We start from the raw sequence: 56,850 nt of genomic DNA on the forward strand, positions 1-56,850 counted from the left end.
CATGATTTTATGATGTCACGGCACGCTTGGTGTTGTAAACGACACATTTCAGCGCGATTTCACGGAACTCACGAAACTACGCTCGCGCACCATGGCGTCACCGAGCGTGCGATTGATCGTCGAGAAGACGGGTTCACACGTCGATCGTTGGCGGTATCGATGCCCATCGATCCGCGCGTTATGCGCGTGATCGAGGGGCCGAAACTCACGATGTTTGATCAGCGGTCTCACGCCCTCTTTGCGCAGTTTCTCGCGTAGTTGCATCTAGTCGTAGCCTTTGTCCGCAGCGAGGCTGGCGAGGTCCCCCGCGTTGCGGCGGGCGACCTGCCAGCCGAGCTGTGTGTCGTGCATTTTCTCGGTTGTACAGTGAACGTCCAGAATCGCGTGGCTGTCTGTGTCGACGAGAGCGGTTGTTTTGAGCGTCTGCACGCGGTAATTCGTCCGCCGACAGTAGTGTTTGCTGGCGGTTTCGCGGTCGAAAAACGTCGCGTCGATCGCGGCGTGACCGCTCGGGTCATGCAACTGCGCCGAGAGGCGCAGCCGCACTCGCCAGAGTGCTGTCTTGATTCTGTCAAACCACTTTACTAACGTCAAGTGGTCGGGGAGGGCAGCCACGTCGAGGCCGATCTCCCCGAGAATATGTGGCATCTCGCTCAGCAGATCAAGTGTTTCTCGGTACGATTTGTCGAGGTAAACCCGCAGACAGTGCAGCGACAGCACCGCGTACTCGGCGAAGCCGCCACCCCCTTCGGTGGCGGCGACTTCGCCTCGCCCACCAACAGCGTTTTTAGCTAACTGCACGACGTTGCTCGTGAAGCGAGAAATTTTCGACATGAACCATCGGCTGTTTCCCGCTTCATACTCCTAGTTCTAACGGTCGAAACCGATGCCGCCCAGCGATTCACCAGAGCCGTGGTAGTCTGATATCAGCCGCTAGCAGACCGGTCAGACAGGCGCTGGGTCATGTTGACCGACAGTCGATTTTCTGATTGGACTTTGTTCTCCAGACGATGACTTTCACGCCGCGGATACGTATAACCCGGGTCGGAAAAGAAGTCAAATACAGCATCGTTGAAATCTCACTCGAGATGCACGACCTCACCGGTTTCCAGCGCGACCTCCTGTACGTGATCGCAGGCGCTGACCAGCCGTCCGGCCAAGATGTCAAAGACGAAGTCGAGCAGTACTACAGTTCGGAGATCAATCACGGCCGACTGTATCCTAATCTCGACACACTCGTCAACAAGGAACTGGTCGAGAAGGGCCAACTCGACAGGCGGACCAACTACTACTCTATCACCGACGATGGAACGGAGCAGATCCAAGAACGACGAGAGTGGGAGAACCAGTACATCGATCTCTGAACCCAGATCCGTGTTCATTCAGACTGTACGTTCGTCTCATTCTATTGTTTAAGGGAAAAGAAGGCTTATACTGGCGGAATCACGTCGTCAAAGTATGTCCACCGCGACTGCCGAAACCCTGCCGAATCTCGTGACGATCGTTGGAAGAGGCGTACCATCGAACTACGAAATCACCGTCGACGGCGACATCGAACTGATCGGCGCTGACCCGCTCGAAGAGGCAACGGTCGTTACAGACAACGCCGCGGAAGGTGCGGTCGAGACCGGTGTGATGCGGTTCCGATTCTCCGGTGAACTGGCGAACGTCCACGTCGTTGACTGGAACGGTACTCTTGCACCGGAATCACCGAGCACACCAGAAATTCATATCGATTACGGTGTTCCTGATCGGAATAGCAACAACTGATTAGCGACTAGATTCTTGTTGGTTTCGATAGGTTATGACGGTCTTCCAACTGATTAGTGGATTGTCTCTAACCCCTTCTCGACATCGAGAATAATTCTGAAGAAGTACATGCGCAAGATACGTGCCTTGTATCTTGTATAGTGCCCTAAACACGATCTGAAACTGTCAGGAACCCAGCGGTCAATAAGTATGTATAGTGACGGATAGTTCGCCCCAGATTGAGTGAAAGAGACACCGTGAGAATTATTCTATGACACGCTCTTAATTATGGTTATCGGGGATCAGCTCCGTGGGTTTGACGATATCACCACTTTTGAGCGCGACAATAGGTCGGTGCTTGTCTCTTGCGTAGTGCTGGACACGTCTACCACTGTAGACTGGTGACGGTACCGTGAATAGAACTCCATACTCCTCTCGATAGTCGAGTGAACACAATGGCGGATCTGTCAGTGGTTCACCCAGTGCTTTCCGGTATGGTGGGAGTTCATCTAATTCGTGACTTTGATCGTCAATTTGCCCATCTTCGAGTACCCACCACAGGTTCGTATCGACGGGCAGTAAGGACGCCCAGGTGTACTCGTCGAGAGCATTTTTGATCGACGCCATTGAACGAGGGTCTGTGTCGACTCGGCCTGCAAATATCTCGACGTATTCTCCGAGGTGCGTTCGAACAGCAATTGCGTCTCCTTCCTCGAGAGCGGGTATGTCCTCGAGTGCGACAGTCTGTGTTTGATCGCTAGTCCCCTGATCGGGGCCGTCGTCTGATTTATTTCCTATCATTCGTCTCTTTGCTTCCTTTGGCGTTGCGGTCGTGTTTAGACGTAACTGACTCGTGGCATTTCCCATCACCCGTCAGTAGGGGTAGTACCTCGGCTCGAGATCGTACAGGGAGACGCTACTGTTCTCGTCGAAAATCGCAGACCCTGACTCACTGTCGTCTATCACACTCTGACCATCGCTACCGGATGTGGTTTCGTGGAGATCGATCAGTCGATAGACGGCTTCTCCAGCCCAGCCACACTCGCAACTTGCCCGTGCGTGTGCACCATTATGCGGATCAAGTGACGGTTCGATCAACTTCAACTCAGTGCCGCATACTGGACATCGGTTATTGATTGCTGAGTAGGTGTGACCGCCGATTGCTCGAATCTGGTCTGCATCGAGATCGTGTTCGATGAGTACAGCCTCGAGAGCGGTCTCGAGGTCGTCAAGGAACTGACCACATTCTGTCTCGTCAACCGGCAACTCTAGTTCCTCGAGTAGGAGGGTTAATTGTCGTCCTGCGGTTGATTTGTCGTACCTCATGTAACAGGTTGGTAATCTCCCCCACTTAACGACTTGCAAAAGGGGGACGCCCCCCCTGAAGAGTGAATTAAATAAGCACTCGAAACAGATTGACGACGATCACGGAATCGTTCCAGTGAGGAAAGGCCTTGAGCTACAAGCCTGTTGGAAATCCGATTATAGTTCGACCCGCTTAGTCGTTAACTGACAGACTTCTTCGTCGTCGTCAACCTCGTCGGTTAGCCATCGTTCGGGAACTGCCTCTGCTCCAAACCGCGCACCTGCGATTGCACCGATAACAGCCCCGATCGTGTCGATGTCGCCGCCCATCATCTCCGCATTTACGACAGCGAGGACCAAGCGTACTCATACGACGACCTTTGAGAGGCCTATTGTCCAAGGTATTCAGTATCGGCTAGAAACAGAGCGATAACTCATCCTCGTCGATGATTATATCCGCGAAATATCCAGAATCGTGATTTCGACGGTCGGTCTGATATGATGTGTCCATCCGTAATATCTGATGCGACATTGTTACCCCTATTCTTAAGCCGCTGATAGCCATGAGTTCTGATATGTACGATCTGACTGGATTCCAGCGCGACCTGCTGTACGTCGTCGCTGGCCTCGATGACCTACACGGCCTGGCAATCAAGGATGAACTCGAGAACTACTACGAGAAGGAGATCCATCACGGCCGTCTCTACCCGAACCTCGACACACTCGTCGACAAAGGTCTCGTCGAGAAAGGTGAAGCCGATCGCCGCACTAACGTGTACTCGGTGACACGTCGCGGAACCCGTGAGATCGAAGCCCGACGTGACTGGGAGGAACAGTACGTTGAAGATGTCTTCTCTGAGTAACTGTTGAGTGCTGTTCCAGTTGGTCGACTGCCGAAGATTTCTTCTGAATCCGATGAAAGCGTCTCGACCACCGGTGATCGTCCGGTAGCTTGGAGGTATGGAAAGAGTAGTGCCCCATGACTTACCTGTGTGGCGGCCCGCGAATACACAATGGCATCACCAGATGTCCAGCAGTCGCTGTCGGCTATCGGATGTGATGCGTGCCAGTCTGCCGTCCAGTCTGGCGGGCAGCAAGAGGTGTCGTTTCTCCTCTTGGATCAGCTCACGGTCCCTGTCCTCAGCTGTGATGAACACCTCGAGCAGTTCTCTTCAGTCTGTGGGTTGACGTCCGAGGATACGGCCGATCTCCTGCATCATCGACCGGCCGGCGGAGTGTCGTGCCCCAGCTGCCGTCTCGCCCCGTACAATTCACCGCATCCTCTGGTCCAAGTCCAGGACGGAGCCATCATCCCAATGGCGTGTCCGAAACACCAATCCGAGATTGTCCAACGATTCCATACAGGGATCCAAACACAGCACCAGCTGACAGCTGGCCTCGATACCAGCACATTCCTGTGACTTCCTCCCCACCCTACTCGCTCACGGCTTGCGCCGTTCGCTCCTTGAGGGTGGGGCTTCCTGTTTCGACGACGCGCTTGCAATTTGTTTTCGGTCGGTGCTTCTACTTCGTGTTCTTCATGAAGTCGCGGCTATCGGCGATGAATGACTCGCCAAACTCGTAGTCACCCCACCATCCGTCGTCATCCATCCGTTCCGGGTAGACCACTCCTGCAGCCGTATAGGATTCGCCCCGGTTGTAGGTCTGGACAACGAGGAAGCCACGGTACTCAATTTCGAACTCTTCGTCGCCGTTTGTTGCTGTGTGCGTGGCAGTGATGGTGAACGAGTCCTCAAGGATGGCCTCGGCGTTGCTATAGCTGACATCGTTGAACCGGCAGCTGAGCCATTCCTCATCGTAGAGCCCTGAGCAGATATCGATCTGACTAAACGGGTAATCCGACTCGACCTGATCCGTGAACAGCTCTACGGCGGTGGCACTGACCACACTCTCCGTGTTGTCCTCGAGAAACTGGTTGATTTCGTCCAGGTCAATAAACACCGAGCCAGGCCCGATGGGCAGCGATACCTGGCTCAGGAGTGGGATGCCTCCACCGTCATCGTCACTGTTGTAGTCAATGTATTTCTCGCTGCGGATCGTCTCAAGGTTCCACGTGTACAGGTTCCATAGCGGTGGGCTGATGCCGAGGTCTTTTTCGACACGGGACTGCATCGTGGTGTTCTGGAGAGACTGACCGATCCAGGCGACGTCGTTGTTATCGTCTTCGCCCAAATCGTTCTGTTTCCAGGACTCACCGCGAAATCCATTGGGGATCGACGGCTGACCGAACGAGGATGAGCCTGTCATGTTCGCAGCGCTGGTTGCAGTTGGAAGGGCGGCGATGGATGCGAGGCCGGTCAGGACTGCGCGGCGCGACAGGGTCGTACTGCGGGAAGGGTCGGGGTTCATGGTGTGTCTTGGTGGTATCGCAAGTTTGGTTGTAACCGCTTCGGCTATTGTGAATTTCAGCGTTTGAAGGGTTTTATCGGCGGTAATTCGAGCCGCGACTTAAACGTACGTCAGACATACATCATGCGTCAGACAGACGGCTTGCGATCAGTCGGGTAGCTTGAGTTTGAACTGAGTCATCACTGTAGGTTTATACTTGGCCAAGGACTCAGGAAGACCATGGCCTCGCAACGGATCCTCGTGATGGGCGACAATCACGGGAATACAGAATCATTAGAACGGGTTGTGGCCGATACCGAGGGCGAGCGCTTCGACTTTGTCGTTCACGTCGGCGACTTCACGAACGCCCACAGCGAGGATAAAGCGACTGGCGGGGAACAGCTCCGGGCTGTCGAACCGTATCTGGAAACGCTTGCTGACCGCGCCGACAATGGCCTCGTCTATGTGTACGGGAATCGGGATCACTACGGCGATCTTGACCACACTCTTGATGTCGGGGTTTACGTCCCCCAGGAAGGCTCCGTCACCGTGGGAGACCAACGCTTTACCCAGGATCCGGACGCCGTCGCCCCCGACGATATTCTCGTCACACATACAGAGAAGAAGGCGATGATTGACCATTTCCCGGGCCGGGCTTACTTCTGCGGCCACACGCACACCGGCCGGTACAAGGACCAGATGCTCAACTCCGCGTTCCTGTACCGGGATGATTCGAAAGCTGCTACGACTCTATATGGCGGATATTTCGTAGTCGAAGTTGGTGACGAACCACCGTTTGACGTTGACTTCCGGAACATCGGTAGTCTTGATACGACCGTTTGCCAGCGCCACCAGGAGCGAGGAGTCTTGATCGGGCCGGAGTACCACAACTGTATGTTCTGCTGGAAACCCGTCAAACTATTGCGCGAAATGGCGAAAACCGCCTTCTACGGCGTTACCCATGGACTCAACCGCGATCATGCGTCCGAGGACGAGATTGTAGAGTACGCGGTGGGGCTGTGGGATTCATCACCGACAGGGTTTGCAGACGAATTCTCCGAGTACATCTCTCAGGTGGAGAGAGATCCGAAAGGGTCGCTCGTCTACAACGGCGATGGGCACTTGATCGATTTCTACGCTAATCGGAGTTGAGAACCCGATTCAGAATTCAGGCAGTTCTCCAAGGTTGTCCTGCTCGATTTCGTTGCCGTCCGTCCGGAGATACGTCGTGTCGCTGATATCGACCTTGTGGATGTCCTCGCCACGCACATAGTCATCGTCGCTGTTCTTGTAGGCGGTACAGTATTCGAGACCGACTGTGAGCCCCATGATCACCTCCCATCGGTCCTTCTCTTCCGGTTCGATCAGTGTTGTTCCGGCATCTTTCCGCCGCTTTACCGCGGTGATGCGGTCACCGTCTTCATTGTATCGGACGTGCGTGATTACGTAATCGGCCCATTCGGCCATGGGACTGTGTCTATTCTACACGGTTAAAGAGACCAGCCAAGGAAGGTGAAAGTAGATCATACCTGTATCTTCATATCAGACGGCTATCTAGGTGGACAGTGATGCCGAAGTTCTGGAAACGTCAAGGAACATCAGACGGGGACCGGTCACCGTGGTTTGTGAAGATTAAGAATCGATCGCCACCACCACCGGCTCACACGTTCCAGCTTGAACCGGCTGCCATCCGTGTTCTCCAGGGGATGGGGCTCGAGTCAGGAGATGCATTTGAAGCCTCGCAGTTTTGGACCCTTCACGATCTCGGGCTCACCTACACGCTCGGTGAAGACTACGCGCCAGAACTCGGTACGGAGCTATCGGAGGCGGATGCAGAGAATATCCCGCCGGAACAGCGAGCGACCTTCATCAAGGAACTCCTGGAGGACTATGAGGTGGCTGAGATCCAGTCTGACGGGTTCTATCGGCTCCTGCTCAGCGTCGAACAGGGGCCTAGAGATGTCAGGTTTGATGCGCTGGAACAGATCCTCTCGGTTACACCGATTCGTGCAGGGCCTGCAGATGGATTGGCGAGCGAATCGGATCCGGTGTACACTTCTTCCGTGTTTGGTGCACTGGTCTGCCGCGCCTTCTCGGAATTTATAGAACAGCGTACAGTCGCTACTGGACAGTATTGCGAGCCGATTGGGCATCGGGATGAATACGCGTATCTGGTGATTGAGGATCTTGCATGGGATCTCGTACCGGACCTCATCGAGTTCTTTCTCGACATCCCCGAGTTTTTCCTCGACGAGGTTTTACCGGATGGAGACACCCCGGGCTGGGAGAAGGCTGTTCTCGAAGAGATCCACACGTCTCAGTTTCTGGGCGATGGGCTACGCACGTCTGATACAATTGGGAAAATCCTCTTCGACGGACTCAACGAGTTGCAGTCGGTCATCATCGTACCGCAGAAAGTTCTCACAGATTCCGAGATCAAGCACACGTTCACCTTCTAATAAGATCAATATTTTTTATTGTGGCTTCAGAATCCATCTTGCATGGTCCCCGTCCCTCTCCGACCACTACAGTCGATGCACCGGCCAACGATACCGGCTCAAGCACCCTGCCAGCTTCACGCTCGCACGGCATCGTCAAGCGTACGCTTGATCGACGAGAAGACAGTTTCTGACATGGAACGGTGGTGGTACCGATCACCGTCCATGCGGCTGTTGTGGGCGTGATCGAGCGGATTCATAATCCGGTGTTTAATCAGCGATCTGATGCCGTTTTCGCAGATTTCATCGCGGAAGGACTTCACGTCATAGCCGCGATCAGCAGCGAGGCTCCGCAGGTCACCGGCGTTGCGCCGGGCGACCTGCGGGCCAATTTTCGCATCGTATTTCTTGGAGGTCGTCGAGTGGATGTCGGTGATGTGCAGCGTCTCGACATCCACGAGTGCGGTGACTTTCAGCGCTCGAACGAGGTAGTTAGTGCGGTTAGCGTAGTGGCGGCTGGGCTAATCACGGTCAAAGCCAGTCGAATCGATATCAGCGTGGCCCGTGCGTTTCTCGGTTGATGCGCCGAGAAACGCACGCCACGTCTTGGTCGGAATCCGCTCAAACCACGTGCGAAGCACTGTATAATGTGGAAGTCTGGTGAGCCCGATCTCTTCAAAGACGCCGAGCATTTCGCTGAGCAAATCCACCGCAACGGGTAGGATTTGCCCAGCTCGATGCAGAGTGCATGCAAGGTGAGCATCGCCCACTTGGCGAACCCGCCTCCCCCGCTGGGGTCGGCGGTTTCGTCCGGATTAGCGACAACTGATTTAGCCTTAGCCACCGCAACACGCGTGAAGAGACGGACTTCGTATGTCACACTGACTGTACCTTCGCTTTCTACGGCAATAACGCAGTCATAGCCCTCGCGTCTAGCGAAACTACAGAGCCGTTAATTCGAATAGTTGGGTGAGTAGATTAATAAGAATGATTACCCTAGTGCCTTCATAATCATGGTCGAGATTCCTTCTGGTATCACCGATATTACGGATTTAGCACCTTACAGCGAACGGCAACAAATCGAATGGATGAGTCAATCTTATCAAGAACGAACAAACTGGTTTGCACAAGAGTCAATCCGTGGTGGCGGCGAATTCGTTCGGAGCGGCTTCTCTGAGGCACATTTCCCATTAGAACTCATCCAGAATGCAGATGACGAAGGGGCGACGGCAATGCGATTTGAACGCGACGCAGCATCTAATCAATTACGCGTCTATGACAATGGGGCTGGTTTCGATCTAGAAGGGGCCGTTTCTGTCTGCCAGCAAGGGCAATCCCGCAAACAAAGCAATAAACAAATTGGATTCATGGGTATCGGATTCAAATCACTATTCGAGGTCTGTAACCGGGTGGAAATTCATTCAAAGGGCTATCATTTCCAGTTCCAAACTAGTCAGGACAGTGACGAAGACGGAGCACCTGGTTTTCTCGTCCCTGAATGGATTGACGATGCTGATAAGAAAGTTCCCTACCAACGGGATGATGAAGACCCCAACGAGTATACTACTGCAATTATCGGCCATTTGTCCGATGCCGATGCAGTCATCGAACCATTGCAGACGACGAACCTATCACCAAGTGTATTCTTGTTTCTGAACACCCTCAAAACTCTACGGATACGAGACACCGAGGGGGCAGTAAACAGAGACCTTGGTGGCGACCGTGGTCTGGATTCATACTCATACATCAGCGAAGTCGAAGACGCATATCAAGAACACGTGCCGGAGAAGATGAACAATCCGTCTGGAGATGACACGCCTACTGTGGAAACGCGGGAACTCTCGGAGGACGGTGAAACACAGCGGTACGTTCTGTTTCGCAACACCTGGCAGCCTGGAGACGTAGAGCGTCCGCAGTTCAGAGAAGATCTCAAACGAAGCGACCTCTTCGTTGCATTCCAAGTGAACGACAACGGCGAACTTTGTGAGGCTGATGGATCCATCAGAATCAGCCCAATTCACAGCTACCTCCCGGTCAAACAATTCGACGGGATTGGCGTCGATTTCGTGCTCCACGCTGATTTCGATCTAACTTTGAACCGCCAAGGCGTCCAGCAAGGGAGTCCTTGGAACAATCAAATCGTACAAGCGCTACAGCAACAAGTGCTTGAACCTGCAGCGAAGGCCATCGCAGAGCACGATACCCTCCACCGTAATCTTGAGTTCATTATCCCTGAAGAATCCGGAGGCGACGGGTTAATCCTCAGTGATCTGCTTGCAGAGTTTACCAATACGCTTCAATCATTGGACTTGGTCCGTATCGCTGGAGATTCAGACAAAGACTTCGTCCAACCAACGAACGCTGCCCGTGTATCAGCCGCAGCAACCCGTCAATTCTCCCCTGAAGAGATCAACGATGCAGTCGGCAAATGGCCTGCTATTACTCCGCAAGAATCAGTCTTAGAACGATTAGGACTAACAGGATCGTTCGACACAGGTAGTGTATTAGAAAGGGCTTCAGAGGCGTCAATTGTAGCCGAGAAAGACACGGAGTGGTTCTGTGAGACGTTCCAGGGTATTATTGAAGACGATTCAAATACTGACATAGATGATCTTTCACCAGATAATATCTCTGTTCCTCGGAGAATAGGTAAACATCTCCAAGGAGACGTTGTACCAACATCAGATGGGAATCAAGCTAGTGGAGAGGGGGGCCGTGGGTCACCGTTACGGGGTGTGAAAATCTTTCCTGAATCTGGAGTTGACGGATGGGATTCTGAGGAGGCAAATGAAGTTATCTCATCTCCCGTCGCCGATGACGAATTATTCACAGGAGAACACGGAGATCTAATTCGGCAATTTTTCATTGAAGCTGGCGCGGGAGAACTAACTAATGCAGAGATCCTCGCCCAGGCAGCCTCTGACGACTCAGTTGACCAGACAAATCTTACTGTGATAATGGCCGCATACGCCGATGACGAATGTGTTACTACTTCAGAAGCTGAATGGATTCGCAATATCGAATGGGAAGACGCTGCGAACCCGACACTCCTCAAGCAAATAAAATCATCCCCTGAACCAGACGGGATTGTCGAGATCATCGAGAGCTGGATCTGTGAGAACTGGAAGGGAATCCCGACAACTGCGCGGCGAGCGACACTGCAGTACCTGTTCAACTCTGATGAAGCAGACATCGAACGATTCGAAGGGAAAACCCTACCCACAAAGGACGACCGATGGTTCTCCCCGGGTGGGCTACTTTTTCCCTCCGAATACGACCCCGAACGCGATTACGAGGCACTCTCAGACATGTATCCTCAAGTAATCAACTCAACCATGGCTGGTTTCGTTGATCCGGAGCTAATCAACGGAAACGTGTTAGACTGCCGAAAGACCCTACAAACCCTCGGAGTATGCAACAAAGATGTTCATGTTTCCCTCTCTGGTGATATCGGCGAAGAATTTGTCAGACGCCATCTTATTGAGGATCGGGGTATAGAATTAATCGGATTTCGTGATCCTGATGGCAGGGATTTCGAAGATATTGACGGAAACTACTACGAAGTGAAGTCCGCAGTACGCCGTAAAAACAAAATTGAATTAGATGGCCCACAAGCGGAAAAAGTGAACAATTGCGTGGGTAGTGAAACCAGCTATACACTAATTACTGTTGCACATTCACTAAATCCCGAGAAGACCGAACTCCAAGATAAATCATCAGCAGAACAGATAGTCAGTCAAAGAGACGACATTGTATATTATCCCTAAGCTCTGGTAATGACCGGAATTGTAAACTGTTGGTCGCGTTTGAGTTCGGTGACGGGTCGCTGCTCATTTCGGTCAGTGACGGCGAAGGCAACGACCCGGGTGTCTTCCTCGAGAAGGGTGTTGATGCATGGTTCTGAGCGGCTGATTTTGTTCGAGACAGTATTGGCTAAGGCCAGGGGCGCAGTGAGGTCAGTGAAAGAGAAGGCGAGATCCCTGCTTCGTTAGTCCGTAGAGAGTTTGTCACTGATTTTGTCCTGCATCTCAGTGGTCCGGGTCGGCGCGTCTGGGTACTTGGCTCGGTAGTCTTCTACGATGTCTACAACTCCGGTGCAGTTCTGGCTCTGAAGGTGCCCCTTCTCGATCGTTTCGAGTTCTACATCGCACTTCTGGCATTTGATCGGGCCAGGAGCATATTTCGTATTACTCATATTTGATTACTATCTGTTCCCACTATCTAATATTCTTGTGATACAGAATATTACCAACACGCATCTATCAGCCGTGCAGGATTACTTTGAGATTGCATAGAACTCGTATTCTAGGGTTTAGGCCGCCCTAGATGCCTGTTTTCGGCGGTAGTTATATGGGGGTTGAACCCCTTCCATGACATGTCTCCCACGAATACACACCTGGAGACGGAGAGCACAACTTTGAGTTCGCACGCAGATACCCGAGAAATCGATAGAGGGCAGCAAACACTTCATGAGGCGGTTAATTCTCACCGAATCTACGAACCGGTTACAGGCGTTCATCCCCGTGTAGAACTTCCGGACGAGGCGTTCGAGGAGTGGCTTGACGGCAACCAGGAAGTCGAGTACGTGGTAATCAACTTCTCCGACGCTAACGAAGTCAAGGAGCGGGACGGTAACTTGAGCCAGGTTCTCGAGCCGTGGCATATCCCGGTCATCCTCGGCACAGAGCACGATGACGATGTAAATGAACGCACTCTGCAGGACGTCTTGGATTTGCTGGAGGTGGCGCAGCCAGCGATCTACGTCCCGGACGTGGTCTACAGCTACAACTGGATGGACGAGGAGATCCAGGACAATGCTATTGAGGCATACACTGGCCACGTCAGGATTCTGCAGGAACGGGTTGTCGGGGAGGATCTGGATGTCCGGTTGATCCCGACGAACAAGGGCTGGAAGTACGAGCACTTCCAGGAGTACCGGGAGCTATACGACGAGTTCGACTACAAGGAGTTCGCGTTCTACGCTGTCCAGTACACTGGTGGGGACGCGGGCAATGCGATCAATGTCCTCCGGAGCCATGTCAGGAACTCTATCGCTGCCTTAGATATGAGGAATGTTTTTCTGATAGGACGGCTCGCGGAGGACGACCTGATGGATTTTGCTCCGCGTGTCCGTGGAGCGACCGGACTTCGACAGTGGACAGATTCCTGTTCTACCCAAGACGGGTTTTCGCAGGATCCGTGGCCGGATTTTAAAGAGAATCGGGAGTCGAAGCTCGAAGTAAATGACGGTCAGGAGCAGAGGCCTGTAAACGAGTTCAGCGACAAGAAAGAGGACAACTGAACGATGTTCGTATTCCTTGGTTCATACAGCGGAGGCGGCGGAGGTTCGTCGGACGACGATGATTCGCAAGATGAAGGATCGACTGATGACCATGCTCAGACCGGTGTAGACGATTTCACTGGTGACGATGAAGACGATGATTCGGATAGCGGTGCGGGTGCTGCTGCAGGAGTCGCCGGTGCTGCCGGTGCTGGTACCGGTGGTGGTGCTGCCGGTGCCGCTGGTGCTGCTTCCGGTGCCGGTGCAGGTGCGGTTACCGAGCCGCCAGAAGGCGAGGATCCCGGAGACGGGGGAGATGCCGAGGAAGGTGAAGAGTGTGAGGATGAAGAAAAGGAGCAGCCCGAAGCCCCAGACATCGAGGAGCCAGAGACGGAGCCGGAGGAAGACACGGAAGAGGAGGACGACGTCGACGAACTCGAGACAGAGGAAGAGTTGGAAGAGGAAGACGATATCGACGAACCCGATGACGTTGAAGAGGATACGGAAGAGGACGACGCCGACGACGAGGAAGATGAAGACGACGAGGATGAAGATGAGGAAGTGGTCGTGGTTCAGCAAGTCGATGCGTTGAGTGCGATGTCGTGGGGTGTTCAACCGGTGATGAAACGTGTCGAGGAGTGCTACGGTGAAGAGATCGAGCTCTTCTACAAACCGGCTCCTATCCGTGAAGTTGACCCGGAACAGGAGAAGCAGAAGTGGATTGACGTCGGACAGCAGCTCGGTATGCCGGTTGATCCTTCGTTCTGGGACGACCCGCCGGAGTCCACGGAACTGGTCAACAGAGCGTTCGAGGCAGCTAACAGGCAGCATCGGGGCATGGACTACATCCGGGCGATGTGGCGACAGGGTGTAGCAGCTGGCCGTGACATCAACGACCAGGATGTCTTGGTTGAGTTAGCCTCTGATCTCGGCCTGGACCAGGAGCGTTTCGAGGAAGACCTTGACGAGGTTGAACTGGAATCTGGTGAGCGTGGAGAACTTCCGTTCACGTTTATGGAGATTCAGGGGAAGCCAGTACCGAAGAATGGCCGTGTCCGGTATTCGGACTTCAAGACTCAGTTCACGTTCCAAGGGATCGAGGAGCAGGAGCCGCAGGAACTGGAGGGTTTTGTCGAGGAGTATGGTCCTGTGGCTACGGCTGAGGTGATGGAAGTCTATGGAATCCAGCGTGAAGAAGCTGTTCAGCGTATTAAAGAGCAAGATCAGGTTTCATCGTTTGAGGTTGGTGGCGAGCGGTTCTGGTACTGAGTGAATCCGCTTTCGTCGAGACTTCACTGTCTTTCGCCCCGTCGTGTCGATGAGTTGGATGTCTCTCTAACCTGTATTTCTCACACCCACTCAAGCGCTGCGTTGTGCTGCTCAACATACTGCGGCTTCAAGCTCTCATCCGGAAGCGAGATTCGCTCCCCTGCACGGTCAATAATCGTCCGTTGGAGTACGTCACTCTGTGTTTCAAAGTCCGGATTCACGCGCAACCGGTAGTCCCGGTCGATCGTGAACAGTTCCCGGTCGAATGCAGCGTGATGCGTTTTACTTAACGGGAGCACGTTCGTCAAGTCCGCTCTGTACTCCGGGTAGTCACTCCATGATAACACATGCGCCACGTCCAGCAATCCAGGGTGATCAACACCCGAGATCGGGCACTCTCGCTCATGCCGAGAAATCACCGTCGCACGGAACTCAGGGTCAACCACTCGAGCGTGAATCGTCGTCGCGTACGTCCCAGCACTCATCTCGTCGCCGGCGTCCAGTCCGAGTCGCTCCACTCCGCAACAGCGCCCTCGACGAAAGACCGGTCCTCATCCGTCAATACATATGCGTCACTTCGCTCCTCAACAAGCTCCTTGCTCCGCAACCAGTTCACTCGCTGTCTCGCCATATCCGTCTCCCCACGACTCCACACTAATTTCGGGTGCGCATCCAACTGCTGTCCAATTTGATCGCCCCGGCAAGTTATTTTCACAAAGATATAGTTAGCACTCAGAAATACAAGCGCTTTTTATAACCAATCTCCCATGCCACAGTAGCGCGGTCGTCCCGAAACGGGTCCGGCGCTTCAGACGCCGGAACGCCGCGCTGCCTACCAATGACAGCAATCAACCCTACGCAGGTCAAGAGTGATAACTCTGTCCGACCGACAGGCAACGACCAACCTCTTGGCTTCAACGAAGACGGACAACCCGCTCACCGTAGTGTGCGGCAGCTCGAACCATCCACAAGATCGATCCGACAGCCGACTATCGACACTTGGTCACCGGAGGGCAGTCATGAGTAACGAACTTGACGATCTCTTGGAGGTCCTCAAATCCGAACGCCGTCGTATCGTCCTCAACGTCCTCTCCAAGGTTCAACGAGAGGAATCCAACGACGAAGTGACCGTCCACGCACGTGATCTCGCTCGTCAAGTCGCAGCGATCCAAGCCGGTGTAGAGTCCACCGCAGTCGGTCAGACAACTCGACGTAAAGTCACGATCGGACTCCATCACACGCACCTCCCAGTGCTTGCAGAGCACGGGATCGTCGACTACGATCAACAGAGCAAGAACGCGTCCACAACCGACCGGACACCGGTCGTGGCTCAGGTAATGCAGAGCATTAAGGAGACTATCGAGACCGCTAACAGCGACATGAGTAAACCCCCTGATATGGATCGCTGATTTCGGGCCAGTCGCGTAGTGTCTCACGCAGAGCTATAGGCTAAGTTCTCAGCGTAGCTGCGTTTCGCTTCGGTACACCATTTGCATCGGTAACCCACGCGTATCTTCCGGTGGATCCGATGGCAACCGTTGGAACTCATCGTGGGGCGCACACGCAGTGAGCGCTAAGGCGAAAGCATCTAACACATCGTCAATACCGATCTTGTATACTGAACCTTGAAGCTCTCCAGCGATTGTTCGCCAGTCACCGGCCTCGTATTCAGAAACGGACTTCAGCGCAGACAACCGTTCTTCAACGCCGGCAGCGGTATGTTTGCTGTGTTCAAGAGGAGCTCCGTTGAAAGCGCGAAAGCAGACCTCCGGATGGCCTTCGGCGAAATTTATCAGGAGAAGGTCGACGAGTTCGGCCAGCAATTCGCGTATCTTGACCGTAAACGAATCGAGTAAACTGAGATGCCAGCAGCGCCGAAATATACCTTACTATGATAGTTCTCGGGCTGCTTGCCCTCTCTATGGGGGCGAATGATTGGGCAGGCGCGATGGCAAAAAAGATGCACCGGGAGTACGGAGTGTGCCAAGACCGGGCCCTGCAAATAACGAATCGCGTTCGGAAACTGGTTGCCAGTCCCGATATCGAGGCGCTGGAAGAAGCGGGACTGCTCAATGAGGAGTTCACCTCGGACTTAATTCAAGATCTGATCGCGCTGCTGAACGACCAAGACGAGGAGACGATCGAGGGACGCTGGAACGGTCTTGTAAGGGAACGTGGAATCTATGATGTAATCGGGCTGACGCATTCCTCTATGACCCGGCGAGCGCCGGTCTTGATCCAGACAAAGAACTGGTTTCCGACGACGGGGACTCCATCACGATCCAAGAAGCGATGATTACCGCCTGGAGGGAAGAGCTCCCGATCAAAGCAATCCCTCAAGGCATTCGATTAGGAAACACCGAGTTCCGGACTGGAGATAGCCGCCAGATAACACTCTCGCAGTACGAAGATGGGTTCGACCAAGACGCCCTGAGTGACCAACTCAGTCTGGACTTGCGAAGGCGTCGGCTTGAGGTCGATGCCGATCTGCTTGCTCTGGAGAACGTCGATTTTTCCATGAAAGCACCGCGTCAGGACTGTGTGCTTGCTATTGCCGCTGCACGCCGGTACATCCTCGGACACAGCGGTGCGTCCCGTGACGAGATCGTGGAAACGTTGGAACCCGAGAAAAATTATCCGCTTGGGAGTAACGGTGTTCTGGTCAGAGCAAAGGGTTTCGAATACGAATTCCGGCAAAGATGGTGGGAGGATGTCGTTGCTCCTGGGCTGCGTTCGCTTCCAGATATCCAGAAACCGGCCCACGAATCCGGAAAGTGGCTATCCACAGAAGCGACAACGGGAGGCTTTGAATCCGAAACCACAGTCGAAACCATCCTGGATGTCGGGTACTTATTCGAAATTGCGTACTTGGACGATAACGAAGAACAGCGGGTGGTCGGCTACCACAAAGAGATTACACGGCCATCGGCAAAACCGCTCCATGGGCCTCCGGTGTTTCGCTTCCAACCGATTGTCGGAAACCCCCCGATTACGATTCATCTCCCGGCTCTGCGTGAACTTCACCCAATTTCTTTCGAACAGCTACCTGACCCGATCTGGGATTCCGCAATTTCGGAGTTAGTGGCGATCGTCGATGAGAACGCAGAGCAAATCCCGCTCGGAGATGTTAAGGTTGTTCTCGAAGCAACTCAGAATGGCCAAGTCGAGGCCGCCACAGCACTGGAATTCATCGCTATGGTCTTCGGGGAGCGGGAAGACATCCGTGAGACGGTCGCCGACGATTTCGAGACTATGCTCCTGGCTCGATTAGATCTCCTTACCGATCGGGAGCAAGCAGCGGAAATAGCGAAGTGCTTCGGAATTGTGGCTGAGGTAGCTCCGAAACGGGTGCTAGATGCGGTGCCTGCGATGGCGTCGGCAGCCGATTCAGCGACCTTGGAGACCCGCCGCTGGCTGCTATATACGTTCTCGAACGTCGCCGAAGCATATCCCGAGGAACTCCTCCCGGCAGTCGAGACCCTGATCGATAGTATCGAAGAGTCCGACGAAAATCTACGTACGAACGCCCTCTCGACACTTGGGAAAATCGCACAGGCCTACCCCGACGCAGCCGGTGATATCGTTGATTCGCTCGGTGAATTGCTTACCAACGACGATGCGTTGGTTCGTGCGAACGCTGCTGGCCTCTTGGCCGATATTGCACAGTCGAACCCCGAAGACGTTATCGAACTTGCTCCGGAGCTGGCAGAGTCTCTTACTGCTGACGACGACGAAACTAGAGTGCACACCTCAATTACGTTACTTCGTGCCGGCGAAGCGGATCCCAAAGCAGTCCGTGATGAACACGAACAATTGGTCGCAGCTCTCAGCGATTCAAATTCGACCGTGCGGGCGAACACGTGTACATTGATTGGTAACGCTGATGCGCCGGTTCCAGTTGACCAGTTACGGCTGCTCAAAGACGACCCCGATGAACAGGTTCAGGAACAGGCAACGTGGGCGCTTGGTCGAATCTCCTGACCATCTCGTTTAGCCGCCGAGAATGGATGGAAGCATATAGTACCATTATACGAATCAAAATTCGCGTTGACCGTTTCCATAACTCATGGGTGGGCAGTCAGCGGAGTGCCCGTAAATGGCTTGAGCAATTTGTGCATTACTACAACCATCAAAGACCGCATCAATCGCTCGATGGAAAGACGCCAGCTGAGGAGGTACTGAACTAGACAGTGCCGGTCCAAACGTTCGGAGTGTAATCCAACCAATCGTCTTAGACCGACTGAATACGATTCCCGGTCCAGCCGTCGGCAATGTTTATCCGCCCAGTCTTCAACGGAACTGGTATGGACGCCATTGAGGGCCAGGTCATCACGGCCGTACGACAGCTGGCCGACGACATCCCCGACGGATTGGCGTGGACGGTTACCGTCAACGAGGCAACGGTCGCGCTTGAACTCGGCGACGGGTCGCTACTCATTCCGGTCAGTGACGCCGAAGGCAACGACCCGGGCATCTTCCTTGAGAAGGGTGTTGATGCATGGGATGACCTCGCCGGGTCGCTGATCACGGACCTGACTCCGATGTCACAGGCGGCAATAGAGTACCGCGACTGGGATGTATTCGGGTACCGACCGCCAGTGCTCACGCTGGACACTGGAGACCAACTCTACCCGGCAGCCGATCCAGAAGGCAATCACCGCGGTGTCCTCTTCCGGGTAAAAAATGGGGAGACGTATATTATCGATTTCGAACCTGTGGATGCTGAGTGATATTAGACAGCCCTGTTTTTATACCGGTAATAATAATGTGTTAGAAGATTAACTCGAGAGTAGCTTGGTCAGAGCTTTCTAACGAATAGAGGTGATCCAGTTCATCACTGGCTGCGGTCAGGCAGGCGTTGAGAAGCCGGGAACCGCTGGATATGCTGACCGCTTTCGTCGTCTCACTCTCTAATTCGTTAAGTGTCTGTACGACGTACTGAGATACTTCCTGAGGCTTGGTGATAGAGGGTGTGGTGGAGAACTCGATTTCTGGCTGTATCTCATATTCGCTGCAGACTTTCTTCACGAGCTGTTTGATACCATTAAGTGCCTGTTCGTCGTCGACAGGTGCGAGGATGAGGACGTTATCGGGGGAGTAGCCACTTTCAATTGATGCTGTAAGCGAGTTCAGGAGTGGGGTGGGTCGGCTGTCAGTGATGCCGATCCAAGTATCTGACATTATTATGGAAGATGATCCCTTACCAAATATAATTGATTAAGTCTCGATAGAATGCTGGGGTTCGTAGCACGTGGTCGTCTGATCCCAGCGACCACTATTATAGTAGTCACTGCACATCCGATCACAGAACAGCGTTGCGATCGGTGTGTTAATCGTTTAGTTGTTACTATAGACGCTCTTGTGAAGTACATTGTTGGTAGAGGCTGATAGTGTATCGGTGAGTGGATTCTTGGATTGGACGGGTAGCGGCTTCCAAATATTCTTTCATAAGGAAGTGGAAATTTTGCTTATAATTAAGTACATGTAGTACAACGGCTAGCAATGATGATGATGAAATCGATGCAGTCTAATCCGTGACTTGAATGAAATTATGACAAATTCGACTGAAGAAGTTAGTCAAGAATTAGATGATATTCTTCTCGATGATCTGGTCGAGGTACAAGAACGAACACCTGGGACTGAAGAGCCCAACCTCACTCCGGGGCAGGGAGTCTATGATGAGCGACGCCAGAACATCATCGAAGCGGAAATCACCAGGGCTAGTGGCGAACTGGGACTCTCGGAAAGCACTCAACAAATGGCGGTGTCGTTATTCGAGCAGTATGCAGAACAAGAGGATATCACCGGTAATGCTCTTGAGGTCTTGGCCGTTGCGTGTCTCTATACAGCATGTAAAGTTGAGTCGGTGCCGTTGAGCCCTGATGATTTCGCAAATGTCCCAGAAACGGCCTTCACGCGTGTGATTCTACTGCGTAGGGTGAAATCTATCGCCAGTACTCTTGGACTAGATCCTCGGGCATTCCTTGATCCAACCCAGTACATCGACCACTACTGCGAGGACCTTGGACTCGACGATGAGGTTGCGGAGCGGGCCCACGAGATCCTCACAATTGCCGACGAAGCAGGTATCGGTAGTGGGAAGAGTCCAACGGGTCGCGCAGCAGCAGCAATCTACAACGCTTGTCTTGAACTGGACCGGAAGGTAACCCAAACGGAGATTGGGAATACCGCCGACGTCACCGAGGTCACCATTCGGAACCGGTACCAAGATCAACGCAAACTTCTCACCACATCATCCGCCTCAAACGAGTCAAAATCAAATGCAGAACCAGAACCGGAACCGGAAGCAGAACTAGATTTATTCGTTGATAGCAGTCCTGAAACAGTAACTGAACCATCGGACCAAGAGGTGTCTGATCTTGGTTCCTATGTTGGCGAGGGCGTTGCGGAAAATCTCGCATCAGCGCTCAAGCAACTTGAGCAGGCTGATGAAGCCTTGGTTGAAGCCTGCACTGAAATATGTAAAAATTATAATGATTCGGGCGGCCTTGATGAATTAGAAGCAGATGATGTCTCCCTGGCGCTCGCAATTATCCGCCAAGCAAGCATGGACCTCGGTCACCCGATTAGTTACCCGAAACTGAAGCGTACCCTTAGAGAGCACGATGAAAAAATCTACCGGGTAACCTCAAACCTTGACGAAGCGCTCTAACATGGACGACCCAACGCAACAGCCATCAGCCCAAAGCCTCCGTGCTCTTGAATACCCGCTGCTCTATGAGACAAGCACAGACGATCTCATCTCGGATTTTTATACCCCAAGTCTCAGTGCCGCCAGCACCTACAAACGAGCGGTAGGATACTTCACGAGTAGCTGGTTCGAAGAGGCAGCAGCAGGCATCGCCCAGTTAGCAGCCGCTGGCGGAACCGCCAAGTGGGTGATTAGCCCAAAGCTCGCCGCTGACGACTGGGATGCGATCGAGCGTGGCGATGCAGCGAAACGCGATCCATCCTTGTACGCCCGCATGGAGACGCTCGTTGAAGATCTGGAGCACAACCTGCAACAGAACCCCCAGAATACGATCGCGTGGCTGATCGCAGATGGTCTACTTAAGATCCGGATCGCAATCACGGGTGAGACACTCGGTGGCGACTTCCACGATAAGTGGGGTCTCTTCATCGACGACGACGAAAACAAGGTTGCGTTCCACGGATCGCAGAATGATAGTCGCAAGAGCCTCTCGAATTACGAGTCGAATTCGGTGTTCACTTCCTGGCGATCATCTGTTGACGAGCGTCGGGTCGAAGAGCATGAAGCGCGGTTTGACGACATCTGGGCCAACGAGAAGCCTGGGGTGCACTCGTTCAGTCTTCCAGATAGCGTGGCGCTCGGCATTGCGGAGCTTCGCAGTGATGATCGACCGTATGAGGACCCTGGTGAGCAGCCGAAACTCACGAGTCCGTATCGATGGCGTCACCAGGAGGAGGCTGTCAATGCGTTCCTCGAAGCTGAAGCCGGGATCCTGGATATGGCAACCGGGACTGGAAAGACGCGGACATCACTGAAGATTATCGATCGTTTGCTTCGTGATGAGAAGATTGAAACTCTCATTGTGGCGACACGAGGAAACGATTTACTCAATCAGTGGCAGGAGACGGTCTTGGAACACTTCTCGGCGGACGAAATGTTCCTGTACCAGAATTACAACGGGTACGATGAGCTCGGCAGTTATCTGATGGCTGAGAATGACCGGTTGGATGTGCTTTTAACCTCGTATGCGAATCTTGAGGATGCAGTCAATGGCGGCATGAGTGACAAGTTGACTGCAGGATTACTCATCTGTGATGAAGTCCATAATATTGGTGCTGACTCGAAACAGGACGCGCTTGGCGGGAAGTTAGATGTTTTCCCGTATCGGCTCGGACTGAGTGCGACGCCATTTGATCCGTACGACGAGGCGCGAAACGAGTTTATTCGCACTGAGGTCGGGCCGGCAGTGTATGAGTTTGGATTGAAAGCAGCGATCCAACGGGGCATTCTCACTGAATTCGATTATACACCACTTCGGTATGAGCTATCGGCTGACGATAAGAAGGAACAAAAAGAAGTCTTCGGGAAATTTGCTGGACTCAAGCAACAGAATCCAGGAATTCCCAAGAGTCAGCTATATATTATGCTTGCCAGAGTCCGGAAAGAGTCAGAAGAGAAGCTGCCGGTGTTCAGGAAGCATTTGCAGGCGAATCCACACATCTTGGAAAACGCGATTATTTTCGTCGCCTCAAAAGATTATGGTCATAAGGTTCAGAAGATCATCTTCGATTATGTTGATGACTTCCACACATACTACGGAGAAGATGATGAGTCGAAACTCGAAAAGTTCTCCAGTGGCAGTCTGTCGACGCTTGTGACGAGTAAAGCCATCTCTGAAGGGATCGATATCAAATCCGTAGAAAACATCATCTTGTTTTCGGCCCCTCGGTCGAAAGGTACCACCACGCAACGGATCGGGCGGGCACTCCGAAAAGATCCATCCAACCCGACCAAAAAGGCCAACATCCTCGACTTTGTTGTGGGAAGTGATATCGACCAGAACTTGGAGGAAGACGGATCAAACGCCGAAGAGAATGAAGAAATGACTCCACCAGATAAGGTGCGGCACGACTGGCTCACAACGCTAAGTCAAGTTACGCAACAAGAATAATCATGACCGACGAATTCGAATTCAAAGCGATTGCCAGCGAGGTACTTGAAGAATATGACCAAAATGAAGCATTTAAATCACGATTCATTGGCGTGTGTCAAACAGCGATGAAAGGAGGAGCAGATAAAAGCGACTTGATCCGGCTTATCGAGAACGTCCATCTTACCGAAGAGGAACGCGCAGATGAATCTTAGAATCGAAGAAATCCGGTACGAGAACATCCGAGACATCGGGAATCTGACGCTCGATTTCACCAAGCCAGGAACTGCTGAACCCTATCACATCTCTCTGGTGCAGATGCCGAATGGCACCGGGAAAACTACAACCATGGGGTTGATTCGACATCTGATACTCGGCACCCAGCTTGATGGGGACGTTGTCAAAGATTACGAGCCAGATTATGGGGCTTCTGAAGGCGAGTTTGCAATTACCTTTGCAGCAGGGGATGATCGGTTCCGAGTCCATATGCAGTTGGATTACAACATGGGAAATCTCACGTACCGACATTCATACCCCCAGCGTGAGGGTGGCGGGATGAATAGCGGCCACTTTCTCCCACTAGCTCTCCAAAACATCCTCACTGAGGACTTCGTTGAACTGTTTGTATTTAACGGCGAATTAACTGACGAGTTCATCGAGACCGGCAAGGACAAAGCCGAGCAAGCTCTCAAGATCGTTAATCGCTTGGATCGTGTTGATACTCAAAAGGCATCCATCCAAGGAATCGTCGACGAGTATCAAGAAGAAAAAGGCGCAAAGACAAAACAAGGTCTGAAACAAGTCAAATCGAGGCTTGAGACACGTCGTAACAAATTAGCTGAACATCAAATGTTACGCGATGAGCTGGAGGATGCAGTCCAAAACCACCAGGAAGAGATCGAGTCGCTCATCGAGGAGCGGGAGGAGATCATCTCGAAAGATCAGGAGGCCCTGGACAAGTACAAAGAGTACGAGTCGGAAATCAAAGATCGAGAGACGAAGTTACAGACGGAGTCGAATGCGATCATTGAGGATATGCGGGTCCCTAGTAAGCTCTCTGCGGACTTCTATGAGGACTTTGAACAATTGCTCACGCATATGAAAATTCTCAAGCTACCAAAATCAACGTCGAAGGAATTTTTTGTGGAACTGTCTGACGAGCCGACGTGTGTATGTGGACGGGAACTTGATGCAGAGCACCGAAAAGAGATTCGTGAGAACGCTGAACAGTTCTTGTCTGATGAAGACGTTGGCGTCCTCAACTCACTTAAAGAGCGTTTGGGAAGTATTAGTGAGCCTGCATCTCTGGAGAGTCGGCTTGACGATCTCAGTGAGACGCGGAATGAGCTCAAACAGTATGAAATGCAACAGGCGCAGCTGGATCTCAATGACGAAGATCTGGAGGCGAAAAAGCAGGATCTAACCCGGAAAATTGAGACCGAACGGACAGAAAGAGACCGTAAGGAACAGAAAATTAAGCTTCTGACGTCTGATGATAAAGGTTTGCGCCAGAAGCACGGTCTGGACTGGGAGAACAACATTCCGGCGGCAAAGCGCGAAAAGACGAAGTACGAAGAGAAAGTCGAGGAAGCAACCGACACAGTTACCTTTAGCGCACAAGCCGAGAAGCTCGAGTTAATCTTCGAGGAGTTTGTCGGACGGACAGTTGAGAGCGTCAAAGCGGAACAAATTCAGAAAACTAATGAACGACTTGAACGGATTCTGAAGCGTTCCAGTGTCCAAATCGAGTCGATTGACGACTCGATCAACCTCCGCAACAAGAGTGGTTCCTCAGAGGGCCAGTCGCTGGCAGTCGCCTATGCATATCTCTCGACGCTGTTCGAAGAATCTGCAGTGGACATGCCGTTTGTAATCGACAGTCCGGCGGTCAGTCTGGATCACAAAGTCCGGCGTGAAGTGGCACCGATCATTTCAGGGCTTTTTGATCAGGTAGTCGCGTTCATCATTTCGACAGAAAAGTCCGGATTCGTTGAAAACCTGGACCCGGATCATGAGGATGGTATCAAGTACTATACGGTCTATAAGACTGAGAAGCCTGGTGAGTTAGCAACCCATACGGATCGAGATTACTTCATGCAGTTTACGTCTGAAGAAGAAGAAGACGGAGAAGACGGAGAAGACGCCAGCCACGTAGCAAAGCACAACGCATCTGGGGGTGAGTAACGATGTCGTTCCGCCTCAGTGATGATGCACGCGAGTACTTTGACGACATTGAGGATAAGAGCTCTACAGGAGGGTTCGATAGTATGTGGGATAAATATTACTTTGCAGCAATGATCGGCATTAAAGCTCGTGACCGGGTCCCTATTGACGAAGAGCCGAGTGCCGAGCCGTTTGTCGATACTGTGATTGAGGATTACGCGGATCAGAAATTCGAACTCTATGCAGCACTGATAATGGCCGAGATCAATCGACAGCATATCCCGAAGGATGAAGAGGATGAGATCCGCGAGCTAATGCTTAATATCCTTGATTCGACGGATCCAACACGCCTCTCTGACCATGGCAAAGAGCTACTCAATTGCTACGCCGAAAAGGGATACAAAATCCTCCAAAACTCCGGTCCTACACCGAAGGAATTCGACGAATTCCTCCGGCAATATCACAGAGTTCTCAACGAAACCTGACTGAACGCCCCCTTCTTTCCTTACTGAACGGTCCCTATCAGGGACTTCGATTGGTTGTACCGTCGAGCGCCCGATTCGGTCATTACAACGCTAGGCCTTGTTTAGACGCGTAATTTCACGGTCGTGAGTAGCTGATTCTGAGTTTGATGTTTCTGACGGCGCATTTCAGAACGAGTTTGCGGAATTGACCGAACCACGTTCGAGCGCGAATGATTCGCTATATTTGCGGCGAAGCGCGAAAAACGTGGATTCGGCGTTCGAGCGTTGATGGTCGATCATATTCTCTTGCAATATATTGTTGGCGACGCCGTGACAGCCGAATTCACAGTGATTAATCCCTTTTTTGATGCCTTCTACACGTAATCTTTGGCGAAGAAGCCACCAGTCGTAACCATTGTCGGCGGTGAGGATGTTCAGTTTGTCGAGATTGCGTGTGACAATCTGCTAGCCGGTCTTGGAATCGTGCGGTTGTTTCATCGACCAATGTATGTCGTGGATCACACCAATCTTGCAGTCGATCAGCGTGGTGGTTTTCACCGCCTCAAACGTGTAATTCGTGCGCTTTGCGTAGTGTTGGCTGGCAGCGATCCGTCATGCCGGTTGCGTCGATCGCCTGAACGCCACCGGTGTCGTGCAACTTCGCCGACAACCGTAGCAGGATGCGCCAGATCCGTATTTCGAAGTCCTGCTTACGCGCGTACACACGGTCGTTAAATCAAGCAGATAAGCCACCTCTAGGTCGAATTTACAACAATTCCATGCATCTCGTGGAGCACGTCCAGCAGTCGCCGATACGTGTGATCTAGGTACTCGCGGAGGCCGTGATTCACCACGAACACCCAGTCTGCGTAGCCGCCATTACCGTCTTCGAACGCTGGTTCGTCAACGACGGTTTTTGAGCAAGCTAGACAACCGATCAGTGAAGCGGGCAAGCTTGGATGGCACAACCGGCTTTTCTCGCATCACTTTCTAGTAGGTTGAATATTTAACCGCTCTTACTAGCGTCTAAACACGCCCATCAATCAGTTATTTGGCTGTTAGGTGGTGTGCACTCACAATTGGCTTTCAGATGGTGAGGTTGCGGAGCCGGTTGACGATCTTGATTACTTCGTCGGTAGCGTGTTCGATTTCTTCCTGGGTGTTGTCTTTCCCGAGTCCGAAGCGGATCGCATGGTGCCAGACATCTTCATCATCGGTGATCGCTTGGAGGACGTGGGAGGCTTCGACTGTCCCGGTTGTGCAGGCTGAACCTGCGGAGACGGCGATATCTGGCTGCAGGTTTTTAACAAGGGCTTTGTTCTCTACTCCAGTGAAGCTAATGTTAAGGTTGTTTGGGATTCGGTCTTCGGGATGGCCGTTTAGCACGATGTTGTCCAGTTCGTCGTTCAGCCGGTCCCACATGTAGGAGGTGAGTTCGTCGACGTGTACTGTCCGTTCCTCCAGGTTTTGGTCGGCCAGTTGTACGGCTTGTCCGAACCCGACGATTGCAGGGACGTTGAGTGTCCCGGAGCGCCAGCCTCTTTCGTGGCCTCCGCCGTGTATTAACGGGTTGAGTTTGACTTTCGGGTTCCGTCTTCTGACGTAGAGTGCTCCGACGCCTTTCGGCCCGTAGATCTTGTGTGCGGAGATGGACATCAGGTCAATACCCATCTCTTCAACATCGATGGGGAGGTATCCGAGTACTTGGACGGCATCGGTGTGGAAGAAGACCTCGTTCTCTTTGGCAAGTTCTCCGATTTCCTTTAGAGGTGCTATGGTGCCAATTTCGTTATTGGCGGCCATGATGGAGATCAGGATAGTTTCGTCTCGGATTGCGTCCTCAATATCTCCAGGACCTACTTTCCCGTTTTCATCGACGGGTAGGTATGTGACGTCGAAGCCATCCGTTTCCAGGTCTTCACAGACTTCGAGTACTGCTTCATGTTCGGTGACGGCAGTTATGATGTGGCTGCCTTTGTCGTGGTCAGCTGCGTAGTCTGCTGCTCCTCGGATAGCCAGGTTGTCCGATTCGGTGGCTCCGCTGGTGAAGATAATTTCTTCTTCGCGACAGTTCACGGCGTCCGAGACTCGTTCTCGGGCTTGGTTTACGGCTTGCTTCGCTTTTGCCCCGAATATGTGGTCTTCACTGGCTGGGTTGCCGTAGTTTTCTGTGAAGTAGGGGGTCATCTCCTCGACGACCTTTTCGTCGACGGGTGTGGTGGCATGGTGATCGAGGTAGATAGGAGTGTCCACGTCAGAAGTCATTAGTTTTCTTTCCGTTGGGCTTCCAGTCCTTTTATCTCTCCGGGAACGAGGTCGTAGAAGTCGTCTAGATCGCTTACGTTACCTGCCACTCGTTCGACGCCTCGGTTGAGGTGTGCGACGAACTCTTCGTACAGGTCCTCTTCCGGGTCTTTCCCTTCCTGGATGAGTCGTTCTTTCAGGAGGGCCATGTAGAGGGTGTCGTGCTCTCCGAGCAGGGTGTACCGGTTGAAGGTTTGGCCGTCAGTGTCGTACTGCTGTGGGTTTGGTGGCCGTGGTTCGTTCAGGGAGTAGCAGAAGCCAATCCGGCATAGGTAGTTGGGTGTCATCCCGGTGTTGGCTTTCAGCATTTTCAGCTGGTTGGTGGCGTCGCTATCGATGGTGATCCGGTTGAATTTCTGACTCATGATGTGATCTCCCCGAGTGATCGCTGATCTTCGTCGTCTTCGGTCCAGAAGTAGCCCTCGGAGGGAACGGTTTTCCCTTCCTCTTCGTCGTACTCCAGCCGGTATGCTTGGGAGATGTAGCCTTCCAGTTTTTTGTACTGGTGGTCGTCGATTTCCGTGTCGGTGGAGAAAATGATCACTTGGTGTGCTGCTTCAGGGAAGAAGTGGGTAATCAGATTGTCCCTGTGGTCGTTGTCAAGGCGTCCGAGCGGTGTGTCGACGATGAAGGGTAGTGGCCGGTCAGAGATCTCTGCCAGTGCCCAGAGCAGGGATGTAGCGAAGATCTGCCGTTCCCCGGCTGAGAGCTCTGTGTGAGGCTTGCTGTTGCCGTGGATAGTCTTGATCGTGATATCGAGGTTTTCCTCGTCAATCTCGATTTTGTCGTAGAAATCGCCTTTGTTGGAGAGGGTGATGTAGCGTTCGCTGAGTTTGGACTCCAGTTTCCGCAGCTTCTTCTTGGCGAGTTCTTCGCGGAAGTCCTGTACAGCGTTGCGGACATTGGAGGCGAGGTTAGCACGCTCAGAGACATCTTCCACACGAGCCTTCTGCTCCAGCTTGTTCTCGACCTCGTTCTCTTTCCGTTCTAACCGGGTCTGGGCTGTACTGATTTCCTCCTCTAGTTCTTCCAGCCGCGATTTGGTGGCTCCTTTCTCCTCGGTGAGCTCGTTCAAGTCATCGATTAGGGGGGAGATGACTTCTTGGTCAGGAGCTTTGTTGAGACCGGATTCGACCTCTTGGAGTTCCCGGGTTTTGTCTTCCAGACTCTCTGTGAGGTCTGCAAGCTGGTCTGGGACATCGTTCAGCGCTCGGTCAGTTAGCGAGTAGATCTCTTGTCGCTGTGCCTCCGAGAACTGGTGGGCGAGTTCTGGCTCTTCATCTTCGATTTCCAGCCGGTTTTTGAGTTTATCCTGGATACGTTCGTTGAGCTGGCTGACTTGGTCCTCCGGCATATCCATCTCCTGCCAGACATCCTCGTCTCCGAGTACATCGTCGAGTTCGTCGGTTAGCTCGTTCCTGGCGGTCGCCCGGTTCTGGCGTTCAGTTTCAGCCTTCAATCGGTCAACTACGGATTCACAGAGATCCGGTGACAGGGTGAACGGGTACGCCCCTTCAGCGAGATCCCGGATCTGGTCTTCAAGTTGCTCGATACTGGCGTTCAGTTCAGCTCGGCGCTCCGTGAGCTCCTCTCGCTTGTCGGCGTATGAACCACCTTCCTGGGCAATCTTCGATTCCTTGCTCTCGATCTCGTTTTCCAGCTCTGCCAGCCTCTCCTCCTTCTCTTCTCTCTTCTGTTTCAGGTCCTCGAACTCCTGTTCGATTTCCTCCCGTTTGTTTTGGAGTGCCTGGATTTCGTCGTTTATACCTTCTACACCGCTTTCTTCGAGCTTCTGGGAGATGTAAATTGAGAGGTCGGTGTCCAGCCGTTCAATCAGGTCGAGGCCGAGAAGCGAGTACATCGAGTCCTCGAAGTCGGCGTCAGATTCAACTGCTGACGCAAGCTCCTGAATTTTCTCTCCGTCGAAGAAGAACAGTTGGGAAACTCCGGGCGGAACCAATTCTTTCAGGAAGTCCTGCCATTGGTCTTCGTTGAGTTCGGAGGGGATTTCACCGTTCCTCCGGACTTTCAGGTTCTCTACGATGCTTTTGCCACGGTCTCGCCAAGAACGCTCCACGGAGTAGTGGTCCACTTCGCCCATGTGGGAGTACTCGAACTCGAGTCGAACAGCTGCTGTATCCGCTTTGCCGTCAGGGTATTCGTGGAGCTTGCTGCGGATTGCTTGTTCGTAGTCTTTCCTGGCGATGCGGCGGCCGAGCGAGGATTTTCCGTGGAGGCAGAAGCCAATCGCTTCGAATAGCGTGGTTTTCCCTGCCCCGTTTTTCCCGCCGAACAGTACGATGGGAGAGTCTTCAGTTGAGCTCAGCTCGATTTCGTTACGTCCTCGGTAAGGACCAAAGTCTGTAATGATCAGCTTGTTGATTCTCATGTAGCCTATCAGTTAGACGTCTACTCCGTCGTATTCCCACGCTTCTATACGATCTTCACCTTCGAGTTCTGTGACGATCTCTTCCATGTCCCGCCAGTCCTCCCGCATGACTTTGTCCAGCTCGCTGTAGATGGATGCGCGGCGTTTCATACCGTAGTGCTGGAACTCGGTGTCGAGCAGGCGCTTGACGAGTTCGGAAGGGACATCGTGTTCTTCACAGACCTCGTTGAGGACTTCTGCCTCCATCTCACTGAAGGAGCCGAGGTCGTCGTGGACCCAATCCAGGTCGTCGTCCATGACCTCGTTGTAGATCTTGGGTACAGAGTCTGCCCAGTCAGCACGTTCCTCTCGCCAGAGACGGCGGATCTCTCTGAGTTCTTCTTCCCGGATCAGCTCCATTTCCTCGTCTTCAGGGATTTTCTCGTTGACCTCTTTCTGAGTTTCTAAGAGTTTCCGAAGTAGGTCTTTGCAGAACTCGAACTTATGGGCACGGGGGATGATGCCGTCACTGCCGTTGGTCTTCTCTTTGACGTAGCCGTGTTGCCGGCCTTTGACCATCCGGTAGTTCGGTTTCTTCTCGGGGTCCTGGGTTTCTTTGAGGAAGTCCCGGAACTCCAGGAGGGGTTCCATCCATTCGTCGCCCTCGTCGATCATGTTCTCCATCGCCTTGTCTTCGGAGACGACGGTGCAGGTCCAGCAACCGAATCGGCTGTTGCCGCAGGATGGGGTCTTCGTATCGATCACCATCGGGCATTCGTCGTCCGCTTCCTGGTAGAGTGCAGCGAGATCTCGGTTGTTCTTCCCCCATGGGTTGTCGACGGCTTGGATAAGGTAGGTCCAGACATCGTCGACGATCCAGTCCTCGATAGGTGTATAGACGAAGGCGTTGGCGAATTTATTGTGACGTGAGAGGATGCTGCCGTCGATGCTGTGCATCTCCATTACCTGTTCTCGGGTGGCAGATTCTGCTTTCCGAGCTCCAAGAATTACGACTACTTCGCCGTGTTCGGATACCTGGTTCTCGATGAACCGATCTGCAGGATCGATTTTGAGGCGTTCCGTACACCAGCGGAAGTTCTGGTTGGGTGCCGGGTAGCCCCGTCCGATGAGATTGACCCAGAAGGAGTCGTCAACCTTGGGAGTGACCTTGTGGGCAGTGAAAGGCAGATTTTTCCTTTCTGCGTATTCGTTGATATTTTCAAGAGTGGAGATGATATGGTTGACGATTTTCGGCGTTTCTACTAAAGTGTCACTTGATATAACATGGATCGGTTTCTGTCTCTGCTCTTCTGGGAGGTCTTCGATGGCGTACCAGATTAGCTGGAGGGCAGTGGTAGAGTCCTTGCCGCCACTGTAGCCGATAACCCAAGGGCGGTCATCCGCCAGATAGGTTTCCTGTATCTCTCCGTAGATGTCTTCAAGAGAGCGGTTGTCGAAAACGGACCCTCCTTTTTCCTGGCCAGTTTTCGCAACCTCTAGATTATCTGTGCTCATGCTGATATCCTCTTGGTAAGATTGCTGTTCGGGAGGTACTTGTATCTACTCGTACTTACTGGATTTTTGATGATTGGGGCCGCTATGATCTGTTGGTTTTTCATTCTAGATTCTCCGCGTTGACCTCCGATTTTTCTACCCGAATAGTGTCCCGTTCAACTGTCTGTCCGAGTGATAGTTTATTTTTCATTAGGTAGATATCGTGATTTCGGCGTTGCTTTCTCATTACTGAGTTTCTTAGTATCGCGTTTGAATCTGTTTCTTCGTCCACGACGATACAGTACTCCTTCTAGGGAATCTTCTACCACTAGTTCGTAGAAGTAGTTATCTAGCGTTTGTTGTATCTCTTCCAGGTCTTCTTCAGGGGCTTTGAACCGATGTTTGTCCCTCTTGTAGTACTTTTCTAGCCAGTTGAAGAGCTGTTTCTTGTCGAAGTATGCTGTGAACAAGTATGTGTTCCCGAAGTCGAATGCTATTATCTTCTCCGTCTCAACGTTGAAGCTTGGCATTCTTTTCCTCCTTTTAGGCTGGCGGCTCTATTCCCTTGTTTAAGCCAGAGTGCCTAATAGTTCGGCCAAGTGGAGTGAAAGTGAAACCGTAGGAAGGCTCCCGTCTGATCATTACAGGGGTCGGGAAGGAATTACCGAGTTCTTCAGGGAACATTTCAAGTTCAGTGTTGAACGAGTTTAATTGATGAGTCAACAGCATTCTCACATATGCAGCCAACTAATGGCTAATGAAGAATCGGATCTATTCCTCTTCAGAGAGATTCAATTCCCATAACTTAGCGTTCCCAACTTTTCGTGAAGCTAGTTCTCTATTGTCTTCCATCTCAGTAAGTTTTGCGTGAGCAGTTCTGTAAGCACAACCGACTTCGTCGGCTACTTCCTGAGTACCTGCCGATCCTTCTAATGATTCCATGGCAGATAGAAAGTCCTCCCGAGTGTACCGTTCCGTGTATTTCCCCGTCCTCTCATCTCGGTCTTTGGGCATTACTTCGTCCATTGCATCTTCCTGTAGAAGGGGTTTAATCTCTTCCACCCAATGCACCCTACTGCAATGGTAACACTTTTACCAATGCATACTAATGCATTGGATAGGAAGCCTGGCCCAATAGAGGATCCAGTTCGAGAGGATACCCGCGTGGTGGAGCACGCGGGCGGGGCTTCCTGATAAACCGAGGTAAGCCCATGGAAGACTCAATCCCAGACCGACAAGAAAGCACGGATAGAAAGATCATTGAAGACATAAGTCAACTAGAAAAGATTGCGCTCGGGGAAGGGGCCGCGGTTTGTGAAGTCTGCGGTGAAAAACTGCGGGAAGGCGCACCGATCGTCGTGTTCGCCTTTCGGCCGGTCGATCAACCGGCTTTCGAGATCGGGCACGTGAAATGCATTGACTGCCGGCATGAACCATCAGAGTATTTCACGCTCGGTGTGCGCGAGCTCGTGCTGGATGGCCGGATCGGCACGTGCAGTGACCAGGCAACCCAATCATCATGGCCAGTACTACTTGCTCCACAACCACGCGCTGTGAGCGCGCCGGACACAACTACAGTGCACCCACTCCCGGGAACCACATGGTTCCGTCGATCGATCGCGCGTAGCGACTCGTACGTTGCTGCAGACTGCGAATCGACGCGTAAGCCGTGGCAGCGGCCGGTGGTGCGGGCCGACAACAGGAACCTCGATAGTACATCCGATCCCGAACTGGGTTCGAAGGGTGACAAAACGGCTGAAACGACTGCCGCACACGCTCCTGACGGCGGCCATCAGGGAGAGGTGCAGTAACGATGCACGGGAACCAGGACAGGCGGGCTTTCAACGCCTCACACCTCGACATTGACTTCGACCTCCCGCGTCCCGTCGATGAGACGGCGTTCCCGGATCTGTACGTCGGCCTCGATATCGATCTGCTCGCGCCTGGTGACGGCATCGTCACGGACCGCCATCACGCCTCAGCTGACCGCTACGAGGCAGATGACCCGCAGAATCAGATTGCTGGGCAGATCTCACCATTCACACTATCGGGCTGGCTGCGCCACGGCTGTGAACGGGTGGTGCAGGCGGCGGGCGCGACGGCGTGCCACCCCGGCGAATCGAATGCGGACTACATGCTCAAAGACGTGTACGACCGTGATCTGGATGCCGGATATCACGAGAAAGGCAGCTGTGTCGATGCCAACAACGGCACTGACACGGGCTGTGTCATCCACGACTTGTTTGGCGGCTTCGGTGACCGCGCAGGTCGTGTGATCCGGCGGCCGATCCGCTTCTCGCCGATTCGCAGACAGGTGGATGTCACGAAGGGTGAAGCGGAAGCCCACTACCGGCAGCTCAATACCCAGGTCCGCTCGAGGAACGCTGAAGATGAGGGGCAACCGCTCCGGCAGGCGACGCGGGATGTGGTCGGCAATCTCGTGGGGACGTGGCGGCTCACGCTCCGCGAGTTGAAGCCTGAATACGTCGGCCTGCTCGTCGAGGCGATCGATCACTTGGATGCGCACAGCGATGAGTACGCGATGCAACTCGGCGGCGCTCGGAACTTCGGTGCCGGGATCGTCGACGCTGAAGTTGTGAACCCGCTGTACTCGGATGCTGAGCTTCGGCGTGTCTACAACCGTGCGCAAGATCAGACGAGCGGGATGGACACGAAAGACGAGGTCTGGCGTGACCAGTGTCGTGAGGCGTTCGTGCGGGCGTTGCAGGCGCGGACGGCTGCTCGTGATGGTGACGTGCCGATGCCTGGAGGTGAGTCGGCATGACGGGATCGGACGGGGCTGATGATGGTGGTGTCGATGACGATGTGGACGCAGATGAGGATCTTGATGAACTCCAGCCAGTATCGTCGTCGTTGCGGACGGCTCAAGAGCAGGAGGGCGGGACAGATCGAGTAGTGGAGAGTGAGGGTGAGCAAGCGGAGTCGAAGGGTGGTAGCTCGGGGTTGGATGAGTTAGCCCCGGTGACGTCGTCGATTCGACCAGCACAGAGCCAGTCCGATGCTGATGAGGGTGATGACGGTGATGTGGGTTCGCCGGATGAGGAGAGTGGTGGCGATGACTGATTCGTCGGCGACTGTGGGTGCTGGCCGGGAGTCGGGTGATGGCGAGGCTGTAACGGATGTGGCTCCGATGCTGGCGGTGTATCGCCATGACACCCACAAACTGCGTGGCCGATCGCATGCGTCGGCTCGTGACCGGGTTGCTGGCGTGCGGGTCAACGAGACGGTGCCGTTGGGTGCGGATCGAGACGCCGCGTTGCTGAGCCGCCCGCACGGCGAACCAGAACAGACGCTGGATGCCCACGAGTCACCGTCGCGGGTGTCGCTGCTCACTGGCGACGTGGTGATGTCGGGCTCGGTGGGTGCGGATGGTCGTGGCGCGGCCGTGCGGGAGTTGGTCTGCGTTGAGGATCCGGTGGCGATGCATGAGGCGTGGCTGTCCTCGGACGTGGCGGGATTGTTCAACGAGTCACTGTTCTACCCGTACACGTCGCTGAAGTACCACACGCTGCTGGCGGCGGCGCTGCTCGATAATTACCGTGCGGGGTTCGGGTTCGAAGAGTTGTTCCTGGCGGTTGAGACTCCGGACGGACCGGTCACGCCACACCGGACGGTGCTCTCGACACCTGTCGCTCGAGTGTGCGTGACTGGTGAGCCGGGCGATCGGCCGGCAGTGCGGCTTGGCGACGGGCCGGCGCGGTGCTTCGCTGACGTGTGGGCGCGGCTGCCAGCGCATCCGATCGATGTGGATGGCCAGCGACGCTGGCGAGTGTTGGATGCGCAGCTTCGTCGGATCCGGTCGTGGTCGGCGGCGTTGCAATTCGTCGAGGAGTTTTGTCGGCGCTTCGACCCGGGGGGCGGTGCGGGTCGTGGCGGTAGTCGTGGGGGTGAGAGGTGATGCCGGTGGGCAGGGGGTGCGCTGGTGAGTGGCGTCGCCGTCGTGGCCGGGGAGCGGATCGTGGTAGGGTGTGGGCGATGCTCGTGGTGGGGTACCGTGCACGCCGGACGGTGGCTGCTCGTATGGCAGGCTGTGGTGGACCTGCCGCTGCGAGTGGTGGTGAGAGTGGTCGTGGGTGTGGTGGGCGAGGACGACCGTCGGGATGCGTGGTGGTGTCCCGACGGACCCGCTCGCCCCCTCGATACGTGGCGAGGAGTGGGTCTGCGCGGCCGCTGCGGCGGGTGCGCGCTCGGCCCGGTGCTGGGTGGCGAGTGTGGAGAACACTTGAAACGGGGTGTGTCCCTGGTCGGAGAACAGTTGAAACGGGGTGTGTGGGGGTGCAGTGGTGGCGTGAGTGTGGTGGTTGTCATCGTGTGCGTGGTGGCCCGCGGCTGCGCAGTACTTGGAGTGGAAATGGAGGGGTGTGTGGATGACTGTCGTCCAGCAGGTGTTGTTCGAGATGGACGGGTCGTACCTCGGGCACCCGTACTTCGTCACCGGCAATGCGTTGTTCAACGCGATTACACGGCGTGTTGACGGGCGGACGCGTCGGGCGTTGCACGTAAGTCACGGCGTGTTCGTCCCGGGTGAGTACGGCGAGTACCCGGCTGCGCATTCGCAGAACGGGTATGCGGGGAAACTCGGCCAGTCGCTGCCGCCGGTCGAGGCGTACGATGATTTGTTCGTGTTCCGTGACGCGGCCCACCGGTGGTTGTTGGAGTCGCGGCCGCGAGATGCGCATAACACGCATGACCTCGAGCGCCATGGTGACCGGGTGGCGTTCGCGCCGGAGTGTTTCTTCGGGCGGCCGCCGGAACAGCGGAATTCGAAGCGATCAGTGCAGTGGTTCGTGCACTGTTACCTACACGCGGATCGTGCCACGGACGATGTCCTGCCGCTCTCTGACGACGTGCTTGACGGGATCCGAGTCGGCGGGGCGCGCAACTACGGGTTTGGGGAGCTGTCGCTGGTGGACTCGCAGGTCGTTGATCTCGATGCGCTCGATTACGGGCGACTCACGGACGCGGCATCGGATGCGTACGTGCTTGAACTCGTGTCGCCGTACGTCCTGTCGAGTGCGTGTCCCGGTGCGGATGACCAGTCGGTGCCGTGGTGGTGGGATACGACGATGGAGTCGTCGATGGTCGAGGCAGGGTCGGTGCCGGGAACGACTGTGACGGATGGGCGGCGTGATGATGGGTTGCGGCGACGGGACACACGGCTCGTTGACGGTGAGGACACATACCGAGTCGAGACGGTTGATCACGGGCAGGTGGTCGGGTACGCGGGGAGTGACCCGGTGGCGACGGCACGGAACGGCGTGGTACGCGTCGGGACGCACGCGAAGTATGGGTTCGGTGAGGTTCGTGTCCGGCCAGTTGGTGATCGGCGGGTGGAGCTACCTGGAGGTGATCGGTGATGGCGTTGGAGATGGTGCCGTTTGACATTGAGACGACCGGGTTCGAGGTAACGGATGAAGTGACAGTGGTCGGGTTCGAATTATCACTTGGGTGCCGCGTGTTCCTGCAGGCGGATACGGACACGGTGACCGGTGAAGGCGCGGCCGGTGAGTTGGAGGCGACTGTTGCGGATCGGTGTGGGACGCATGTGAAACTCTCAGTGCATGCCTCAGAGGTGGCGTTACTGCAGGCGGTCGGGTCGTTCGCTACTGACCGGTTGAGCGGCGATGACGTGTTGCTAGTGGCGTATAATGGTGAACGGTGGAAGGATGGGTTCGACTTGCCGTTTCTGCGGACGCGACTGGCTGCGACGGATGTAGAGTGGCCGTTCCGCGACATGCCGTACGCGGACTTGTTGCCAGTCGTGACGCGACGATTCAATCTCGTCATGGACGATGAGGAACAGTCGAGTCTGCCGGCAGCATATGCGACGCTCGTCGGCGGGGAGCTGAACGACCGGGACCCGTTCGAAGACAGCGCTGCAGCGGTGACGGCGTTTGAGAACCACCAGTACGCTGACCTCGTGACGCACAACGTTGTTGACGTGCTTCGAACCGGCGCATTAGGACAGGTGACGCGGCGGTACTGCTCGAAATCGGATTACTCACTGAAATCACTAACACCGACGATTCACGACACATGACACGACACACGAGCCAACAGCAGCAGAATCGACAGGTGAGTGGCGAATGAGTGGGTTCGAGATTTGGGGAGATGTTGACCGGTACCGGTCTGCCGGTGAGGAGTCAGACGAGCACCTCTGGGGAAAACTAGAGTTAGATCGGCGACGGAAGGCTGAACGGACTCCGTGTTTCCAAGGTGAGTACCGGTTTGAGAAGAAGGTGGCTGACCGGGTTCCGGATTGTTTCGTACGCGGTGAGGGGCTGAATCGGTGGATCGAGATCGTCGCTGGCTCTGACCAACCGTACCGGGCGAAGACGCGAGAAGCGTTACGCTTGGGGTTCGTTGTGCACTGGGTGTTCCACACTGACCATCGTGAGCAGATGCGTGACGCACGAGCGGCGCTCGAACCGGAATTGGAGGGCCCGGTTCGGTTCGGTGAGTACGACCCGTGGAACGATCTGTTAGCGGTGGGTGATCCGGTAACGTTCAAGAATTACGAGTTCCCGGTGGAGTCGATGCGGGAATTCGAGCCGCGATCGTTGCTCGGGTATCGGCGCGGTGCGGCGCATATTGCCCGACGAGAGAATTCGTATGACCTTGGGATGTTTGACCTAGCTGGGTGTCAACGCCGGATTTTCACCGACTACCCGCAGGGGAAGTACTTCCGCGCCGTTGCTCCCGGGCAAGCGTTCGACACGGCAACGTTCGGATTCCCCACGGAAGATGGACTCGAGCGACTTGTTGAGGACGGGAAGGTCACGCGGCTCGGACCCGTTCGACGTCGTGACGCTGAGGAGTGGGTAGTGTCTCGGTAGAACGCGGTGCCCACTACTGAGGAACACTTTAATTTGGGGACGTAGCGGGTTTTAGACGCAGTTGGACAGGTCCAGAGTCGGTCTTGTGATGATTAATGACGTCCTCAGTTCCGGTCAGATTATTTGGATCGTATCCAGACTAGACTTTCGGAAGATGCTAGTGACAGTCTTGTCGCAGATGACGGTGCCGCCGTCACGCGGTTGCTAAGGATTTGATGTCATCGAGTTCTTTTTTGATGGACACGCTCAGCATTAGTGAACTCATGAGGTCGTAGGTGACGAGTGCGTCTTCGGCTTGAATCACGTATCCTGCTACTGTCGAGATATCTTCCTGCGACGTGTCTGGGTGCGGTGTTGCTCCGTTGAAGAATGCGTCTTGGTTCGCAAATCGTTGAATGAGAAGATAGAGCAGTAGTGCTTGAATCCCGCGGCCAGATAGTTCGATTTCGCTGTCGTCGTCACCGAGTTCAACTGTGAGATTGCTGAGGAGTGTGTTCACTTGCTCAATGAGTGGTGTGCCCATCATGAGATGCTGTCCGATGTATGGGTGTGTGTCTATGAAGACAGAGACGAGGTGGCTGGCAAGCCTGTTTTGTGAGCGGAAGACGGTGTAGTCTGAGTGGTGTTCGAATTCGAGGACGATGCCGGGGTGTAGGAAGAGGATCTCGCAGAGTGATTGCCACGTTGGCTCGTTTACGATGGGTTGGTCACGATGTCCGAATAATAGTTCTTGTACATCCGGGTTCTGCTCAGATTGATCGATTATCCCGTTCACCTTCTGAACCATCTGTGGCAGTGCTGTAAGCCACCCGTCGATTTCGGATTCGCACGCTTCGAATAGGTCCTCTGTGTCGATGCGGTTCGTGTCGAGGTGTCCAAGTCGGTCGAGTGCAAAACACAGTTCAATTGTTTCCCAGAACGTCTGGGCGTGGTCAGTGAACGCGTCGAGGGTCTCCGGTTCTGGCCGGTCCGTGACTGTCAGTGCAGCCAGTGCTTGTTCACGATGGTAGGACAGGTGATCCTCAACCAATGAGTGCAGCGACGGCAGCGATCGATCTCCTTCGGTGATCTTTGGCGGAGGACGTTCACCGTCCGGGTCATTCTGTGTCCGTGTGTCTGTCTGAGGGCTGCCGTCGCCTGTCTGCTTTGCTCGTTTCTGTAATTCGGATAGCGCGATGTCAAAGACGTTGACGGCTGCAGTGTCCGGGTTCTGCAGCACTTCTCGCAATAACGTGTTCGAACTCTGGGTGCCGGCACTCCGCGTTATCTCTCGGTACTCACGGTAATATGCCTGCATCTCTTCGACAACACGCCGTGGATTACTGGTATCCCCAGCGACTGTGACGGTAACGACTGCGCCGGTCCACTGTTCGCGCTCAGCTGCTGTGAGCAGGAGTGTCACCTCATGGGAGCTCTCATTGGTGGAGATTTCGACGGTTTTCTCAGCACCACTGTCAGTGTGGACTTGGATCTCCTGGTTGGCAGACAGTCCAGCGACGGTCAAAATGAGCTCGGCTTCGCCCTCAGAGCCAGGCTGAGTGACTCGTGCATCCTCTAACCGAACCTCTCCTTCCCCGGTTGGGGTGCGTGTTTCCCAGTCTTCGTAGCTTGCCGACCGGAGGTCCAGTTCCGCTGGATTATCGACTGGATCTGACACGGTGAATCGGAATGCCGACGAGTCAAAGACTGACTCTTCCAGTGTTTCTTCATCGCTTTCCTGAGCGACAGTCACTAAGCCGGCTTCGACGTTTCCGTGTGATGCCGACGCTGTCAGCGCAGTACTGGTCATGTTCGGACTGCCATAGAGACATGCCTGACCCCATTCGCCGTCGAGTACCATGAATTTCGCATGCACCCATCGAGTTGTTCGGTCCGTCTGTAGTCGGCGTACAGAATACTCGAATGGCGAAAGCGTCTCTGCTAACTCGTCTACAGCGAGGGCAGTGCTTTCCGGTTCAACCAGTAATTCGAGATGGCCGGCATCGAGTCGCTCTGCAAGGTCACGAAGTACAGTCGGCGATCCGAAATACGGCGCGTATAATCGGGCTCGTTCAATTTCACGAGCACCGTGTTCTGTCACTCGGTTCAGCAGTTTCGTTACGATCGGAGTGTCAAGGTTCGACACAAACCACGTCTTCCGGTTGGCCTCATCGACAGCAGACTCCTCTATGTCGTCGAGCCATGCGAGTGTCTCCGCTGTTTCGGTGATGTAAGTGCGGGCGTCTTGCCCGGTGATGAAATCCTCGTATTCGAGCAATTCGGTGTAAAAGTCACGGATGGATTTTGCAACGAAGTACGAATCACCAAGCTGCGCTGTCTCGTCTTCAGAGGTTGGTTTTTGAAAGCCGTCTGCGAACCCGATCTGGGCGGCCTTACAGTACTCTTCGAGCGTGAGATTTGCAGAACTCACCGAGTAGAATACGCTTCGCTCTGACGCGAACAGATTCACTTTCGGGTGAAATACTCCTGATGACTGGACTGGCTCCAACAGGTAGTCCGTTCCAATCGGGGTTTCACGCCAATCAGTACTCGTGATCTCCCGATCGTACCTGTTGCCGTCAACAAGGACGAGTGGCAACTCGCAATTCCGGCGTTGTAACCGCGGACGTACGTAGCTACTGTAGAACTGTGGATCAAACGGATACGTTGTTTGAATCGCTTGCTGGATACTCCACCCACGGCCATCCAGCACATCCAAGAGATTCATACGCCGTCCACCTCAACGAGTCGTGACAATACGTCCGAAGCCGCTGGAGTCGGCGCGTACTCCTCTTCAGTCGTTGTCAGAAGCCCGGCATCGCGGAGCAGCGTATTCATCTCACTAAAACGGATGAGTGATGACCGTGCGGTAAACGGTCGGGATCCGCGTTCGACATCCGCTTCCAGACACAGCCGTTCGTCCTGATCAAAAGATAAGGCGCGTTTGAGATTCCCCGGACTCAATCGACTGTAAAACACTTTCAGATGGGTCTGCACCACTTTTTCGTGCAGCACCGTCCGTGCGAACTCACCCAACGGTAGTTCCTCGTCAGTAGCTTCGACGAACCGAGTTAACTCTGAGAGCGATGTATACGGCGAGTCGAACCGGTTGTACGCATAATTGTACAGCCACTCACGGTCTGATTTCACCTGTTTGAACCGAGCGACAACCAGCAAGAGTAGTGCAACTGACCGCGCTAAACTCGTCGTCCAGGCTTCCAATTGGGCTTGCTCGTTATCAATTCCGTCGTGGAGTTGATTCAGTGACGAACGAAGTGATTGCCCCAACAGGACCTCATTCAAGTGAGTCTCACTGGCTACAGGCGGGTCTGCCTCCCACCCTCTGGACACGACAGACTCAATGTCTGCCATCGCTTCGCCGACCGTCACTGTCTCAGCCGTGGTGGCCTCGGACACAGTAAGGGACAGGTCATTCCGTTCAGCAACTCCATACAGCATCAAATCACGTACCACGTTGACTGGGGCAGTCGTCTCTTCACTCTGTGTCGTTGAAACACCGCTGGCCACTGCTGAAAATGCTGCAGACATACCGGGATCGTCTGTCACCGCAGCCAGTAGTGTCTCGTAGTCCGCTCGCGGCGGTATACGCGAATTCAAGAATGTATATACGGCTTCCAATTGCCCTTCGATAGCGAGTCCTGCATAACTCTGCAACCAGTACAACCGCATCAATTCTCGATATTGATTGAACTGCTTCGCATCACTCGCAGTCAAGTGCAACTGGTTGGCGTCATCAGCGGTATACAATTGCCAGAACCGACACAGGAAACACGCATGGGCTGATCGCATCTCGTGAAACCCGCGGAAATACCGTTGATACAGCGAACTTGCCCCGGCCTCTTCGAACTCACCTTCTTCTATCGTCGTTTTCAGATGCTCAAGAACATCCAATTCAAGATTCTCGGGAAACCCATCTGCCAATTGGACTGTCCCTGATTGTTTGTCGCCATCCCAGGTCACGAACCCGAGCATGAGCTGTTGTAGTGCTCGCCGCTCTGTTTCGAGATCATCCTCCAAGTACACTGACTGATTCGCAAAGTCCCGCGCAATCGCCTCAATATCGCTGCGTTCGGCCCTTCCGTTGCGTGCGCACGCAAGAATTCGGTCCCGTTCGTCACCAACGGTTCGATCAACGATCTCTGCGAGTTCGCGTCCAGCTCCAGTCAAATCGAAATCGCCTCGTTTCAACAGATAATTCTGCAGTTGATTCTGGTAGAACTGAGCGTACGCGTAGCCATCATTCTTGAGTAGCTCTAACTCGTTGAGATCAATCTCCTCAAACTCCTCGCGGTCAAAGTTGAACTGGGAGTTCCCGTCCATCCCGCGTAGCGCTTCTCCGTCTTGATCTGTTTCTAACTGCTGGTACCGGCTAGCAAGACAGAACACCTTCTCGACGTTTTTCACCCGCTGATATCGATTGTCTGCATCTGCATCCAGTTCCTCTAATGCCCAACAGAAAATCGACAGGTATCGAAGTCGGAGCGTGATCGATGTAATTGAACCATGGGCGAACAGATTCCGAAATCGATTCCGTGACCGGTTCGCATTTAACGGATCCGCGGGCATTCCCCGTTCATCAATCTTCGCGCTCCAGCGGGGCTCAATCGGCATATGCCATTCTATATAATCTAGAAAGAAATATTTTCGGAGCGATTTTTGCATCGTGTTCAGATAAGCTGGTTCCATGCGAAGCTGAACGATCTCAGCCAATCGTCGGCTGTTTCTGCTGCGGCGTTGCTAAAACAGTTTGAGAAACAGATAGTTCTCCGCTTTACTTCTCTGAAGACACGTTCGACAGCATTCCGATTTCCATGTTTTTCGTATCTGAAATCGAAGCCATGTCGATGACACGCATTTTGTAATGAGTGCGAGCCATCGACGAGAAACACGGCGTCGTCAACATCGTGTTTCTCGGTGAGTTCGGTGAGAAACGAATGAGCGAGAACCTTCGTTGTGGTCGGTCTCAGCTTTGTATGCAGTAGTTCGTTGGTCTGTGGATCGACAGCAGCGTACAGCCAATACTGCTCATCATTGAGTTGGATCACAGTCTCATCGACCGCAACGTGATCCGGCGACTGCCCATCTTCGGGTTGTAAATCAGCCTTGTGAACCCAATTATGTACGGTTGATCGAGCCCGTTCGACACCGAATACCTCAAGAACAGAAACAGTATTCGAAAGTGATAGCCCTGCCAGATGCAACTGAATACTCAGCTTCATCAGCAGTCGCGGTGTCGCTTCTCGCTCCACAAAATCTAAGTCGAATTGGTCGAGACTACTGCTGAGGCTAGCGTTTTCGGGCATAGATCACTCAGAAAACGCTACGCCTCACTCTTCAATCCTTATCTGAACACCGCGGATTTTTGTGGGTCATTGGAACAGTGCGCAGTAGTTCACAGATGTGTCTCTCTGTGAAATATGAGCGCTGCTGTGGCGTGGAAGCCCGACGTTAGTCTATTTGACGAGTGGGGAGCGGTTTCTCGCGTTCGAGTACGTCACGCATGTAGTCATCTGCCGCACTGAGTCCGTCTTTCAGTGAGACTCCGTCCATCCCGGTGATGGTGTCTGAGGCGTACAGCGTGATGCGATGGTTTTCATGCGGTCCGGATGGGTCCTCGTCGAAGTGGAGGTCGTACCGGTGGTCGTGGTAGGTGATGGCGTCGGTTTCCGTGACGATGTCCGGTAATTCCTCGTGTGCGGCTGTGTGTGCGGTGATGTGGAGTGCCCCGGTTTCGAGGCTCTGACGCTGGATCGCAAGTTGCGCGACGTTGTCCTGACCACGAGTATCGAGGTAGTCACGCGCGAAGTCTTCGAGTGATCGTCGCGTTTCGGTTTCGTTGAGGAGGCGCGTAGTGACGTCGTTGAGTGTGTCCTCGTTGGACTGGCACCGGCTCTGGAGCTGGTGGGCTGTCTGCGAGTCCAGCCACACCATCTTCGGACTGTTCAGGGCGTCTTCCCGGTTGGGGAAGGTAACTGCTCCGAGGGTTTCCTTCGCTTGTTCGACTTTTTGTTTTGCAGCCGCGTAGTGTTCCTGCACCTCTTCACTCGTAGCAGGGATGCACATCTTAAGCTGCTCATCATTGTTCCAGCCGCCGCTGAACCCAGCACCAGGAGTGGAGAGGATGAGCGTTGCCGCGTCTTCGGTGAGGAAGTAATTGTCTTCGTCAACAGTTTCGAGGAGGACCCACACCTCGGCTTCGCGTCGGGTAAAGGTCGTGTCGGCGACGAGGGTTGCGAGGTGTTCTTCGGCTTGGCTGCGCAGGACTTGACCGAGTTCCTGCACGTCACTCATTGAGATGCCGTCAGGGTACTCGCCCTGTTCCGCCCAATGGTCAGCTATGCTGTTTAGCTGTGCTCGCTCTGTCTGTTCGTCTACGTTGGTGTTTCGTACCATTGTTTGTGGCTCTGTAGGTGGTACCGTCCGAGTTGCTGTGTCGTCGCGGATCGGCGCTTGGCTCTGTATGAGCGCAGGTAAGATCGATTACCCCGCCGTTTTTCCCTACGTTATCGTCAATTTCGAACGGCAACCATTCTATGTGGGGCATTGGTATAAACGTCAGCAAATCACTCCCCCTATAGTTCCTATATGGCCTACAAACCCATCTAAGGCGTTAATCTCTCGTCTGCATCCCGGCGCATGGTGACGGTTTTACAGATTCCATTGTTATTGGCCAATCCGTCAGAGCAAGTACTAACTTCATCTGCATGTTGCCACCCGGATCGATTCTCCCGGACAAGGGCTCTAATCTCTGAAGTAGCTACAGAGCCAAGGTACGCGGTACTAAAGCCATGAGAGGCCAGTATTGAGTTCTTCTAGGAACGACGGTTGTACTTGTGCGCCGGGTGGGAATGCGAGTTGTTCGCCGTCTCGGTTGAGGATGGTTTCGCGGAGGAACGGGTGTGCTGGGTCGAATGAGAGGCTTGCTTGGATTCGATGGTCACTGTCGATGGTGAACAGCGCGGCGTCGAATGCGCGGTGGTGCAGCGAGTTCAACACGAGGACGTTCGCCGGGTGTTCTGCAAGTTCAGGGTGTTGACTCCGTGGAAGGATGTGCGCGAGATCTAGCAGCACATCTTCTTGAATGCCGGTCAGGGTGCACTCGTGGTCGTAACGGTCGAGTGCGTCTGCACGGAAGCCGTCACTCACGGTGATTTCGGACGTTTCATAACGGCGAACCCCGCCGCTGGAATCGAGAGGTTCGCCGGTCGGCCACTGGGCAACTTCTCCGGTCTGAACCCAGTGCTGCCAGACGTCCGGTGCTGCGCTGTCGTCGTTCTGCTGGGCGCGCTCGTGCAGCCACGTGACGGGGACTGCATTGGTGTTGAGGATCGAGAAGTGGAATTGGTAATTCGGGACCTGTGTCCCCTCATCGCCCTAGTACGCGTGGACTTCGAAGTGGTCGGGAACACAGAGCCCACAGAACTCGACAACGCCTGATTCGGGTTTGCGGAAGACGAGGACTGGCGGGACATCTTCACGCCGACTGGCCGCGGCGTTGTCGAAGGCGGCTTTGATTTTCTGGTTCTGCGTGGATTCGTCGTAGAGGTTCGAGGTCTTTGCGTCGCCCCAGTAGCTGATGTAGCCGGCGTTGACGGCGAGCGTGTCCTCCCACGGGTTGTCGTGTTGGGAGATGCCGCTGTCGTTCGAGACGAGCACGAGTGCTGCAGGCGTCTCAGACCGATCTGCACCGAGATCACGGATTCCACCCGTGTTTTTGATGCCGCTGTCGAGCGGGCCGTGGATCCACCGCAGGAACTGGTCGTCCGAGTTGCGGTAACTCCCAGTGTCACGGTAGTGTTGTCCGACCCGAAACGCGTGTTGCATGATACCGCGGCACCATGTCTATAAGTCAATAAATACCTGCGTGACACTCGAAAGACCGCTCAAGATATGATTCGTGGGACTTACTGATCCAGTAGTGTCGACCGTGGTTTTTTCTCGAAAGCGTTCCACGAGTCACGTATGTCTGAGCCCTCCACGTCAGATTCGCCGTCAGACAGGTACAAGATATCTACTGTGGATATTGACGACGATCACTATACCGTCAAGCAGTCAGCGATCCGGAATAAGTACGTCGTCCGCGACAGCGCTGGCGATGTCGCCTTGCGCGGGAAGCAGAAAATGTTCAAGATGAAAGAGGAGTTTCCGTTCGTCACTGGCGACGACGAAGACGCGTTTAGCGTGAAAGCCGGCGGTATCATGGATGTCGCGGGGAACTACACCATCACGGACGCAGGTACCGACGAGGAAGTTGTCGTCCTTGATGAGGACCTCTCGCTGTTCGTGGAGAACTGGACGATTCGAGACCCCGACACTGGGGAGTCGCTTGCGACGATTCAATCGAAGAGCAAGCCACTTTCGGCGCTTCGACACCTGATCTCTGTTGCGAATCTCATCCCGAACAAGTACGAGATATTCGATGCTGATGGCGACCACGTCGGCGACATTGAGGGGAAGTTCTCGCTACGAGACGCCTACACGGTCAGTATTGACGACGCCACTGACATCCCGAAAGAGGCGGTGATAGCCTCCGCGTGTATCCTCGATGCCCTCGAAAACCAGTGAGTCTCCTCCCCGTCTGTCGTGACGACACAGGTGCCCTCCCGGTAGTTAAATCAAGTAAATGACAGAAATCAACGAGAACTCGTCGTCAGATGGAGATGATGAGGAAAACGGGAAATTAGACAAGATCGTCGACGTGGTTTTGGAATTACTCGGCCTAATATGAGCACCGTCTATGATTGGCACTCACCAGTCCGTTTGAATTGCTAGGACGATTTCTCTCTGACTGCCCTGTGCGGGGATATCAAGCGAGATCGTCGCTCCGTTTCCCCTGTCAGTATTCGGTCTGCTTTCTATACAAAACCGTTCGGACGGCTAGGCACTTAAACATCATACGTGGTACTACATTCTGCTTATAATCAAATGGAAAGTGGTGGGGATGCAACGTTCGACCTCACCACAGTCAGTTCCACAGTCGTTCTAGGAAGTCCCGGAAAATCCGTATGTCCTGTACGAAGTGATACCCGACGTAGATGAGGTACGCGGCGACCAATACCACGAGTGGCACGTAGAACTCGAACCAGAGGCTGGCAGCAACGGCAAGGAGACCCACAGCAACAAGTCCTTTCCGCAGGATCTGCTGGCGGAGCCAGTGTCGATGCCTAGCGAACCCAACGTCAGAGAGTAGTAGTGGTATGTCGCTGGTGCCGCGAAGGATTGAATCGCCTTGCTCAACGTGTATCCCACCGCTGATACTCACCGGTGTTCCTTCGAGTAACGGTCGTGATTCCAATAAGTAGCGGTCGGTCTGGACCGTCGAACCCGGCAAAACGATTAATAGTATTACCAGCGTATTACGTCTATATGTCCGGAGCTGCTACGGGAGAAGACGAAGGGGACGAGATCGTCACGGTGAATTTCAAAACCACGCAGTCATTCCTTAACAAAATCGACGAGGCCTGGCAAGGCCGCGGTTTCAACAGTCGGAGCGAGTTCATTCGGTACACACTTCGAGATGCAGTTGAGAACCCGACGTTTGACCGCGACGAGTTGATCGCACTACTCGCCGCCGAGGAAGACAGTCGGAAGGGAAAGACGATGGACGCGGAGCAAGCACGCGAGTCGTTCGGAACAAGCGATGAGTGACGAGGGGTGGACGTGGGAACTCGCCTCAACCGCGCAGAGCGACCTGGATTCACTCTCACCCGAGGAACAGGACCGAATCCTCGACAAACTTGATGAAATAGTCACCTCCCCGTGGCGCGACCCGCCGGACTACGGTGAACCGCTACAAAACAGCCCTCATAAGAAGATCCGAATCGGGGAATTCCGTCTCTCCGTGACATTCCGACAGGACGAACAGCGACTCGTTATTGCCCGAATCAAGCGTCGCGGGGGCGCATACACAGCAGACGACGACTGATCAGGGCCTAGTGGTACGTGTGTTCGCTGTATTTAATTCGAATTGCAGACGCACATGCCCCTTCTCTAATTATAGCGTACTTGTGGCGCTTCGAGCGAGTTGCTGCATCGATTCGCTAGTAGACCAATAGCAACGCTAATCCTGGAGGTGAGCGACAGCCTGACCGAGTTCCCGAGCGTGTTCGCTCTCATTCAGATCGTACCGCTCTTCTATTGAGCGGAGTCGTTCTTGGAATGTCATTGGTAATGCCTCCAGTTGCTTCTATCCTATATGAGGTGATTCCGGCGTAAGAACATTTCCCGGCCGTTCGAGAGAGGGCGAGTTGATGCGACGCCTCTTCGCAGTGAGTGCCTGGCTGACTTGCTCTGAGGTTCTGTCGGGAACCATCATTCAACTCACGCTAGTGAGACGGGTGTAGTCCGGTTCATCAAGCATCGATTGATACGCGTGATCGATATCTCGACCCGAGAGGTGGACGTAGCGACCGGGGACGCGTGACCCGGGAACCCACCCGAACCAGACGCACATCTGTGCTTCTGTGAGGTAGTTCGCTAGGTAGGTTGCGCGACTGTGTCTGAAATGGTGGGGATTGACGGGCTTCTCAATCCCGACTCGCTCTCGCGCCTGGTCGAGGATCCGTAATCGGATGTACTGGTAGCTGATCGTTTCATCTGGAGAGCCTTGCTTTTCATCGATCTTGCACCATAACGGCGCATCTGGCCGTCTGTTGGGATGGACTGAAAGCCACGAGTTGAGGTACGATTCGGATTCGAGCAGTAGTAGTCGGCGTGAACCGGTCTTCCCTACAACGACGACTTGCTTTCCTAACGTCGTGTCCTCGATGTGACTCACTTGGAGGTCGATGAGTTCGCCGATCCGGGCTCCGGTTTCCCACAGCACAGCTATGAATGCGCGGTCACGTTCGTTGCGACACGCATCGGCTAATGCTTGAACGTCGAACGGTGTGAGAAGACTCTGGGGGAGGATTCGTTTCTGCTCTACTGGCCCGCGCCGGATCCACTTCGTTTCCACAGGGTCGTCACCATCGTTCATCCACTTCCAAAACTGCTTGATCGCCTGCTTGTAATCAACGACTGTCGAAGCGCTCGTTCCGCGGGTGTACAGCCACGCGACGAGATCGACGATATCGTCTTTGTCGAGTTCCGTAAATGGAGTCTGACCGACGTGGTCGGTGATGATTTTGAAATGAGAGAGTACTTTCTGTTGTTGTGCGGGACTGATGTCCGCGAGAACCATATCCCTGTGATACGCTTGAACCAGTCGCTTATTCTCCGGGTGGATATGCGTGGCTGACTCAACGTAGTTCAGTACTCGGGCGGCTGCCGCTTCGTAATCCATCGTCGGCATGCCATCCAGACAGGGTCTCTATGGAGATAATCCGCGCGGTAAGCGCGTCCAATTGTTGTTCGATTGCCGTGGATCACATCGAGATCTTCAGCCGTGGGCACGGGCCTCGGCGATATGGCCGTACTGTGAATCGCTCCCGACTGCTCTCAATTGGCGTGTCCTTTTCGGCCCTCCCTGCGTTTCGGTTGGGATCGATGATCGCACTTAGCTGCAGCCCTTCTACGGGGTTGGACGCGTTGAGAGTTGCTGCGAGCGCGTCCGGGCGGCTTATGCGAGTGATTTAGCGCGACGAAGGTGGCCATTCATGGGTTACGAAGAATTCGTTGTACGTTGCGACGAAGTAGTGGGAGTGTCGCGTTGAATGGGTGAGTCGAAATCCAGTGGGAGACGCGGTGTATTGGTGGCTCCTCAGTCGAATTGCTGAGAACACGAGGGTTTATCCCTGCGTGCTAGTTTCGCCTGTTCACCATACGGCGGTGTGTGAGTCGCTTCACGACGAATCCGCCGGTGTAACAACAAAATGCTATCCGAAAGAGAACGAGTTCGGAAACGAGAAAAGGGCCACCCGATCCATGCGGACGTAGTCGTTGGTGTGGGAAGATGAATTCTGCTACAAGATACGTGGAGGCATCAGAGACAGAGTCGCCACTGCACGCGTATGTTTCAGATCATGGGCAAGGCGTGTCGCAAAGCGAACTCGAACATACGAAGATTGCTGGTAGGTCGATAACCCTCTCAAACAACGTGGATACTAACAACCAGGATCTCATCGCGGACGGGATTCGAGTGACTGACCCGGACGAAAAGTCGTGTTTCGCTAATGCACTCGGGATGTGGGAGTACGACGACCGATTCACGTACGTCGAAGGATTCGCAGTGATGAGTGACCTCGACGTTGGTGGGTTCGAACACGCGTGGTGTCTGCTTGACGGGAAGCATCTCGTTGATCCGACGACGGCATCGTTTGACCACTATCACGGCGTCGTCATCGACGATCCGGGAATCCTACATCAGTACGCGGAACAGTACCCTCACGAGGGAATTATCGGTAATCACAAGGATCGTTATGCGTTTCTTCGAGAGCAGGGTTACGTCGGGTAGAAATCCAATTTCTGGAGGTCAATCTCGATATCTTCTGATGACCAATCATTCGATAGGAATTCTTCAATATCTATCTCATCCGGGTTTTTGAGACAATCAAGCGACACGTCGTACTTGCGGAGTAATCGGGTGAATCGGCCTGACGTTGCGTTCGCCGAGAGGAGAATCAAGCGGGGTGTTGGGGTCTCATGTACTGACCACATCCCTCCGTTTCGGCCGGTATTCTGATCCTGAGTGAATACAAGCCTTTTCTCACGAAGATTCACGATGAGCTGTTCAATCCGTCGCTTCTTAACGCTCGTAAGATCAAACGACTCACAATGTTCTTGATATTCTTCTACGAGTGATTCCGTTGAAACCGGTTTCTCGTCTACTTCGGTATGTGCAGCGATGATCGTACACAAGAGTTGTTCCTTCGGATTAAGCTCCTCAGTGAAGGTGGTGTACAGGCGTAGTGAATCAAGGGCTTCTCTCGCTGTCTGAACGTGAGTTTCTGTCACTTGGTCCGCGTCAGCTTGAGAAGCCACATAGCCGGCGAGTTCAAGCAATTGCAGGGCGTCGGCTGCGCTCCCTGTTTGTTGTCCGATAATGGCCGCGCAGAGCTTGATTGCTGGTTCAGAGAACCCGTCGTCAATGAAGGCTACTTCTGCATGCTGCTGTAAGATTTCTCGTAGTTCGGTGGCGGTGTATGGATTCGTCTTCACCGTGAACATGTCTGGTTTGTGGAGGACGTCACCTGAGATGTGGTCATGAAGGCCAGTTGAGTTGGAGACCCCGATGATACCACACTCAGTGTGATCCGTTCCGTACTCTGAGAGACCGTCTTGCAACTTGTGGAACGGCAAGTTGTCTTTCCCAAGTGCTTCGAGGTTCTCCAATAGAATATACCACGTAACACCAGGATCCGACATCTCCTGAAAAATCTCCTTCTCTAAATCCATCTGATGCGTCCCTCTTGGATAGTCATCCTCACAAAGCCGGTAGGCAAGTTCAAGATAGATCTGATAGAGGGAATTGTGCTCGTCACAGTCGATCGTTATGACTTCGATCTCTGTCTCGACTTCCTGTTCAGCGAGAGTGAGAACGTGGTGAATGACCGTTCGCTTCCCCGTTCCTCGGTCACCACGAACAAACAGATGGGGCACGCAGAAACCGTCTACGAACTCCTGAAAAACACGGGTCAATTTGGAGATAGTCTCATCACGCGCAACGATCGTATCGGGCTCGTATCCATCACGGAATGGTTGTCTAGTTTTGAAGAGTGTCATGTGAGATCGTATTGTCGATGGGTAGCTGGCAAGGGTCGGTATACAACTGTATGAATGGGTCAAATAAAGGAGTAAGCCTTGGTGTTGTGATGATCCTCACTGGTGCCCCGTGCTGTAGGTGGGGGACCCCCACCCCCCATTTCGCACGTTTCTGGTTATTTCGGGAGGGGGAGGGGTGAAGAATCGGAAGAAGGTCCACAGCTCCGTTTAAGATGAATGATGGAGAAGTGCTGTATCGTCTGTCTGACTCTGATACGGTCTCTCCTGTGGAGTTATGGAGGACCCTGGTTTCTGTGACCGTCTCGTAGGGAGAGTTATCCACTATATTATATACTTTATGGTATAGGTAATATTTGTGCGGAACTGATTATACGCTGAACAGGCGAAATACCACGGCGTGAACGCCGTGGATACGCGCCGTCACTTGGGAAAATCCCACGTCTGACAGCACTCTGAGTTTCAGAATACTGGCGTTTAAGTGACAGGCAACCCTAGTAATAGATAGGAATCGGTCGGAACGGAGCGGATTCCGTACCGTCCTTCGGAGGTGGCCTGTCCACCCGCATAACGAGGCAGTATCCGAAAGGGTAGTCGATGAACGCACATCTTCGAAGGGTGTGCCCATGTGCCGACTGCTCACAGCGAATCAAAAGGTACCCCCGAGTCTGCTGACGCCTGCTGGCGTCCCCGTGGCACAAACAACACTGGGACGCCGTACACGGCCGAGGATAGGGGTAACGGTGGCTTGGCACCGCCAGCAGTCTACCAGTCCGATGCCGTGGGACTACCCGTGCCCGAAAGGGCTGGTAGTCCGGTGATTGGACTGCGAACCTGAAACTCCCACCGCTCGGGATTCCTCCGCGTTCACGCGGAGGAGGATGTCAATCTATGTCGAGCTCGGCTTCTAGCTCGGCGAGCTCAGCATTGATTTCTTCTTCGTCAATATCTTCCAGTTGGGAGTTATCCCTGTTGGTGTGCTCGTCGTAGTTCATGTCGTCAAACATCGTCTCTAGCTGATGGAGGCTCTCGACGTAACGCCGGAGGTCTTCTCGGTGATCAAGCGCGTGGTAGTACCTGTCCCCGGTTTCCCCAATGAGCCCATCGTTGATGAGTCGAGTAAGAGTCGTTGAGACCCTTCTATGTGGGATGTCGAGTCGCTCTCGAATATCGTCGGCGCTGAACCTATCGTCCGGGGTGCCGTAGAGGATCGCCACGATATCGGATTTCGGAGTTCCCGGGATAAGGTCGATATCAGCGTCGTATGTGTCTGAGGGAGGGGGCATGAGCTGTGGTTAGTAGTACATCACGGTGTAGTAACGATTTTTCGATCGTTTTCATCGAAAGCCTTCACGAATGGTATCTCCGGCATCCACGGAAAGCGCAGTCTTGCAGCCTGCGATGACGACGACTAATCAACTCGCATACTTACTGACTGGACGATTCAACCGTCTACTGTCGAAAGAAGCCTCTTGGGTGTGTTTTACGGTGAGCAGGCGCAATACCCCGGCCTTCAGGCCGTGGATACGCGCCGTCATGATGGGGAACAGCCACCGTTCTGACCGCCTGTGCCGAGTTTCCCCATGCGGGAGTTTAAGTGACAGGCAACCTTAATAACGTATAGGAATCGGTCGGAACGGAGCGGATTCCGAACCGTCCTTCGGAGGCGGCCTGTCCGCCCACGTAACGAGGCAGTATCCGAAAGACCAGTCGGTGAACGCCACATGCTTGAAGGGTGTGCCAACGTGCCGACTGCTCAAAGCGACCCAGACGATACCCCCGAGTCTGCTGACGCTTGCCGGCGTCCCCGTGGCAACAACAACACCGGGACGCCGTACACAATCGAGGATAGGGGTACCGGCCACTTGGCATGGCCAGCAGTCCACCAGTCCGACGTTGTGGGACTCCCCGTGCCCAAAAGGGCTGGTAGTCAGGTGACTGAACTGCGAACCTGAAACTCCCACCGCTCGGGATTCCTGCGTCTTCAGCCGCAGGAGGATGTCAAGATACACTCTTACTACGGAAGTACGGAACTCACTCTCAAACCCCCCGATGGGTAATCAGTGGAACGTGCGAAATTGGGGGTGAGTGTGTTCTAAATTGCGTTAATGTTGTACAGACGCACCTGAAATGCTTGTTATCTGATTGTCATCCGCATTCGATTCGAGGGTGCGGTCGTTTGGGTGGTTTACCACGCATTGAGATGACGCCCCCTCGGATAAAACAGTCTAACGTGCGAAATCGGGGGTGAGTGAGGGGTGTTCAAGACCAGGTCTCTGTACGTACAAACTCGGGTGTGGTAGTGATCGTTCCTAAATCCAATCGAGGCGTCCAGAGAGTGCGAATGGCTCTCGCAACTTCAGCAACAGTAGGATGATCTGGGGTGCCGGTATTCTCCCGAACATGGTACGGTTTCACAGACGTGATGTTATGAGCCCTGATCGCATTTCCGTTGCGATATGGTCGTGCTGTGAATCGGCGTGAAATGCTGTGGATATGCTTTAGAGAGGTTATAATGGCCATTCAGCACAAACCAATTACCTGTGGAGGATGTAACATTGAATAATGCGATTGAGTCCATTCGAACCATCTACCAATGACAACTGGCCATACGGTGCACCGCTCTATGGGAGAGCCGGTACTCCGCATCCCGAACGTCCATGCGCTTTCGAGGTATTCCCAGTACGACCAGATGAAGAACGTCCCAACGCGCATCGGATTCCGCGAGATAACGAGGAATACGACGCAGATTCGATTGGGTTCGACATTACAAAATCAGATCCGGATCTCAAACATATACTGACAATAAACGCGTTTGAACGCCCGACGTTACGATGGTTCACGAGGGACCAGTTCGAGAATCGCTTCTTGTACGACCCGCTAAATCCTCCGCGACCACAAGGCATACGTCCCGAATATTGGAAGCGGCAAGCAAAGAAACGGGCACGAAGCGGAACTGAACCGGCTGTCGCTCTTACTAGTGGTCGGAAAACGTTGCTGACGCGAATCGCAAAACTCTGGAACGGCGAAACTGTCTGTGGTGTTCATCTCCTCGCAGACCAAGCTCCTAGTATCGCTCACCTCACAAGGGATCTCAATGAGGACACGTTGAAGCGACTCTACTACAATACGAACCTCGGACGAGAAACCCTGCTTGCCTTCGGTGATGCTGACTGGTTCAAGCCGACAACTGGATTTCTAAAGCCGACAGCCGTATTCCGAAAACAAGTCTGGTACGATCTCAATCAAAAATCTCGAACACTGTTCAAGAACCACGACGAGCTCCCACGACTCCATGGCGATCCTATGGAAGGCCTGACACATCGCCTCACGGTCGGACTCGTGTGCCTTCGCAATGCGGTTCGCGGATGGAGATATAGCTCGTATACTAACTGGAACTCGTATACGCTCGACGCAGTCGGGACAGACAAGGACGGACAGACCCACGCGTATGAGATACTCACAGGCCATAACAACTGGAAGCTTCACCGGGATACATACCGGAAAATGACAAGCTTAGACCAGAGCGGAAACAAGCCGATTGCAGTCTTTGATTCCCGTTCAACCGCGTATTCAGTATTCAACCACTGGCATAGAGAAGGACTTGGAGAGCTACCAAACGGACCATTTCAGTCTGACTACAGCATCGAGAATGGGCGCGAGCAGATCAAAACCGCATATCAAGATCCTCAGTACGACTGGGTGGTCGCTGACTGGACGACGACATGGAAACTCAAACAACAACTCTTCGGCCAAGATGGCCCTGAACTCACTCACTCCGAAATAGCATCGCTAAATTGGTGATTTGGATTCCAGACCTACCGCTACCCGCCCCTGAATGGGGGACAGTACACTAGTTATACTGGTCTATTTTGAACGCGCTATTCCCGTGTTTTTCACCGCTAGAACCCGTTCCGGAGCACATTTTCACTCTGGAAGACTTCATCCAAAACAAGCTGTATCAGTATCTGTATGTATTGAAATGTGCGATGGGTGCCTTGTAATTGGCCAATAGGATGGTGTTGAGCGCTAATTGATTCTTACGACGAGAGCTCAAAAATGGAGGTACAACGGGGCTGGAAGTTCAATAACTGGTAAGTAGAAAATCCCAGACAGAGACAAATAGGATATAGTCTCGTAATTGAAATCGGCAACGTCTTATCCAGAATCACCCGGCACCGCCGTAATTGATATCTGAAATAAGGTTTTCAGAATTAGTGGATGGTACCGATATTGGGGGAGTCCTAGTTTGAGTCTTCTTTGTAGCGGTATCCCCAGTCTCGAAGTTCGTCAGCGACTTCGTCTAAGTGGTGGGCTCCAACACGTACGAGTGCCTCACGGATATCGGTCAGCAATACGTCGGTTCCAAGTTCCTGTTCGAGTCTGCGTTCCACTTCGGACTCAACTTCTTCCGTTTCCTCCCGTAGAAAATACTGTACCATCGTTCTATCAGCTTTGACATTGCTCCTGGCGAAAATATAGGGAAGCTCTTCCCGATCAGATGGGGC

The 56,850-nt window shown here is 53.7% G+C and carries 54 protein-coding genes and 5 pseudogenes (1 of these 59 running past the window's edge); 30 read left to right on the forward strand and 29 right to left on the reverse strand.

Going from position 1 to position 56,850, the window contains the following annotated elements; genetic code table 11:
* Positions 1–7 precede the first annotated feature (7 nt).
* Positions 8–834, reverse strand: a pseudogene (locus AC0QDI_RS03795) (IS5 family transposase).
* 254 nt (positions 835–1,088) lie between these two features.
* Here AC0QDI_RS03795 and AC0QDI_RS03800 point away from each other — a divergent pair.
* Both AC0QDI_RS03800 and AC0QDI_RS03805 read left to right on the forward strand, forming a co-directional pair.
* Positions 1,089–1,364, forward strand: coding sequence for a PadR family transcriptional regulator (locus tag AC0QDI_RS03800; RefSeq protein ID WP_474665369.1), 276 nt, complete (start codon positions 1,089–1,091; stop codon positions 1,362–1,364).
* Positions 1,365–1,458: 94 nt separating this feature from the next.
* Complete coding sequence (locus AC0QDI_RS03805; protein WP_474665371.1) at positions 1,459–1,770, forward strand: hypothetical protein; 312 nt, start codon at positions 1,459–1,461, stop codon at positions 1,768–1,770.
* A gap of 261 nt (positions 1,771–2,031) precedes the next feature.
* Here the strand turns inward: AC0QDI_RS03805 and AC0QDI_RS03810 are convergent, their stop codons facing one another.
* From AC0QDI_RS03810 to AC0QDI_RS03820, 3 genes are all read right to left on the reverse strand, one after another.
* The gene (locus AC0QDI_RS03810) at positions 2,032–2,616 is read right to left on the reverse strand and encodes a hypothetical protein (protein WP_474665373.1); all 585 of its coding nucleotides are present in this window, start codon (positions 2,614–2,616) and stop codon (positions 2,032–2,034) included.
* Positions 2,617–2,622: 6 nt separating this feature from the next.
* Positions 2,623–3,075, reverse strand: coding sequence for a hypothetical protein (locus tag AC0QDI_RS03815; protein ID WP_474665375.1), 453 nt, complete (start codon positions 3,073–3,075; stop codon positions 2,623–2,625).
* A gap of 156 nt (positions 3,076–3,231) precedes the next feature.
* Positions 3,232–3,414, reverse strand: a complete 183-nt coding sequence (locus tag AC0QDI_RS03820) for an ADP-ribosylglycohydrolase family protein (RefSeq protein ID WP_474665377.1) — start codon at positions 3,412–3,414, stop codon at positions 3,232–3,234.
* 215 nt (positions 3,415–3,629) lie between these two features.
* On the opposite strand from AC0QDI_RS03820, the gene AC0QDI_RS03825 reads away from it, so the two are divergent.
* Positions 3,630–3,917, forward strand: coding sequence for a PadR family transcriptional regulator (locus tag AC0QDI_RS03825; RefSeq protein ID WP_474665379.1), 288 nt, complete (start codon positions 3,630–3,632; stop codon positions 3,915–3,917).
* A 661-nt stretch (positions 3,918–4,578) separates the two neighbouring features.
* Here AC0QDI_RS03825 and AC0QDI_RS03830 read toward each other — a convergent pair.
* Complete coding sequence (locus tag AC0QDI_RS03830; RefSeq protein ID WP_474665381.1) at positions 4,579–5,424, reverse strand: hypothetical protein; 846 nt, start codon at positions 5,422–5,424, stop codon at positions 4,579–4,581.
* Between the two features lie 219 nt (positions 5,425–5,643).
* Between AC0QDI_RS03830 and AC0QDI_RS03835 the strand changes: the two genes are divergently transcribed.
* Positions 5,644–6,555, forward strand: coding sequence for a metallophosphoesterase family protein (locus tag AC0QDI_RS03835; RefSeq protein WP_474665383.1), 912 nt, complete (start codon positions 5,644–5,646; stop codon positions 6,553–6,555).
* A 9-nt stretch (positions 6,556–6,564) separates the two neighbouring features.
* Here the strand turns inward: AC0QDI_RS03835 and AC0QDI_RS03840 are convergent, their stop codons facing one another.
* Entirely contained in the window at positions 6,565–6,870 is a 306-nt protein-coding gene (locus AC0QDI_RS03840; protein ID WP_474665385.1) for a DUF3892 domain-containing protein, read from the reverse strand.
* A 101-nt stretch (positions 6,871–6,971) separates the two neighbouring features.
* Here AC0QDI_RS03840 and AC0QDI_RS03845 point away from each other — a divergent pair, with 101 nt between their 5' ends.
* A complete protein-coding gene (locus AC0QDI_RS03845; RefSeq protein WP_474665387.1) occupies positions 6,972–7,862 on the forward strand; it encodes a hypothetical protein in 891 nt (296 codons plus the stop codon).
* Positions 7,863–7,981: 119 nt separating this feature from the next.
* Here the strand turns inward: AC0QDI_RS03845 and AC0QDI_RS03850 are convergent.
* Positions 7,982–8,721 (reverse strand): annotated as a pseudogene (locus AC0QDI_RS03850) (IS5 family transposase); the annotation flags it as partial.
* Between the two features lie 133 nt (positions 8,722–8,854).
* Between AC0QDI_RS03850 and AC0QDI_RS03855 the strand changes: the two are divergent.
* Positions 8,855–11,608, forward strand: a complete 2,754-nt coding sequence (locus AC0QDI_RS03855) for a sacsin N-terminal ATP-binding-like domain-containing protein (RefSeq protein ID WP_474665389.1) — start codon at positions 8,855–8,857, stop codon at positions 11,606–11,608.
* A gap of 221 nt (positions 11,609–11,829) precedes the next feature.
* Here the strand turns inward: AC0QDI_RS03855 and AC0QDI_RS03860 are convergent, their stop codons facing one another.
* Positions 11,830–12,036, reverse strand: a complete 207-nt coding sequence (locus tag AC0QDI_RS03860) for a hypothetical protein (protein ID WP_474665391.1) — start codon at positions 12,034–12,036, stop codon at positions 11,830–11,832.
* Positions 12,037–12,216: 180 nt separating this feature from the next.
* On the opposite strand from AC0QDI_RS03860, the gene AC0QDI_RS03865 reads away from it, so the two are divergent.
* Complete coding sequence (locus tag AC0QDI_RS03865; RefSeq protein WP_474665393.1) at positions 12,217–13,143, forward strand: hypothetical protein; 927 nt, start codon at positions 12,217–12,219, stop codon at positions 13,141–13,143.
* A gap of 3 nt (positions 13,144–13,146) precedes the next feature.
* Positions 13,147–14,391, forward strand: a complete 1,245-nt coding sequence (locus AC0QDI_RS03870) for a DsbA family protein (protein WP_474665395.1) — start codon at positions 13,147–13,149, stop codon at positions 14,389–14,391.
* Between the two features lie 80 nt (positions 14,392–14,471).
* Here AC0QDI_RS03870 and AC0QDI_RS03875 read toward each other — a convergent pair whose 3' ends face one another.
* On the reverse strand, positions 14,472–14,909 hold the full coding sequence (locus AC0QDI_RS03875) for an HNH endonuclease (protein WP_474665397.1): 438 nt from the start codon (positions 14,907–14,909) through the stop codon (positions 14,472–14,474).
* Between the two features lie 501 nt (positions 14,910–15,410).
* Here AC0QDI_RS03875 and AC0QDI_RS03880 point away from each other — a divergent pair.
* Positions 15,411–15,800 carry a DUF7344 domain-containing protein gene (locus AC0QDI_RS03880; protein ID WP_474665399.1) on the forward strand — a complete coding sequence of 130 codons (390 nt, stop codon included), beginning with the start codon at positions 15,411–15,413 and terminating at the stop codon, positions 15,798–15,800.
* A gap of 48 nt (positions 15,801–15,848) precedes the next feature.
* On the opposite strand, the gene AC0QDI_RS03885 is transcribed toward AC0QDI_RS03880, so the two are convergent.
* Complete coding sequence (locus AC0QDI_RS03885; RefSeq protein ID WP_474665401.1) at positions 15,849–16,214, reverse strand: DUF429 domain-containing protein; 366 nt, start codon at positions 16,212–16,214, stop codon at positions 15,849–15,851.
* A 68-nt stretch (positions 16,215–16,282) separates the two neighbouring features.
* On the opposite strand from AC0QDI_RS03885, the gene AC0QDI_RS03890 reads away from it, so the two are divergent.
* The 4 genes and pseudogenes from AC0QDI_RS03890 to AC0QDI_RS03905 all read left to right on the forward strand — a co-directional run bounded on the left by AC0QDI_RS03890 (position 16,283) and on the right by AC0QDI_RS03905 (position 19,121).
* Entirely contained in the window at positions 16,283–16,687 is a 405-nt protein-coding gene (locus AC0QDI_RS03890) for a hypothetical protein (RefSeq protein WP_474665403.1), read from the forward strand.
* Positions 16,684–18,372 (forward strand): HEAT repeat domain-containing protein, encoded by a 1,689-nt coding sequence (locus AC0QDI_RS03895; RefSeq protein WP_474665405.1) that lies wholly within the window; start codon positions 16,684–16,686, stop codon positions 18,370–18,372. The genes AC0QDI_RS03890 and AC0QDI_RS03895 overlap by 4 nt, the downstream gene beginning before the upstream one ends.
* 53 nt (positions 18,373–18,425) lie before the next feature.
* Positions 18,426–18,578 (forward strand): annotated as a pseudogene (locus AC0QDI_RS03900) (integrase core domain-containing protein); the annotation flags it as partial.
* Between the two features lie 117 nt (positions 18,579–18,695).
* Positions 18,696–19,121, forward strand: coding sequence for a hypothetical protein (locus AC0QDI_RS03905; protein WP_474665407.1), 426 nt, complete (start codon positions 18,696–18,698; stop codon positions 19,119–19,121).
* A 40-nt stretch (positions 19,122–19,161) separates the two neighbouring features.
* On the opposite strand, the gene AC0QDI_RS03910 is transcribed toward AC0QDI_RS03905, so the two are convergent.
* Positions 19,162–19,572, reverse strand: a complete 411-nt coding sequence (locus AC0QDI_RS03910) for a hypothetical protein (protein ID WP_474665409.1) — start codon at positions 19,570–19,572, stop codon at positions 19,162–19,164.
* A 358-nt stretch (positions 19,573–19,930) separates the two neighbouring features.
* Between AC0QDI_RS03910 and AC0QDI_RS03915 the strand changes: the two genes are divergently transcribed.
* The 5 genes from AC0QDI_RS03915 to AC0QDI_RS03935 are packed head-to-tail and all read left to right on the forward strand — an operon-like array spanning position 19,931 to position 25,681.
* A complete protein-coding gene (locus AC0QDI_RS03915) occupies positions 19,931–21,064 on the forward strand; it encodes a transcription initiation factor IIB family protein (protein ID WP_474665411.1) in 1,134 nt (377 codons plus the stop codon).
* A gap of 1 nt (position 21,065) precedes the next feature.
* Positions 21,066–23,054: a DEAD/DEAH box helicase family protein gene (locus AC0QDI_RS03920; RefSeq protein ID WP_474665413.1), complete on the forward strand. Its 1,989-nt coding sequence runs from the start codon at positions 21,066–21,068 to the stop codon at positions 23,052–23,054.
* Positions 23,055–23,056: 2 nt separating this feature from the next.
* A complete protein-coding gene (locus AC0QDI_RS03925; protein WP_141463021.1) occupies positions 23,057–23,248 on the forward strand; it encodes a hypothetical protein in 192 nt (63 codons plus the stop codon).
* Positions 23,238–25,217, forward strand: a complete 1,980-nt coding sequence (locus AC0QDI_RS03930) for a hypothetical protein (protein WP_474665415.1) — start codon at positions 23,238–23,240, stop codon at positions 25,215–25,217. Before AC0QDI_RS03925 ends, AC0QDI_RS03930 begins: the two co-directional genes overlap by 11 nt.
* Positions 25,218–25,219: 2 nt before the next feature.
* Complete coding sequence (locus AC0QDI_RS03935; protein ID WP_474665417.1) at positions 25,220–25,681, forward strand: hypothetical protein; 462 nt, start codon at positions 25,220–25,222, stop codon at positions 25,679–25,681.
* 115 nt (positions 25,682–25,796) lie between these two features.
* On the opposite strand, the pseudogene AC0QDI_RS03940 reads toward AC0QDI_RS03935, so the two are convergent.
* From AC0QDI_RS03940 to AC0QDI_RS03970, 7 genes and pseudogenes are all read right to left on the reverse strand, one after another.
* Positions 25,797–26,644 (reverse strand): annotated as a pseudogene (locus tag AC0QDI_RS03940) (IS5 family transposase).
* A 102-nt stretch (positions 26,645–26,746) separates the two neighbouring features.
* Positions 26,747–27,925 (reverse strand): cysteine desulfurase family protein, encoded by a 1,179-nt coding sequence (locus AC0QDI_RS03945; protein WP_474665419.1) that lies wholly within the window; start codon positions 27,923–27,925, stop codon positions 26,747–26,749.
* The gene (dndE, locus tag AC0QDI_RS03950; RefSeq protein WP_474665421.1) at positions 27,925–28,329 is read right to left on the reverse strand and encodes a DNA sulfur modification protein DndE; all 405 of its coding nucleotides are present in this window, start codon (positions 28,327–28,329) and stop codon (positions 27,925–27,927) included. Before dndE ends, AC0QDI_RS03945 begins: the two co-directional genes overlap by 1 nt.
* Complete coding sequence (gene dndD, locus AC0QDI_RS03955; RefSeq protein WP_474665423.1) at positions 28,326–30,353, reverse strand: DNA sulfur modification protein DndD; 2,028 nt, start codon at positions 30,351–30,353, stop codon at positions 28,326–28,328. The genes dndE and dndD overlap by 4 nt, the downstream gene beginning before the upstream one ends.
* A 12-nt stretch (positions 30,354–30,365) precedes the next feature.
* A complete protein-coding gene (gene dndC, locus AC0QDI_RS03960; protein ID WP_474665425.1) occupies positions 30,366–31,847 on the reverse strand; it encodes a DNA phosphorothioation system sulfurtransferase DndC in 1,482 nt (493 codons plus the stop codon).
* Positions 31,848–32,026: 179 nt separating this feature from the next.
* Entirely contained in the window at positions 32,027–32,356 is a 330-nt protein-coding gene (locus AC0QDI_RS03965) for a hypothetical protein (protein ID WP_474665426.1), read from the reverse strand.
* A gap of 241 nt (positions 32,357–32,597) precedes the next feature.
* A complete protein-coding gene (locus AC0QDI_RS03970; RefSeq protein WP_474665428.1) occupies positions 32,598–32,888 on the reverse strand; it encodes an ArsR family transcriptional regulator in 291 nt (96 codons plus the stop codon).
* 149 nt (positions 32,889–33,037) lie between these two features.
* Between AC0QDI_RS03970 and AC0QDI_RS03975 the strand changes: the two genes are divergently transcribed.
* The 7 genes from AC0QDI_RS03975 (at position 33,038) to AC0QDI_RS04005 (ending at position 38,683) form a co-directional block, all read left to right on the forward strand.
* Positions 33,038–33,637, forward strand: a complete 600-nt coding sequence (locus tag AC0QDI_RS03975; protein WP_474665430.1) for a DUF8112 family protein — start codon at positions 33,038–33,040, stop codon at positions 33,635–33,637.
* 2 nt (positions 33,638–33,639) lie between these two features.
* Positions 33,640–34,611, forward strand: coding sequence for a hypothetical protein (locus tag AC0QDI_RS03980; protein ID WP_474665432.1), 972 nt, complete (start codon positions 33,640–33,642; stop codon positions 34,609–34,611).
* A complete protein-coding gene (locus tag AC0QDI_RS03985; RefSeq protein ID WP_474665434.1) occupies positions 34,608–34,910 on the forward strand; it encodes a hypothetical protein in 303 nt (100 codons plus the stop codon). The genes AC0QDI_RS03980 and AC0QDI_RS03985 overlap by 4 nt, the downstream gene beginning before the upstream one ends.
* Complete coding sequence (locus AC0QDI_RS03990) at positions 34,903–35,745, forward strand: DUF8168 family protein (protein WP_474665435.1); 843 nt, start codon at positions 34,903–34,905, stop codon at positions 35,743–35,745. The genes AC0QDI_RS03985 and AC0QDI_RS03990 overlap by 8 nt, the downstream gene beginning before the upstream one ends.
* A 469-nt stretch (positions 35,746–36,214) precedes the next feature.
* Positions 36,215–37,204, forward strand: a complete 990-nt coding sequence (locus tag AC0QDI_RS03995) for a hypothetical protein (RefSeq protein ID WP_474665437.1) — start codon at positions 36,215–36,217, stop codon at positions 37,202–37,204.
* Positions 37,204–37,887: a hypothetical protein gene (locus AC0QDI_RS04000; protein WP_474665439.1), complete on the forward strand. Its 684-nt coding sequence runs from the start codon at positions 37,204–37,206 to the stop codon at positions 37,885–37,887. Before AC0QDI_RS03995 ends, AC0QDI_RS04000 begins: the two co-directional genes overlap by 1 nt.
* 46 nt (positions 37,888–37,933) lie before the next feature.
* Positions 37,934–38,683 (forward strand): hypothetical protein, encoded by a 750-nt coding sequence (locus tag AC0QDI_RS04005; protein ID WP_474665441.1) that lies wholly within the window; start codon positions 37,934–37,936, stop codon positions 38,681–38,683.
* Between the two features lie 193 nt (positions 38,684–38,876).
* On the opposite strand, the gene AC0QDI_RS04010 is transcribed toward AC0QDI_RS04005, so the two are convergent.
* The 6 genes and pseudogenes from AC0QDI_RS04010 to AC0QDI_RS04035 all read right to left on the reverse strand — a co-directional run.
* Positions 38,877–41,390, reverse strand: a complete 2,514-nt coding sequence (locus tag AC0QDI_RS04010; RefSeq protein WP_474665443.1) for a phospholipase D-like domain-containing protein — start codon at positions 41,388–41,390, stop codon at positions 38,877–38,879.
* Positions 41,387–43,393 carry a hypothetical protein gene (locus tag AC0QDI_RS04015; RefSeq protein ID WP_474665445.1) on the reverse strand — a complete coding sequence of 669 codons (2,007 nt, stop codon included), beginning with the start codon at positions 43,391–43,393 and terminating at the stop codon, positions 41,387–41,389. The genes AC0QDI_RS04010 and AC0QDI_RS04015 overlap by 4 nt, the downstream gene beginning before the upstream one ends.
* Positions 43,351–43,986: an IS6 family transposase gene (locus tag AC0QDI_RS04020; protein WP_474665447.1), complete on the reverse strand. Its 636-nt coding sequence runs from the start codon at positions 43,984–43,986 to the stop codon at positions 43,351–43,353. Before AC0QDI_RS04020 ends, AC0QDI_RS04015 begins: the two co-directional genes overlap by 43 nt.
* Positions 43,987–44,131: 145 nt before the next feature.
* A complete protein-coding gene (locus AC0QDI_RS04025; RefSeq protein ID WP_474665449.1) occupies positions 44,132–45,076 on the reverse strand; it encodes a hypothetical protein in 945 nt (314 codons plus the stop codon).
* 387 nt (positions 45,077–45,463) lie between these two features.
* Positions 45,464–45,829 (reverse strand): HNH endonuclease, encoded by a 366-nt coding sequence (locus AC0QDI_RS04030; RefSeq protein ID WP_474665663.1) that lies wholly within the window; start codon positions 45,827–45,829, stop codon positions 45,464–45,466.
* Positions 45,830–45,919: 90 nt separating this feature from the next.
* Positions 45,920–46,507 (reverse strand): annotated as a pseudogene (locus AC0QDI_RS04035) (HNH endonuclease); the annotation flags it as partial.
* 138 nt (positions 46,508–46,645) lie between these two features.
* Between AC0QDI_RS04035 and AC0QDI_RS04040 the strand changes: the two are divergent.
* Positions 46,646–47,248, forward strand: coding sequence for an LURP-one-related/scramblase family protein (locus tag AC0QDI_RS04040; RefSeq protein WP_474665451.1), 603 nt, complete (start codon positions 46,646–46,648; stop codon positions 47,246–47,248).
* Between the two features lie 400 nt (positions 47,249–47,648).
* Here AC0QDI_RS04040 and AC0QDI_RS04045 read toward each other — a convergent pair whose 3' ends face one another.
* Positions 47,649–47,945, reverse strand: a complete 297-nt coding sequence (locus AC0QDI_RS04045; RefSeq protein ID WP_474665453.1) for a hypothetical protein — start codon at positions 47,943–47,945, stop codon at positions 47,649–47,651.
* A gap of 104 nt (positions 47,946–48,049) precedes the next feature.
* On the opposite strand from AC0QDI_RS04045, the gene AC0QDI_RS04050 reads away from it, so the two are divergent.
* Positions 48,050–48,331, forward strand: coding sequence for a ribbon-helix-helix domain-containing protein (locus AC0QDI_RS04050; protein ID WP_474665455.1), 282 nt, complete (start codon positions 48,050–48,052; stop codon positions 48,329–48,331).
* The gene (locus AC0QDI_RS04055; RefSeq protein ID WP_474665457.1) at positions 48,324–48,608 is read left to right on the forward strand and encodes a type II toxin-antitoxin system RelE family toxin; all 285 of its coding nucleotides are present in this window, start codon (positions 48,324–48,326) and stop codon (positions 48,606–48,608) included. Before AC0QDI_RS04050 ends, AC0QDI_RS04055 begins: the two co-directional genes overlap by 8 nt.
* A gap of 390 nt (positions 48,609–48,998) precedes the next feature.
* On the opposite strand, the gene AC0QDI_RS04060 is transcribed toward AC0QDI_RS04055, so the two are convergent.
* Positions 48,999–49,976 (reverse strand): tyrosine-type recombinase/integrase, encoded by a 978-nt coding sequence (locus AC0QDI_RS04060; RefSeq protein ID WP_474665459.1) that lies wholly within the window; start codon positions 49,974–49,976, stop codon positions 48,999–49,001.
* Positions 49,977–50,576: 600 nt separating this feature from the next.
* Between AC0QDI_RS04060 and AC0QDI_RS04065 the strand changes: the two genes are divergently transcribed.
* Positions 50,577–51,077, forward strand: coding sequence for a hypothetical protein (locus AC0QDI_RS04065; RefSeq protein WP_474665461.1), 501 nt, complete (start codon positions 50,577–50,579; stop codon positions 51,075–51,077).
* Here the strand turns inward: AC0QDI_RS04065 and AC0QDI_RS04070 are convergent.
* Both AC0QDI_RS04070 and AC0QDI_RS04075 read right to left on the reverse strand, forming a co-directional pair.
* Positions 51,065–52,345, reverse strand: a complete 1,281-nt coding sequence (locus AC0QDI_RS04070; RefSeq protein ID WP_474665463.1) for a Cdc6/Cdc18 family protein — start codon at positions 52,343–52,345, stop codon at positions 51,065–51,067. The two genes, AC0QDI_RS04065 and AC0QDI_RS04070, sit on opposite strands and share 13 nt — an antisense overlap.
* A gap of 881 nt (positions 52,346–53,226) precedes the next feature.
* The gene (locus AC0QDI_RS04075) at positions 53,227–53,628 is read right to left on the reverse strand and encodes a MarR family transcriptional regulator (RefSeq protein ID WP_474665465.1); all 402 of its coding nucleotides are present in this window, start codon (positions 53,626–53,628) and stop codon (positions 53,227–53,229) included.
* Positions 53,629–55,336: 1,708 nt separating this feature from the next.
* Between AC0QDI_RS04075 and AC0QDI_RS04080 the strand changes: the two genes are divergently transcribed.
* A complete protein-coding gene (locus tag AC0QDI_RS04080) occupies positions 55,337–56,146 on the forward strand; it encodes a hypothetical protein (RefSeq protein WP_474665467.1) in 810 nt (269 codons plus the stop codon).
* Between the two features lie 440 nt (positions 56,147–56,586).
* Here the strand turns inward: AC0QDI_RS04080 and AC0QDI_RS04085 are convergent, their stop codons facing one another.
* Positions 56,587–56,850, reverse strand: partial view of a DUF7970 domain-containing protein gene (locus AC0QDI_RS04085; protein WP_474665469.1) — the 3' portion only. 174 nt of this gene lie beyond the right edge of the window; 264 of the gene's 438 nt are visible here — the last part of the coding sequence; its start codon lies off the right edge, out of view; the stop codon is at positions 56,587–56,589.

Source organism: Natrinema sp. LJW11 (assembly GCF_056135975.1).

Bases quoted from the DNA above. Each gene is read 5' to 3' on its own strand.
- AC0QDI_RS04070 (WP_474665463.1), bottom strand. From the start codon at position 52,345: ATGACACTCTTCAAAACTAGACAACCATTCCGTGATGGATACGAGCCC.
- AC0QDI_RS03800 (WP_474665369.1), top strand. From the start codon at position 1,089: ATGCACGACCTCACCGGTTTCCAGCGCGACCTCCTGTACGTGATCGCA.
- AC0QDI_RS03920 (WP_474665413.1), top strand. From the start codon at position 21,066: ATGGACGACCCAACGCAACAGCCATCAGCCCAAAGCCTCCGTGCTCTT.
- AC0QDI_RS03805 (WP_474665371.1), top strand. From the start codon at position 1,459: ATGTCCACCGCGACTGCCGAAACCCTGCCGAATCTCGTGACGATCGTT.
- dndE (WP_474665421.1), bottom strand. From the start codon at position 28,329: ATGAGTCAGAAATTCAACCGGATCACCATCGATAGCGACGCCACCAAC.
- AC0QDI_RS03965 (WP_474665426.1), bottom strand. From the start codon at position 32,356: ATGCCAAGCTTCAACGTTGAGACGGAGAAGATAATAGCATTCGACTTC.
- AC0QDI_RS03825 (WP_474665379.1), top strand. From the start codon at position 3,630: ATGTACGATCTGACTGGATTCCAGCGCGACCTGCTGTACGTCGTCGCT.
- AC0QDI_RS03985 (WP_474665434.1), top strand. From the start codon at position 34,608: ATGACGGGATCGGACGGGGCTGATGATGGTGGTGTCGATGACGATGTG.
- AC0QDI_RS03865 (WP_474665393.1), top strand. From the start codon at position 12,217: ATGTCTCCCACGAATACACACCTGGAGACGGAGAGCACAACTTTGAGT.
- AC0QDI_RS03815 (WP_474665375.1), bottom strand. From the start codon at position 3,075: ATGAGGTACGACAAATCAACCGCAGGACGACAATTAACCCTCCTACTC.
- AC0QDI_RS04075 (WP_474665465.1), bottom strand. From the start codon at position 53,628: ATGCCCCCTCCCTCAGACACATACGACGCTGATATCGACCTTATCCCG.
- AC0QDI_RS03995 (WP_474665437.1), top strand. From the start codon at position 36,215: ATGACTGTCGTCCAGCAGGTGTTGTTCGAGATGGACGGGTCGTACCTC.
- AC0QDI_RS04020 (WP_474665447.1), bottom strand. From the start codon at position 43,986: ATGCCCGAAAACGCTAGCCTCAGCAGTAGTCTCGACCAATTCGACTTA.
- AC0QDI_RS03945 (WP_474665419.1), bottom strand. From the start codon at position 27,925: ATGACTTCTGACGTGGACACTCCTATCTACCTCGATCACCATGCCACC.
- AC0QDI_RS03905 (WP_474665407.1), top strand. From the start codon at position 18,696: ATGGACGCCATTGAGGGCCAGGTCATCACGGCCGTACGACAGCTGGCC.
- AC0QDI_RS03890 (WP_474665403.1), top strand. From the start codon at position 16,283: ATGATAGTTCTCGGGCTGCTTGCCCTCTCTATGGGGGCGAATGATTGG.
- AC0QDI_RS03810 (WP_474665373.1), bottom strand. From the start codon at position 2,616: ATGGGAAATGCCACGAGTCAGTTACGTCTAAACACGACCGCAACGCCA.
- AC0QDI_RS04005 (WP_474665441.1), top strand. From the start codon at position 37,934: ATGAGTGGGTTCGAGATTTGGGGAGATGTTGACCGGTACCGGTCTGCC.
- AC0QDI_RS03975 (WP_474665430.1), top strand. From the start codon at position 33,038: ATGGAAGACTCAATCCCAGACCGACAAGAAAGCACGGATAGAAAGATC.
- dndC (WP_474665425.1), bottom strand. From the start codon at position 31,847: ATGAGCACAGATAATCTAGAGGTTGCGAAAACTGGCCAGGAAAAAGGA.
- AC0QDI_RS04055 (WP_474665457.1), top strand. From the start codon at position 48,324: ATGAGTGACGAGGGGTGGACGTGGGAACTCGCCTCAACCGCGCAGAGC.
- AC0QDI_RS03990 (WP_474665435.1), top strand. From the start codon at position 34,903: ATGACTGATTCGTCGGCGACTGTGGGTGCTGGCCGGGAGTCGGGTGAT.
- AC0QDI_RS03870 (WP_474665395.1), top strand. From the start codon at position 13,147: ATGTTCGTATTCCTTGGTTCATACAGCGGAGGCGGCGGAGGTTCGTCG.
- AC0QDI_RS04010 (WP_474665443.1), bottom strand. From the start codon at position 41,390: ATGAATCTCTTGGATGTGCTGGATGGCCGTGGGTGGAGTATCCAGCAA.
- AC0QDI_RS04065 (WP_474665461.1), top strand. From the start codon at position 50,577: ATGAATTCTGCTACAAGATACGTGGAGGCATCAGAGACAGAGTCGCCA.
- AC0QDI_RS03880 (WP_474665399.1), top strand. From the start codon at position 15,411: ATGAGTAACGAACTTGACGATCTCTTGGAGGTCCTCAAATCCGAACGC.
- AC0QDI_RS04025 (WP_474665449.1), bottom strand. From the start codon at position 45,076: ATGGTACGAAACACCAACGTAGACGAACAGACAGAGCGAGCACAGCTA.
- AC0QDI_RS03935 (WP_474665417.1), top strand. From the start codon at position 25,220: ATGTCGTTCCGCCTCAGTGATGATGCACGCGAGTACTTTGACGACATT.
- AC0QDI_RS03980 (WP_474665432.1), top strand. From the start codon at position 33,640: ATGCACGGGAACCAGGACAGGCGGGCTTTCAACGCCTCACACCTCGAC.
- AC0QDI_RS04000 (WP_474665439.1), top strand. From the start codon at position 37,204: ATGGCGTTGGAGATGGTGCCGTTTGACATTGAGACGACCGGGTTCGAG.
- AC0QDI_RS03910 (WP_474665409.1), bottom strand. From the start codon at position 19,572: ATGTCAGATACTTGGATCGGCATCACTGACAGCCGACCCACCCCACTC.
- AC0QDI_RS03835 (WP_474665383.1), top strand. From the start codon at position 5,644: ATGGCCTCGCAACGGATCCTCGTGATGGGCGACAATCACGGGAATACA.
- AC0QDI_RS03845 (WP_474665387.1), top strand. From the start codon at position 6,972: ATGCCGAAGTTCTGGAAACGTCAAGGAACATCAGACGGGGACCGGTCA.
- AC0QDI_RS03840 (WP_474665385.1), bottom strand. From the start codon at position 6,870: ATGGCCGAATGGGCCGATTACGTAATCACGCACGTCCGATACAATGAA.
- AC0QDI_RS04040 (WP_474665451.1), top strand. From the start codon at position 46,646: ATGTCTGAGCCCTCCACGTCAGATTCGCCGTCAGACAGGTACAAGATA.
- AC0QDI_RS03860 (WP_474665391.1), bottom strand. From the start codon at position 12,036: ATGAGTAATACGAAATATGCTCCTGGCCCGATCAAATGCCAGAAGTGC.
- AC0QDI_RS03925 (WP_141463021.1), top strand. From the start codon at position 23,057: ATGACCGACGAATTCGAATTCAAAGCGATTGCCAGCGAGGTACTTGAA.
- AC0QDI_RS04060 (WP_474665459.1), bottom strand. From the start codon at position 49,976: ATGCCGACGATGGATTACGAAGCGGCAGCCGCCCGAGTACTGAACTAC.
- AC0QDI_RS03930 (WP_474665415.1), top strand. From the start codon at position 23,238: ATGAATCTTAGAATCGAAGAAATCCGGTACGAGAACATCCGAGACATC.
- AC0QDI_RS04050 (WP_474665455.1), top strand. From the start codon at position 48,050: ATGTCCGGAGCTGCTACGGGAGAAGACGAAGGGGACGAGATCGTCACG.
- AC0QDI_RS03855 (WP_474665389.1), top strand. From the start codon at position 8,855: ATGGTCGAGATTCCTTCTGGTATCACCGATATTACGGATTTAGCACCT.
- AC0QDI_RS03830 (WP_474665381.1), bottom strand. From the start codon at position 5,424: ATGAACCCCGACCCTTCCCGCAGTACGACCCTGTCGCGCCGCGCAGTC.
- AC0QDI_RS03895 (WP_474665405.1), top strand. From the start codon at position 16,684: ATGATTACCGCCTGGAGGGAAGAGCTCCCGATCAAAGCAATCCCTCAA.
- dndD (WP_474665423.1), bottom strand. From the start codon at position 30,353: ATGAGAATCAACAAGCTGATCATTACAGACTTTGGTCCTTACCGAGGA.